43 protein-coding genes (2 of these 43 running past the window's edge) are annotated in these 57671 nt (G+C 37.7%); 32 read left to right on the top strand and 11 right to left on the bottom strand.

Translation table 11 applies throughout. The features are described from left to right. The 8 genes from BM179_RS12535 to BM179_RS12500 all read right to left on the bottom strand — a co-directional run. Positions 1-373, bottom strand: the 5' end (the start) of a protein-coding gene (locus BM179_RS12535) for a LysR family transcriptional regulator (protein WP_092017310.1). It extends 512 nt beyond the left edge of the window; only the first 373 of its 885 coding nucleotides appear in the window; the start codon lies at positions 371-373; its stop codon lies off the left edge, out of view. A gap of 254 nt (positions 374-627) precedes the next feature. Next, positions 628-876, bottom strand: a complete 249-nt coding sequence (locus BM179_RS12530; RefSeq protein ID WP_092017308.1) for an acyl carrier protein — start codon at positions 874-876, stop codon at positions 628-630. 144 nt (positions 877-1020) lie between these two features. After that, positions 1021-1986, bottom strand: a complete 966-nt coding sequence (locus BM179_RS12525; RefSeq protein ID WP_092017305.1) for a hypothetical protein — start codon at positions 1984-1986, stop codon at positions 1021-1023. Positions 1987-2249: 263 nt separating this feature from the next. After that, positions 2250-2939: a hypothetical protein gene (locus tag BM179_RS12520; RefSeq protein WP_092017303.1), complete on the bottom strand. Its 690-nt coding sequence runs from the start codon at positions 2937-2939 to the stop codon at positions 2250-2252. A 62-nt stretch (positions 2940-3001) separates the two neighbouring features. Beyond that, on the bottom strand, positions 3002-3472 hold the full coding sequence (locus tag BM179_RS12515; RefSeq protein ID WP_092017301.1) for a hypothetical protein: 471 nt from the start codon (positions 3470-3472) through the stop codon (positions 3002-3004). A gap of 30 nt (positions 3473-3502) precedes the next feature. Further along, the gene (locus BM179_RS12510; RefSeq protein ID WP_092017300.1) at positions 3503-4669 is read right to left on the bottom strand and encodes a hypothetical protein; all 1167 of its coding nucleotides are present in this window, start codon (positions 4667-4669) and stop codon (positions 3503-3505) included. Further along, entirely contained in the window at positions 4650-5204 is a 555-nt protein-coding gene (locus BM179_RS12505; protein WP_092017298.1) for an RNA polymerase sigma factor, read from the bottom strand. The genes BM179_RS12510 and BM179_RS12505 overlap by 20 nt, the downstream gene beginning before the upstream one ends. Positions 5205-5306: 102 nt before the next feature. Beyond that, on the bottom strand, positions 5307-6161 hold the full coding sequence (locus tag BM179_RS12500) for an SGNH/GDSL hydrolase family protein (protein ID WP_092017296.1): 855 nt from the start codon (positions 6159-6161) through the stop codon (positions 5307-5309). Positions 6162-6522: 361 nt separating this feature from the next. On the opposite strand from BM179_RS12500, the gene BM179_RS12495 reads away from it, so the two are divergent. From BM179_RS12495 to BM179_RS12475, 5 genes are all read left to right on the top strand, one after another. After that, entirely contained in the window at positions 6523-7137 is a 615-nt protein-coding gene (locus tag BM179_RS12495) for an RNA polymerase sigma factor (RefSeq protein WP_177219380.1), read from the top strand. A gap of 104 nt (positions 7138-7241) precedes the next feature. Then, a complete protein-coding gene (locus BM179_RS12490) occupies positions 7242-8372 on the top strand; it encodes a FecR family protein (RefSeq protein WP_092017292.1) in 1131 nt (376 codons plus the stop codon). A 251-nt stretch (positions 8373-8623) separates the two neighbouring features. Next, positions 8624-12046 carry a TonB-dependent receptor gene (locus BM179_RS12485; protein WP_229632944.1) on the top strand — a complete coding sequence of 1141 codons (3423 nt, stop codon included), beginning with the start codon at positions 8624-8626 and terminating at the stop codon, positions 12044-12046. 86 nt (positions 12047-12132) lie between these two features. Further along, a complete protein-coding gene (locus BM179_RS12480; RefSeq protein WP_092017290.1) occupies positions 12133-13641 on the top strand; it encodes a RagB/SusD family nutrient uptake outer membrane protein in 1509 nt (502 codons plus the stop codon). 523 nt (positions 13642-14164) lie between these two features. Further along, on the top strand, positions 14165-16456 hold the full coding sequence (locus BM179_RS12475) for a GH92 family glycosyl hydrolase (RefSeq protein ID WP_092017288.1): 2292 nt from the start codon (positions 14165-14167) through the stop codon (positions 16454-16456). A 309-nt stretch (positions 16457-16765) separates the two neighbouring features. Here BM179_RS12475 and BM179_RS12470 read toward each other — a convergent pair whose 3' ends face one another. Beyond that, positions 16766-17017: a hypothetical protein gene (locus BM179_RS12470; RefSeq protein WP_092017286.1), complete on the bottom strand. Its 252-nt coding sequence runs from the start codon at positions 17015-17017 to the stop codon at positions 16766-16768. Between the two features lie 298 nt (positions 17018-17315). Between BM179_RS12470 and BM179_RS12465 the strand changes: the two genes are divergently transcribed. From BM179_RS12465 to BM179_RS12450, 4 genes are all read left to right on the top strand, one after another. Next, positions 17316-18263, top strand: coding sequence for a ParA family protein (locus BM179_RS12465; protein ID WP_092017284.1), 948 nt, complete (start codon positions 17316-17318; stop codon positions 18261-18263). Positions 18264-18275: 12 nt separating this feature from the next. Further along, complete coding sequence (locus BM179_RS12460) at positions 18276-19181, top strand: hypothetical protein (RefSeq protein ID WP_092017282.1); 906 nt, start codon at positions 18276-18278, stop codon at positions 19179-19181. Positions 19182-20230: 1049 nt separating this feature from the next. Further along, complete coding sequence (locus tag BM179_RS12455; protein ID WP_092017280.1) at positions 20231-21613, top strand: replication initiation protein; 1383 nt, start codon at positions 20231-20233, stop codon at positions 21611-21613. A 165-nt stretch (positions 21614-21778) separates the two neighbouring features. Further along, positions 21779-22195 (top strand): OsmC family protein, encoded by a 417-nt coding sequence (locus BM179_RS12450; RefSeq protein WP_092017278.1) that lies wholly within the window; start codon positions 21779-21781, stop codon positions 22193-22195. A gap of 41 nt (positions 22196-22236) precedes the next feature. On the opposite strand, the gene BM179_RS12445 is transcribed toward BM179_RS12450, so the two are convergent. Further along, on the bottom strand, positions 22237-24372 hold the full coding sequence (locus BM179_RS12445) for a hypothetical protein (protein WP_092017277.1): 2136 nt from the start codon (positions 24370-24372) through the stop codon (positions 22237-22239). 876 nt (positions 24373-25248) lie between these two features. On the opposite strand from BM179_RS12445, the gene BM179_RS12440 reads away from it, so the two are divergent. From BM179_RS12440 to BM179_RS12390, 10 genes are all read left to right on the top strand, one after another. Further along, the gene (locus BM179_RS12440; RefSeq protein WP_092017275.1) at positions 25249-26277 is read left to right on the top strand and encodes a 2-hydroxyacid dehydrogenase; all 1029 of its coding nucleotides are present in this window, start codon (positions 25249-25251) and stop codon (positions 26275-26277) included. Between the two features lie 161 nt (positions 26278-26438). Beyond that, a complete protein-coding gene (locus BM179_RS12435) occupies positions 26439-28031 on the top strand; it encodes a sensor histidine kinase (protein WP_229632943.1) in 1593 nt (530 codons plus the stop codon). An 81-nt stretch (positions 28032-28112) separates the two neighbouring features. Then, positions 28113-29171, top strand: a complete 1059-nt coding sequence (locus BM179_RS12430) for a response regulator (RefSeq protein ID WP_092017273.1) — start codon at positions 28113-28115, stop codon at positions 29169-29171. Between the two features lie 157 nt (positions 29172-29328). Continuing rightward, positions 29329-31518 (top strand): alpha-galactosidase, encoded by a 2190-nt coding sequence (locus BM179_RS12425; protein WP_092017271.1) that lies wholly within the window; start codon positions 29329-29331, stop codon positions 31516-31518. 255 nt (positions 31519-31773) lie between these two features. Beyond that, entirely contained in the window at positions 31774-32379 is a 606-nt protein-coding gene (locus tag BM179_RS12420) for an RNA polymerase sigma factor (RefSeq protein ID WP_092017269.1), read from the top strand. 86 nt (positions 32380-32465) lie between these two features. Next, complete coding sequence (locus BM179_RS12415; RefSeq protein WP_092017267.1) at positions 32466-33539, top strand: FecR family protein; 1074 nt, start codon at positions 32466-32468, stop codon at positions 33537-33539. 184 nt (positions 33540-33723) lie between these two features. After that, complete coding sequence (locus BM179_RS12410; protein ID WP_092017265.1) at positions 33724-37104, top strand: SusC/RagA family TonB-linked outer membrane protein; 3381 nt, start codon at positions 33724-33726, stop codon at positions 37102-37104. Between the two features lie 29 nt (positions 37105-37133). Continuing rightward, positions 37134-38678 carry a RagB/SusD family nutrient uptake outer membrane protein gene (locus BM179_RS12405; RefSeq protein WP_092017263.1) on the top strand — a complete coding sequence of 515 codons (1545 nt, stop codon included), beginning with the start codon at positions 37134-37136 and terminating at the stop codon, positions 38676-38678. Between the two features lie 133 nt (positions 38679-38811). Then, positions 38812-42381 carry a VCBS repeat-containing protein gene (locus tag BM179_RS12400; protein ID WP_092017261.1) on the top strand — a complete coding sequence of 1190 codons (3570 nt, stop codon included), beginning with the start codon at positions 38812-38814 and terminating at the stop codon, positions 42379-42381. 406 nt (positions 42382-42787) lie between these two features. Next, a complete protein-coding gene (locus tag BM179_RS12390) occupies positions 42788-43279 on the top strand; it encodes a copper resistance protein NlpE (RefSeq protein WP_092017257.1) in 492 nt (163 codons plus the stop codon). Between the two features lie 65 nt (positions 43280-43344). Here BM179_RS12390 and BM179_RS12385 read toward each other — a convergent pair whose 3' ends face one another. Then, on the bottom strand, positions 43345-43884 hold the full coding sequence (locus tag BM179_RS12385) for an NADPH-dependent FMN reductase (RefSeq protein WP_092017255.1): 540 nt from the start codon (positions 43882-43884) through the stop codon (positions 43345-43347). Positions 43885-44297: 413 nt separating this feature from the next. Between BM179_RS12385 and BM179_RS12375 the strand changes: the two genes are divergently transcribed. From BM179_RS12375 to BM179_RS12315, 13 genes are all read left to right on the top strand, one after another. Next, positions 44298-45041 (top strand): LytR/AlgR family response regulator transcription factor, encoded by a 744-nt coding sequence (locus BM179_RS12375; protein WP_092017251.1) that lies wholly within the window; start codon positions 44298-44300, stop codon positions 45039-45041. After that, entirely contained in the window at positions 45042-46157 is a 1116-nt protein-coding gene (locus BM179_RS12370; protein WP_092017249.1) for a sensor histidine kinase, read from the top strand. It begins immediately after the preceding gene. Between the two features lie 286 nt (positions 46158-46443). Further along, on the top strand, positions 46444-46812 hold the full coding sequence (locus BM179_RS12365) for a LytR/AlgR family response regulator transcription factor (protein ID WP_092017247.1): 369 nt from the start codon (positions 46444-46446) through the stop codon (positions 46810-46812). Positions 46813-46945: 133 nt separating this feature from the next. Continuing rightward, complete coding sequence (locus BM179_RS12360) at positions 46946-47155, top strand: hypothetical protein (protein ID WP_092017245.1); 210 nt, start codon at positions 46946-46948, stop codon at positions 47153-47155. Between the two features lie 44 nt (positions 47156-47199). Beyond that, positions 47200-47397 (top strand): hypothetical protein, encoded by a 198-nt coding sequence (locus BM179_RS12355; RefSeq protein WP_092017243.1) that lies wholly within the window; start codon positions 47200-47202, stop codon positions 47395-47397. Positions 47398-47403: 6 nt separating this feature from the next. After that, positions 47404-48621, top strand: coding sequence for a radical SAM protein (locus tag BM179_RS12350; RefSeq protein ID WP_092017240.1), 1218 nt, complete (start codon positions 47404-47406; stop codon positions 48619-48621). A gap of 11 nt (positions 48622-48632) precedes the next feature. Continuing rightward, positions 48633-50933, top strand: a complete 2301-nt coding sequence (locus BM179_RS12345; protein WP_092017238.1) for a peptidase domain-containing ABC transporter — start codon at positions 48633-48635, stop codon at positions 50931-50933. Positions 50934-50937: 4 nt separating this feature from the next. After that, the gene (locus BM179_RS12340) at positions 50938-51657 is read left to right on the top strand and encodes an HlyD family secretion protein (RefSeq protein WP_092017236.1); all 720 of its coding nucleotides are present in this window, start codon (positions 50938-50940) and stop codon (positions 51655-51657) included. 64 nt (positions 51658-51721) lie between these two features. Next, positions 51722-54124 carry a TonB-dependent receptor gene (locus BM179_RS12335; RefSeq protein ID WP_092017234.1) on the top strand — a complete coding sequence of 801 codons (2403 nt, stop codon included), beginning with the start codon at positions 51722-51724 and terminating at the stop codon, positions 54122-54124. A 24-nt stretch (positions 54125-54148) separates the two neighbouring features. Beyond that, a complete protein-coding gene (locus BM179_RS12330) occupies positions 54149-54775 on the top strand; it encodes a hypothetical protein (RefSeq protein ID WP_092017232.1) in 627 nt (208 codons plus the stop codon). 307 nt (positions 54776-55082) lie between these two features. Beyond that, on the top strand, positions 55083-55304 hold the full coding sequence (locus BM179_RS12325) for a hypothetical protein (RefSeq protein ID WP_092017230.1): 222 nt from the start codon (positions 55083-55085) through the stop codon (positions 55302-55304). Between the two features lie 304 nt (positions 55305-55608). Next, the gene (locus BM179_RS12320) at positions 55609-56922 is read left to right on the top strand and encodes a radical SAM protein (RefSeq protein ID WP_092017228.1); all 1314 of its coding nucleotides are present in this window, start codon (positions 55609-55611) and stop codon (positions 56920-56922) included. A 26-nt stretch (positions 56923-56948) separates the two neighbouring features. Further along, a protein-coding gene (locus tag BM179_RS12315) for a radical SAM protein (protein ID WP_092017226.1) crosses the window boundary here: on the top strand, positions 56949-57671 show its 5' portion. 561 nt of this gene lie beyond the right edge of the window; the window shows 723 of its 1284 coding nt (coding positions 1-723); its start codon is at positions 56949-56951; the stop codon falls past the right edge of the window.

Here is a 57671-nt window from a genome sequence, read left to right as displayed (position 1 = left end):
TAAGTTCGACTGTTATGTCGGGAAAGCGTTTGTGAAATTTTGCCAGATATGCCGGAATAATGTACTGCGCAATGGTTGTACTGGCACCTATATGAAGCAGACCCTGCGTTTTATTCTGAAGCAGGTTCAGGTCAAAGTCCAGCTTTTGGTATTGTTCAAAAATAAGATGGGTATGCTGCAACAAAATTTCCCCCGCTTTCGTGAGGGAAATTCTTTTATAAGTTCGATCAAACAAAGTAAGGTTATAAGTTTTTTCCAGCTCTTTGATGTGCTTTGTTACGGCAGGCTGGGTAATATTCAACACTTCGGCAGCTTTATTGAAATTTAAGGTCTGGGCAACCGTATAAAATACTTTGAGTCTGAAATCGGGCATAAGAAAATAGCATTATATCTGTTGACAACTTGAACAAAGGTAGTATTTTCTCAGCTATTCTGCCGTAGCCGGTATATTTAACTAAACCATAATACGGGTTTTTAATCAAACTCTTGCTAATGCGATTCTTCACTCGCATTCAGATTTGATTAGGGTTTAGGTTTTATGCAGGAGCTGCCCGTATAGGGTGGCTCATTGCATCTTCGTATAAACTTCTAATCAACGGTTACACCATTATGTATATACGCTTAATATCAGAAAGCTTCGCCGGTTTTAGAAAACATTAAACTCAAATCCAGAACTCTTTTACATTTTATCAAATCAGCGTCATTGATTTCTATTCCATAACGTTGTTCCAAAACATAAATAACTTCCAGAAATTCAATATGGTTTAATTTTAAATCCTCCTGCAAACGGGATTGCGAATTAAGGATGAATGGGTTTACATAAAAGGTTTTTGATAAAAATCCTTCTATTTCCTGGGTAATCAAGGAAGTATTCATCAATTGTATTTTTTGTTAAATGCAATTATCCGGATGATAATATAATACCGTCAGGTTCGAAAACCTGACGGTGAAGACTCATCAAACATCTCTGAGCAGACTATTTTTCACTGAATCTTCAATCTTTTAAATATTCCTTCGGGCTTACTTTCCTTTTTTATGACCAGGGCCACCAGCACCCGGGCCACCAGCACCCGGACCACCTGCGCCTGGCTTCGGACCACCGGTCGGAGCGGCTAATTCTTTCACAAATGCCCAGTTTGAATCAAATAAAAGCGCTTTTCTACTCGTTCCGTTCTCTATCAGAACTGAGTACGTTACTACGCCGTCTTTATCCGTTTCCTGAATTGCCTTGACGATTTTATATCCGGCATAGTTACTGCTTACATAAGCATTTGCTGATGCAGGAATAGCGCTCAGGGCAACTTCTACAATTTTAATTGCTGGTGTCGGGCGAGGCTCTCCTTTTACAACCAGTGTTTCTGCCTTGACGAAAGTCCAGTTTGAATCAAATATTACGAGTTTTGCGGCTGTTGAATCGCCGACAATTACGCCATATTCAATTGTTTTATTCACTGAATCACTGTATGCTCTGAGAATTTTCAGCGTAGGGTAATTGGTACTGAGGTAAGTAGTTGCACTTGCAGGAATGCTTGATATGGCAATTTCCTTAACACGGCCTTTTCCTTCAGGACCTTCATGTTTTTTCAGAACGATACTTACTTTTGAAAGGAACTTCCAGTTTGAATCAAAAAGTAATGCTACTCTGGCTGTGTCTTTCGCAATCTCTACTACATAAGCAGCTGAGGTTGTTGTAGTTGTCCCTGATTTGCTGTGAACTTTCCATGAGCCTTTAATAGTATAACCCGGATAATTACTTGTAATATAGGCCTTTCCTTCGGCAGAAACCGCAACTGTATCTGCTTTCAAATGGCCATATCCGTGCCATCCTGTACTATCTTTTTTGGTGGTATCATTTACAGTCCTCAAACTGGAGGCTGTCGGAGTAACACCAGCCTGAAGATTGTCTTTTGTACAGCTACTCAGAGCAATCATACTGGCAATAAAAAGGCAAAAAAGGGCCGTTCCTGTTTTCATTCTTTCTTTCATTGTTTTAGATTTTTGATTGATAAATATTACGCTCAGGCAAATCATCGTTCATTACTGATCCAATCCGAAAGTAAGGGCTGATACTTCATCATAGAATTGCGTCAGATTTCAGATATGTTGAGCGTAAAAGTTTTACAAATAGCTGTTCATTTTAATTTTTACAAAAGAATATCCGGAAGCCGGAACCTCCGGAATATTCTCCAAATCACATATCACATTAATAAATAGTCAGGTATTTAACTTTATTTTGGTTTAGGGAATATTTATCTTAAAGCCCGGTTTTTATAGCCCCCGATCTGATAGGCAATACCGAGTCTGGCATTCATTCCTCCTTCTCTGTTTCCTCTTTCTGCCACTGGTAACTGATATCCGCCTTCTCCGGTTACTACAACATTTCTGGCAAGCGCAACATTTACACCCATTCTGAAGACAGCGAAATTCTGAAAATTATCAGCTCTCTCTCTGAAGGTATAGCTATTAAATCTGTTTCCGGGAAATCCTTGCGGAAAACTATTTCTGTAAAGTGGCTGGTTATCAAGTGTTCTTCCCAGACCTATCCCCCAACCTGCTCCCAGATAGGGCTGCCATTGTCTGCTTCGGAAAGGTTTCCAGTTTAATGCAACAGCGGTTTGAAACGGAGAAAAAGTATTCCCGTCGGCACCATTATATTGTGCATCCAGTGTACCGGAAAAATGTCTTAAAAAGCCCCATTCTGCTCTCAAACCTGCACTTGGCCCTACATTATTTCCCCGTCCTCCTTCGAAAGGAATAAGGATTCCCGTTGTCAGACCAATTCTTACATATTGATTAAACCGGTACTTTGGTCTGTATTCAATCCGATACCTTGGAACCATCTCATAATCTCTGTAATCTCTGACCTGCGCATTGACCTCCGAAACAGATAAAACTGTCATCAGAAGTGTTAATCCTGCAAAAATTCTCAAACTCTTCATCCTGTAAGTTTTAATTAACAATGATTGTTTAAAGTGGTTATTACCCATTTCATTCAAGTTTCCTAGTTTTTAGCATAAACCATCTGAAACTTCGCTGTAACATTTTCAGAAGCCTGGGTGTTTGGATTTACCAGCGTAATTGTACTACTTGTAGGAACACTTTGCAGTTGTTTTTTAGAGTCATCATACTGAAAACTATCCATACTTGAATCGCTGTATTTAACCGACAATGTGGTCCCGGTATAATCCCAGGTTCCACTCAGATCTGTAATAACACCTCCCTGAGTAACCTTTTCGGTAAAAGTTTTATCGCTTTTTAAAGTCAGTACGGCCTGAAAAGCAAAAAACTGCAAGGGGTCAAGATTCTGGCTATTCAGCTGATCATATGGAGACGGTAATTCCGTCAGAATAATCCTGTCTAAAGTCCATGCCCCCACTACCGGCAAAGGCTGAACATCATCGCTTTTCTTACAGGAGCCTGCCACAAATAAAAGGGCAAAGAAAACCCATAAACAGTATGCTGTTTTTTTCATAATAAAAGTAAGTAGTTAATAAATCATTTTTCAAAAACGATAGCTCAATCCTCCTTTTCCTCCAATTAAAGCCGGGGTTTGAATGAAATTTGTAAATTGAGTCTGATAGTAGAGTTCTAATCCCATAGAAAAATGATTTGAAAATTGGTAATTAAATCCAAGGTTTGTCCCGAAAATATTAGTGATTGCTGGCAGAGAACTATCAAATGTTTTAGAAATGTTTTCTACATGCCAATCTCTAACATCTTCAAACTGATAATCAATTACATACTTGCTCGGAAGCTGCATAGCCCAGCTTAATCCGAAATAGGGTCGGAATTTTTCACTGAAAAGCAGATTGTATCGTATTCCCGCACCTAACTGATATGATGAAAACTCTTTGATCTGTGCCTGCCGCAGTCGTGGTGGAAAATTAGGCGGATTCACATGCGGAATACCTACCCGTTCTGCGTCTCCGGGACCACTCTGGAAAGTAAGTGCATTCTTCTGAAAATCAAGCACTAAGCCCCATCGCTCCATTCCTTTTCTGTTATTATACCCCAGCACAGTACGAAATCCGAGAACAGAACCATCTCCTGATTTAAAAATACTGCCGCTCGGTTGATTATATCCCGCCAGTAAACCAATAGTAACCGACTTCGGAATTAAGGAAAATTTTGACTGCTCTATCACAGAGTCTTCAGTCGCTGAATCCATCTTTGGCGGAGAAATCGCATATTTATACTGCCCGTTTGAAGCATTCAATAAAATATTCCTTACATCCAGTTTGTTCAGATCAAGGAATTTGTTCCTTTCAACTATTACCTGTTCTTCTGCCGGTTTCTGATAATAGACATTTTCGGGAACAGTAATATATTTTGTTCTTTTTTTGACGACATTCTGATAAACTGTATCATATACAAACACCTTTTGTCTGATACTATCCCTCATTACTATGCCGGCTGTTCCGGTGGTATGCGAGGTAACCAGTTTACTTTCAAGATCCTTTACTTGTTTTTGGGTTTGGGTTAACTGATGATATAATACGGCAGAAAGGCCTAAAAGTACAGCCCCGACCATAGGCAAAGCCCACATGAGCCTTACAAGCTTCCTTTGAAGGTCGTGCCGGTCCAGCCTTCCCTCCAGATCTCTCCAGTCATGACCAGTGAAATCGGGAAGTTTCGATCCAAATAAGTTATCAAAGTCTTGCTCTTTCATACGTGTCTTTGTCCTCAATGAGTTCCTGAAGTTTTTTACGGGCTTTAGCCAGATTCGATAATGAAGTACCTACAGAAATTCCGAGCATCTCGGCAATCTCCTTATGCTCGTAGCCTTCTATAACGTAAAGGTTAAAGACCGTCCTGTATGCCGGAGACAATTGCTGAATAAGTTTAGCAATCTCTTCTACTGAAAATTGACCAAAGAAGTCCAGATCCATTTCAACATGGTGCGCCTCCTGCAAGTCAGTAGTCGGGACATTCTGATGTGCTTTACGTAAATGATTGATACAAGTGTTTACTAATATGCGTTTGAACCAGTTAACAAATGGCAGATCGTCTTTATATTGATTGAAATTTAAAAAAACTTTCATAAAGCCATCGTTTAAAAGTTCACGGGCTACTTCAAGATCAGCAACATATCGCATGCACACAGACAGTCCATATCGGTAAAAACCTTCATACAGCTCTCGTTGGGCATTCCTGTCGTTTTTGCGACACCTTTTCAGGGTATGTACTAACTGCTCTGTTCCCATGTGACTAAGATTACAACAAAAATCTCCTTCGTATTGCCTGAGCAATAATTTTTTCTGATTTTTTTTTACTCCTATTCCATTTTTCTCCTGAATATTCCAATTTTAGTTCTGATTTTCCATAAAATATCTGAAAATCTTCCTGACATTCAACAAGTTAGTATTTTCAGTTTCATAAAAATCAAAATTCTCCATAATCTCTTTAAATATTGCCCGATGACCTCTGGCATTCAGGTGACAGCCATCTTCCAGAAAACAGTTCTCCTTATTACCCGAAATGATTTCAAAGGAGTCTATTACATTAAAACCTCGTTTGAGACCTTCTTCCAGAAAAATCTTCTGCCCCTCTTTTCTGAGAAAATTACTCGTTCTCTCCCGGATCGGAAAAGGAGTCAGTAGCAAAACCTTATCTCTCACCTGATACAGGGAATCCAGAATAAGAGTCAGGTTAATTCGTACAAACTGTATCCGGGGCAATTCCATAAAAAGATTCAGGGTTTTCAATATGCTGAACTTCAATAGGTCAATGGATTTACCCCTCATCTTCTTTAGTCCGGAAGTAAATCGATTTTCTCTTTTACTGCTTACCTGGTCAAAACCCTGTGTCAGAAACTGAGTCAAATCTGTCGGTTTATTCTGCAATTCTATCTCCTGATCATAAGTACCATAAACCCGTTGGTTAAAATCTCTGTTTTTACTGGCTATTAAACTTTTAAAACTATCTGCCTGCAGAAGCTCAAAATGTCCCAGTTGCAGAAGGATCAGATCATAATTACGAGTCTTCTCTTTTAATTCATTGAGCAGCAGTACAGTTTTTGCCATTTTAAATGGTGTATAATAATCAACCTTTACCATTCCGTACTCTTTCTCCAGGCGATTCACAATTCTTTGGACAAAGCCTTGCCCCGCTGCTATTCCATAACCATAGGAATGGCAGCCTCCAATAACCAGAATTTTCATTAGCAATTGATTAAATATCAGGGTGTTCTGATTCCGCTGAACAATTAAATTAGTTAATAGTAGAAATTTGATTCATAGACAAGAAGATATTCAAAAAGTTTAAATGGACAATTAATTATTAAGTGGTATTGCTTTGTAATATAGAATACACCATTGAAGCCATCGCTATTGCCTGTATTTTGAAAAACAAATAAAAAAATATTAAAATCAGGATGGTTTTTTAAACTTATCTTATGGTAAAACGCTGAAACTGATTGTCTTTTCAGGGTAAACCCTGAAATTTTGAAAAATGTGAGCGGATAATATACATTTTTTAATATAAATTTGTACCTATCATCGAAGACAAATAATCACATTCTGGTTGGATAAAGAACAAAATCATAGAGACGATGCTCTTCTTTGGGACGCCTTCCGCAGAGGCGATGAAGAGGCTTTTGAGTTAATTTACCGAACTCATTCCTCTACGTTGCTTTCTTATGGGAAAAGAATCTGTCCCGATCACGATCTTGTGAAAGATGCATTACAGGATGTTTTCGTTGAAATATGGAAAAGGCGTGAAAATCTTCGGGATTTACATACCATTAAATTTTATCTTTTCAGGGTTATGCGCAATCGGTTAACCCTTCTGATGCAAAATAACCTGACTTCCTACGGAGACGATTTTCCGGAAAAAAATGAAGATTTATTAAGTCCTTCCATCGATTTTATTCTGATGGAACAGGAAACTATTACACATCAGCAGACTAAACTTCAGGAAGCAATCTCTTCTCTCCCATCCCGCCAGCGGGAAGCTATCATGCTGGCCTTCTATGAGGATTTCAGCAATGAGGAAATAGCAAAAATTATGGGAATCAACTACCAGTCTGTATTGAATCACCTCAACAGAGCTTATCTCTCACTTCGTGAGCTGCTCACAGAAATCACACTCCTTCTGTCTCTTTTTCTCAGTTATTCTTTCCAGAAAATTTTATTCTAATTCCGTGAATTTCAAGATCAAACAAAAAAAATTATATTTTTTCTCAAAATAGTGAGTTAAAAAGAGGGCATTCTTTCTATTGTTATTAAAACAGTCCTTATAGAATGAATTACCAGCAATTTAACAAGGAGGATTTTATCTCTGATTCTTTTTTCAGGCAGTGGGTAAAACATCCGGATAACGAATCAAATCTGTTTTGGGAGAATTTTCTGAAAACAAACCCCGGACAAGCTGATACTATCTATCAGGCAGCTGAGATTGTGCGAAACATTTCGGCTGCAGCCGCTAATCTTTCTGAAAAATCCAGCTTTGTTGAGGAAGAAGATCTCTGGGAGTCTATTAAAAAACAAGCTTTTGAGACGGAATCTGAAACAGAAGAAACCTCTGCTCCGAATATTTGGTGGCGTGGTTGGAGCACTTTTGCTGCTGCAGCTTCCGTTATGCTGATGCTTGGTATATTGGGCTGGGTTTACCTTAACCGCAGAACCTCAGAGCCTACGCAGGTAATGAAAGAACTCGTGGCAAAAACACCTTCCAGATACATTCAGGAATTTAATGACGCCGAAAAACCCAAACTGGTTATTCTGCCAGACGGAAGTTCGGTTCTCTTACAAAAAGACAGTCGTCTGACATACGCCAGAAAATTTGACGGAGAAAAACGTGAGGTATATCTTGTTGGAGAAGCTTATTTTGAAGTTTCCAAAAACCCGCAACAACCATTTTTTGTATATGCTAATGAGCTGGTTACCAAAGTTCTGGGAACAAGTTTTAATATAAAAGCCTATTCAGAGGAAAACGATGTAGTTGTAACAGTCCGCACGGGAAAAGTAGCAGTTTTCCATCAGGCTGACCCTCAGAAAGAAGAAAAGAAAAATTCATTGTCATTAGATGGCCTTGTACTTCTGCCGCACCAGCAAGCCGTTTTTGCCAGACAGGAATTAAGATTAAGTAAGACTTCGGGTGAAACTGTGATTAATCTGCCAAAAATATTACCTGTTCAAATCAGTACTTTTATATACGATGCTGTTCCGGCTTCTGAGGTTTTTAAAGAACTTTCTACGGCTTATGGCATTGAAATAGTCTATGATGAGGGAGTCCTGAAAAGCTGTAGATTAACTGCAGATTTAAGTGATGAACCTTTGTCGAAAAAGATTGAAATTGTTTGCAAAAGCATAGAAGCAAATTATGACATTCAGAGTAACAGAATCGTCGTTTCCAGCCTTGGATGCCAGTAGTAAAACCCGTTTTCTGTGAATTTATGACCAAAAGAAGGTCTTGTGTTATTAATCTTTAAACCAAATCTATCAACCCTTCAAACAATCCTTCAATTAAATGAAATAAACAAAATTCCAAAAAAAGAGAAGTCAGCAATGCTCCACCATCACTGACTTCAGAGGTTCCTCAAAAGTTCGAAAACTAACATCCGCGGTAACGGATGGAGGGAATGATTTTGCCAATTTTTTCTATAACAAAACCCAACAAATGTATGAAAAAACAATTATTATCCAATGATATTGGATGGAAAGTCATGAGACTAACACTACTCCAACTCCTTTTAGTGGCGATTTTCACCAATGCCTCTGTAGCATTGGATGGAAAAGCTCAGGAGATCCTCGATCGAAAAATAACATTAAACATCGTTAACAAAAACATTAAAGATGCTCTTAATCAGATTGAAAATTCAGCAGGTGTAAAGTTCTCTTACAGCCCGGATCTGATTCAGGCGAATAGAAAGGTTACTATTTCTGCCGTAAAAGAAAACCTTTCTACTGTACTGGAAAACCTCCTTAATCCCCTTCAGTTAAGATACGAAGTCATTGGAAGACAGTTAATTCTGGCCAGAAATAACGTTCGTAAGGTTTCTCTTTTACCAACTCAGACAGAAGAAGAAGAGACCGCGCCGCTTTACGTTTTGAAAGGCCGGATTACTGATGAATCAAACCTCGGAATACCGGGGGTTACCATCCTTTTAAAAGGGTCAAATGTAGGAACTACCACTGATAATGATGGTCGTTATTCCCTTAATCTGGCTAATGGAACAGGTACTTTGGTGATTTCTTCTGTAGGTTATGTTACTCAGGAGGTTCCTCTGAATAACCGTACAACAATTGATGTAACCTTAAAAACTGATGTAAAGTCTTTGAGTGAGGTAGTTGTAATTGGTTATGGTACAGTAAAGAAATCTGATTTAACAGGTGCAGTTACTACAATCAAGGCTGATAAACTTCTTGATATGCCTTCTGCTAACGTTTCACAGGCTTTACAGGGAAAGATTGCCGGAGTTGAGGTTAGTGTGAACAGTAATGCTCCGGGTGCTGCGGCAAAGGTACGTGTGAGAGGTATTGGTTCTATCAACTCAAACATTGACCCTTTATATGTTGTGGACGGCGTTGTCGGGGTAGATGGTAACTCAATCAACCCAAATGATATTGCTTCATTGGAAGTATTAAAAGATGCTTCTTCAACAGCTATTTATGGTTCTCGCGGAGCAAACGGTGTAATCATGATTTCAACCAAGCGTGGAAGAAAAGACGGAACAACCATCTCTTATGAAGGTTTTGGAAATATCAGTGAATTATCAAGACATTTAAAAACCCTGAATGCCGCTGAATTTGTAAAAGTTTATAACGATGCTTATGCAAACGGACAGAAATTTGATCCGGCCGGAGGTACATGGGCACCGCCACGCGCGTTGAATCATGCAAATTTTCCTCTGTTATTTGACGCAAATGACAAACCTATTTATGATACAAATTGGGAATCAGAGACTTACAAACCATCTTTCTCTCAAAGCCATCAGTTAAATATCCAGGGCGGAAGCGAGAAATCAATGTTCAGTTTGTCGCTGGGTTACCTTGATCAGAACGGTCTGATGACCACTTCTGCTTTCAAACGTTATTCTGTGAAAATGACATTGGATAATGAGTTGAAAAACTGGCTGAAACTTGGCGGAAATATCAACCTGATTCAAAGTACTCAACGAATGGTTTCTGATGGAAACGGCGGATTGAACGTTCCGAGAGCTGTAACTGAAGAAGTACCTATTTTACCAGTAAAATATCCTGACGGAACATGGGCCGGAAATAATGACATCGCTGGTCTTGAAGGTGCACCAAACCCGGTAAATATTGCCAATAACAGATATACACTGAACAATACCATGCAAATGCTGGGTAACGTTTATTTGTTATTCCATATTTCCAAAGATCTTGATTTCAAAACTGATTTCGGATACAATCTTAACTCTCAGAAAAACAATTTCTATTCTTCTCAGAACCTGGCGCACTTATCTCAGGATCAGGGTGGCGTTGCCAATATTAATGCTTATTCTAATTACTACTGGCAGACAGAAAACTACCTGACCTGGAACAAGCAGATTAATGAAAGACAAAAGTTGACAGCTCTTCTGGGTACTTCATTACAAAGAAGAGGCCAGGAAAGAGTTCGTTCTGAAACTCAGTCGTTTATCGATGATATTTTCCAATGGCATTATCAGCAGGCCGGAGCAGTGAAGACCGCAAATGAATCTCAGGATGACCAGTCTTCTTTAAGTTCATTTTACGCAAGAGCTACTTATAATATCGATGACAAATATTTGTTTACCGCAACAGGCAGATATGATGGCTCATCAAGATTTGGTAAGAACAATAAATATGCATTTTTCCCTTCTGTGGGTGCAGCATGGCGTATCTCTCAGGAGGATTTCATGAAAAACAACAGATATATCTCCAATTTGAAGGTTAGAGCAAGTTATGGTACTTCCGGAAACCAGGAAATCGGTCAATATCGTTCTTTGGCACAGACGCAGCCAAGTACGACTGTTCTTAACGGAGCAACACAATCTTCTTTATTACCAAGTTATATCGGAAACCCGGATCTGAAATGGGAAAGATCTGTACAGGCAGACGTAGGTCTGGAATTGGGAATGTTTGATGATCGCATCAATCTGAACGTTGATTACTATAACCGTGTTACAAAAGACCTTTTATTACAAGCTCCTATTCCGTGGTCTGCGGGTGAAACCAACGCAAACGTTTATAAAAACGTAGGTTCAGTAAGAAACTCAGGTATTGAAATCAGTTTGAATACTGTAAATATTAAATCAAAGGATTTCAGCTGGTCAACTAATTTTATTTTCGCTTCAAACAAAAACGAAGTGCTTAGCCTCAATGACGGAAATGCGGATATTTTCCCTGGTCCAAACTTCTTAGGACAAAACTTTATCATCCGTGTCGGAGAGCCTATCGGTTCATTCTACGGTATGACAAGACTCGGAACTTACAGTACTTCTGAAGCGGACGAAGCGGCGAAACATAACTTAAAGCCTGGTGACAGAAAATATTTGTACAATCCAGACGGAACAGTTAATTACAGCATTATTGGCCGTGCTTATCCGAAATGGACAGGAAACTTCAGCAGTACAGTAAAATACAAAGCATGGGATTTCAGTTTCGATATTCGTTTTGTACAAGGTGTAAATACTGCGGCTAACTTCAAGCACTCAGCAGAAGACAGACAAACTATCTCAAACAGCCTTGCAACGGTATTAAATGCCTGGACACCTGATAATCAGAACACTTACGTTTCTCAGGTTCGTAACTACAAGTTTGCTCAGGATTCTCATTTTGATACCTGGTGGGTTGAAGATGGTTCATTTATCCGTGGTCAGAATTTTATGTTGGGTTATTCTTTCCCTTCTCCTATCATTGAAAAATTACATATCAGGAAGTTGCGTGTGTATGCAAGTGTTCAAAACCTTTTCGTGATTACCAAATATACAGGGTATGATCCGGAGGTTGATACATTCAATACTGGTTATGGCTCAAACAGTTCTTTCTCTCAGAACCTAGACTTTTTTGCTTATCCAAGACCAAGAGTATGGAACATGGGTTTGCAGTTAACATTCTAATGTGTTTAGAACAAGACCTGAAGAATACTCCTGATAAAATAAAAGCATAGCTTTTACAGCTATATTTTACTAAAATTTAATTTCAAATGAAAGCAACAAAATATATAGCATTTGCAATTGCAGCACTGTTTACCAGCTCTTGCAAATCGTTTTTGGAGGAAAATCCTACCAATTTCTTAACCCCTGATTCCGATGTTTCGAGTGCAAAAGTGGCAAGAGCTTTTGCAAACGCTTCTTATCAAAATTTTCAGGGTGTGCTGGCCGGGCAAAACTCTTCTTACGGAGGAAATACCTGGAATCTAATGGAATTTATGACCGGAAAATCTAACAGTGATTTAGGGCAGACCGGATTTGTGAATTTCCAGAACCTTTCTTACAATAACACGTCTTTCTATATTGATACCTGGTGGCAGCAAATGTACCTCGGAATCGGTGCCTGTAATTTAGCTATCCAAAAAATTCCGACAATCAGCGCACCGGGACTTTCAGATGCTGACAAAACTAATCTGATGGCAGAAGCCCGCACTATGCGTGCCTTGTATTATTTCTATCTGGTAAGAATGTACGGTGCTGTTCCGAAAGTAACAGAAACCCCGAAAGATCTTAACCTGAGTGTACCAAGAACTTCAGCAAAAGAAATTTACGACGGTATTATTATTCCGGACTTACTTGCGGCTGAAAAATCAACTTTGCCATGGAAAGATCCTTCCGGAAAAGTTTCTATGGGAGCCATTAAATCCTTACTTGCAGATGTATATCTTACTTATGCAGGTGCGGCAATCAATGGAGGAACTCAGTTTTATGCAGAATCTGCCAAGCGTAGTTTAGACGTTGTTCAAAACGGTGGTTACTCATTATTCCCTGAATATACAGACATGAATAAGCCTGCGAACAAAAATAGCGGAGAATTCATTTTGCAGGTACAATATGCTGCTTCTGTACCATCTACCAACCCGCTTACAGCGCTTACTATTCCTAACTATTCAGGTATTTCTAAATATTCTGATGAATATGGTTCAGTGTATCCTACGCTCCAATTTTACAATTCTTATGCAAAAGGAGATAAAAGAGCTCAGGAAAAACAATTCTTCTATAAAAGCTATAAAAGTGCGAAAACCGGGGAAACTGTTACTTTCAAAGGACCATATATCTACAAATGGCTAGATTCCCTGGCTGTAAACAGTACAGTTAAGTCGGATCTGAACTATACTATCTATCGTCTTGCGGATGTAGAGTTAATGTATGCTGAAGCTTCAAACAGAGCAGAAGGCGCTCCAAATGCTAATGCTATCCAATTTGTAAATAACATTCGTCAAAGAGCAAAATTAGCTCCGATCGGCGCAATGTCTCAGACAGCATTTGAACAGGAGGTTTGGTCTCAGCGTTATTTTGAACTATGTTTTGAGAATAAAATGTGGTTTGACATGCTTCGTACCAGAAAAGTTCGTAACGATGTAACCGGTAACTGGGATGACTTCATCGGTCATACAACGGTATTTGGTTCGAAATTCACTGAAAAACAATTGCTTTTCCCATTACCAAAACAGGAAACGGATGTTAATCCGAAATTGCTTCCAAATAACCCCGGATTCTAACATACCCAATTATATCTGATTATTTATTCAAAAACGGGTTGCTTTCTGCAATCCGTTTTTTGATTCCGGAAAGGAAAATTTCCCTCCGGCAAAACGACCTTCATACATTCTTACAAAGCATTTTATAGAACTACACCCTGTATTTCAACCCGTTTTAAGGCGTTCTAAGCTCATAACTATCCCTAAAACGAACATTATCATTGCTCTTTAAAACGGTTAAAAATTCATAAGATTTTAAGTACAACACAAAAGGGTAAAATAAGGGTAATCTGCACCTATTTTCTTTCATTTCAAGCAAAATATTATTCCGTTTGGCATTTAAAAAATGTACAGAAAAGGTTAATATATACCCAAAAAGTCTTCGAACATTAATTATTATTTGATTATTCATTTTTACTCAAAATAATATTTTGTTGAAAAATTATCGTTTTTCAATATTCATACATTGCAGTAGTATATAAAAACCAATTTCAGACACATTATATTTGAACAATTTTATACCCAATTAATCTAACAAACGAAAATGATTAAAAAATTTCTATCTTCCTTATTGCTCTTCATAACGATAGCAATAGCTCATGCTCAAACCGGTAAGGCTCCTTCCAATCCTGTCGATTGGGTTAACACCTTAATGGGAACAGCCTCAAAACATAATTTATCTACCGGTAATACCTATCCGGCCATCGCCATGCCCTGGGGGATGAATTTCTGGATGCCTCAAACCGGAAAAATGGGTGATGGCTGGGCATATACCTATGATGCTGATAAAATAAGAGGTTTTAAACAAACTCATCAGCCAAGCCCATGGATTAACGATTACGGGCAGTTTGCATTTATGCCGGTTACCGGAAAAAAAAGATTTAAAGAAGATGACCGTGCAAGTTGGTTTTCCCATAAATCAGAAACTGCAAAACCGTATTACTATAGCGTTTATCTTGCTGATCACGACGTAACTACTGAAATTGCTCCTACTGAAAGAGCTGCTGCGATTCGTTTTACCTTTCCGCAAAGTGATGAATCGTATGTAGTCATCGATGCCCTTGATAAAGGTTCATATATCAAGATTATTCCCTCAGAAAACAAAATAATTGGCTATACTACCAAAAATAGCGGTGGAGTACCCGAAAATTTCAAAAATTTCTTTGTAATTCAATTCGACAGACCTTTTGCAAATACTTCAACTTTCAATGGCGACAATATTGACGATAAGTCACTGGAAATCAATGATAAACATGTCGGTGCTATTGTAGGATTCAAGACTAAAAAGGGTGAAAAAGTATATGCAAAAGCTGCTTCATCCTTCGTGAGCTTCGAACAGGCAGAAATTAATCTACGGGAGATCGGTACAGCCGATTTTGAGACGGTTAAAAAACTGGCAAAATCTGCCTGGAATAAAGAATTATCGAAATTAAACGTTGAAGGCGGATCAGATGATCAGATTCGTACTTTCTATTCTTGTCTTTACCGGGCCATGTTGTTCCCGAGAAAATTCTATGAAATTGATAATACCGGAAAAATAATTCATTACAGTCCTTATAATGGAAAAGTTCTTCCGGGATATATGTTCACCGATAATGGTTTCTGGGATACCTTCAGAGCGGTCTTTCCTTTTTTCAATCTGATGTTCCCGACATTAAATGCTCATATTATGGAAGGTCTTACCAATGCATACAAGGAAAGTGGGTTCTTACCTGAATGGGCCAGCCCGGGACACAGAGATTGTATGATCGGTTCTAATTCTGCCTCTTTGATTGCAGATGCTTATTTAAAAGGCGGAAAGGGCTACGATATTAATACTTTATATGAAGCTTTATTGAAAAATAGCGAAAATGAGGGCCCTTTAACATCTGTGGGAAGAAAAGGTGTGAAATATTATAATGACTTAGGCTATGTTCCATATGACGTTAAAATCAATGAAAACGCAGCCCGTACACTGGAATATGCCTATGATGATTTTTGTTTATATCAATTAGCAAAAGCGTTGAAACGCCCTCAGGCTGAGATTGATCGTTTCGCTAAACGTTCCCAGAACTATAGGAATCTGTTTGATCCAGGTACAAAACTAATGAGAGGTAAAAATCAGGATGGAAGTTTTCAATCTCCTTTTAATCCGTTCAAATGGGGTGATGCTTTTACAGAAGGTAATAGCTGGCATTATACCTGGAGTGTTTTTCATGATGTACAAGGACTTTCAAACTTAATGGGCGGTCGCAAAGAGTTTACCAGAATGCTTGATTCAGTATTTGTGGTCCCTCCTATCTTCGATGATTCATATTATGGGTCTGTTATTCATGAAATTCGTGAAATGCAAATCATGAACATGGGTAATTATGCGCATGGAAATCAACCTATTCAGCATATGATTTATCTTTACAATTATGCCGGAGAACCCTGGAAAACCCAATACTGGACTCGTGAAGTAATGAATAGATTGTATCAGCCAACACCTGATGGCTATTGCGGTGATGAAGACAATGGTCAGACTTCAGCCTGGTATGTATTTTCTTCTCTTGGCTTTTATCCGGTTTGTCCTGCTACCGATCAATATGTAATTGGTGCACCTCTTTTCAAAAAGGTAACTCTCCAGCTGGAAAATGGCAAAAAAGTTACCATAAATGCCGGAAACAACTCTGCAGATAACCGTTACATCAAAGATGTGAAACTTAATGGGCAGCCATATAGTAAAACCTGGTTAAGTCATAAAAATCTTATGCAGGGAGCACAAATTGATTTCAATATGTCATCAGTTCCAAATAAAACCCGTGGAACAAAAGAATCAGATTTTCCGTATTCTTTCTCAAACGAGAAAAAATAATACAAAACTTCATTGTAAAAGGGGGCCTAAAATCAAACGATTTCAGGCCCCCTTTTATTTTTATATTTAGCAATTCTGTATAGCACTATTTTATCTGATTTTTCAGCGATTAGCTTAATACAATAAATAAAAATGTTATTTTTCAATAAAAATCAATATTTCAAGATTTTTTCACAAATAAAATATAATACTTTTTTATCTAATTGAATTTTGAGGATTTTCAATTTTGCACAGTTCTTCTATTCATTTGCCCTATTAATCTGCTTCTCTTTCTTACTTTGGGCTTGTTTAATCATTATAATTCTTCGGTTAAAACAATGACAATTGTCCTATCGTTTTTTTCAAAGCAAAGAGATATGGCTTACGTTCCGGCGACTTAATTAATTTCACATCCATCTGAAAAACAGTACCTATGGGTAACTGTTCTCTCCACTTTCTTGAGCAACTTATCCAGAGTCTTGGAACTTTTTGCTCATCAAGCGGTCTCACTCTTATTCTCTTTTTTTTCGAATCGAAGGTAGTTATAACAAAGCAATTAGGAAAAAACTCAGATTTTTTCATGACGACAGAATTAAGATTTCCAAACTAAAGCCTGCCTCCTATTACCAATTATTCTGCTTTCATCTTTTCAAGTGTTCAGGAAAATCCATTTTCTGAAAAGATATTCTTCCCAAACTACAGTCGATGTTAAGCAAAAATGAAGTATAAATTATGGAGCTGTAATACATTATTGTACTGATAATCAATGTATTATTTCCTGGCCGCATTCTTTTTTCAGAGAATCAAAAATTTTATTTGTCAAAAAACAATGACATTTTGATTTAATTGTCTTATTTTTATACCAAAACAAATCTTAACTATGTTAAATCACGAAAAAGCAATTTCATTCCTCAGACGGAATCCTGCTCTGTCTATTTCTGTGTTAGAAAAAGAAGCTGGTTTACCAAATAGTACCCTGGCAAAGTCCCTTAACGGAGATCGTGTTTTAAATGCTAAACATCTTTCAGCGCTATATCCAATTCTTACCAAATATGGTTATAATGAATCAATTAACCAAAAAGCTCGTATCATTTCCATCATAAATCATAAAGGTGGAGTCGGAAAAACTACTACAACTATCAATTTGGGAAAAGCACTTACCTCTTTTGGGTTCAAGGTTCTTTTAGTTGATATGGATTCACAGGGAAATCTTTCACAATCTCTTGGTGTTGATAACCCCGACAAACAGGTGGTTCATGCCCTTTTGAAAAACGTAGAGTTACCAATTACTCCAATTGAACCTAATTATGATCTTGCACCAAGTGACTTAGAACTTGCTTATGCTGACCTTGAACTGGTACAGGCTGTTGGAGGGGTAAATCAATTGAAAAACAAATTAAATGCTTTCAGAGAGAAATACGATTTTATTCTGATAGACTGCCCTCCTGCTCTTAATATTTTTACGAACTCTGCATTAGTAGCTTCTACCAGCTGTTTGGTAACCTTACAACCGGAAGTTTCGGCGATGAAAGGGATAAATAATCTCTTTGAAAGAATTACTCAGGTAAGAGAACGTATTAATCCGGATCTTGGCGTTGAAGGGATAGTGCTGACAATGGTCGATAAACGCTTGAAAATTCACAGAGACATGATTGACTATGTTTATCAGAATCTGGGGAATTTTAAAATTTTTAAAACAGAAATAAGAATCAACGTTGCCCTGAAAGAATCTCAAATTGCCCAAATGGATATATTCAGGTATGATTCTCATTCAAATGGAGCGGTTGACTATCTTAGTCTCGCCCGTGAATTCTGTACCAACAATTAATTTGCTGAAACAATGTCAAAAAAATATGCAGGAATGCTTGGTGAGAAACAAATCATCAAAGATCAAAGCCTTCTGAGATATGAAGCTATAAAACAAAAAATCCAGGTGCTCCCTGAGCTTCGCGATTTAATCCCCCCACTTCAGGAGGAAGAGAGTAAACAATTAGAACAAAATTTGCTTGCAGAAGGCTGTCGGGAAGCTCTAATGGTCTGGGAGACATCCCAATCTGTAATTGACGGCAGTGCTTCAGACGAAGCAGTTTATATTCTGGTGGATGGTCATAACCGTTATTCCATCTGTAAAAAACATCATCTGGATTTTAAAATTCATATTCTTTCTTTTATTTCCCTCAAGGAAGTACGAGAGTTTATGATTGATAATCAACTGGGCCGCCGGAATCTTATGCCGGAGCAAGCAGCTTATTTACGCGGACTCCGTTACAACAATGAAAAATTAGAAAAAGGTAAATATAACCGTGATGAGCATAAAGGACAAAATGTCCCTTATGATTCCGAAGGCAAAAAAGAATCAACTTCCGAGAGATTAGCCAAACAATATAATGTCAGCGAAAAGACTATAAAAAGGGATGCGGAATTTGCTGATGGAATTGATAGACTGGCCCCTTCTTTGAAAAAAGATATTTTAGGAGGTAAAATAAAGGTAAAAAAATCCGATATTCAGTTGCTGGGACAAATTCCGGTCGATGAACCTATCAGCAGCATGGATGATGTGACCACATTATTAAGCCCGCGGGTTTCCACCCTGACTGTAGAACCACTTGTAAAAAATACTACTGAAGTAAACACTTTAAAAAAACGAATTAAAAATCTTGTCAGCCAAATAGATGCTACAAATGATATCGAGCTTTGCAATGAACTTATTTCCTGCACAATTGAATTAAAAAACCTGTTGACTTAAGAAAACAAATACTTGATTTTTAGACAAAAAGCATAAAGGACAAAATGTCCTTTATGCTTTTTGTCTTTTATGAGCATTGAAATTTTGTTACAAAGATTAAAACTCGTTTTTTCAAAAAATAATATTAAAACAGCAACATCAGACTTTATTCTGTTTGTATATCTTTTAAATCTTTATTTTCTTTATAGTCTTTATGACCTTTGTAACTAATTGGTTATCAGTAAATTACACACCTTAAAAACGAGTAATATAGGGTTGTATAACGAGTAATATAGGGCGATACGACGAGTGTTATAGGGTTATAAACGAGTAATATAGGGCTTTTCAACGAGTGTTATAGGGTTATAAACGAGTTTTGCAGGGTTTTATATAACGAGTTTTATAGGGTTTATAAAAAACGAGCGTTATAGGGTCTTCTATAAAATAACTGCTCTTAAAAAACGAGAGATACAGGGTTTCAATAACGAGTTTTATAGGGCTTTAAAAAACGAGAAATGTAGGGTTATCCCTGTAGTTTTTACAAACTTTAAAAACGAGTAGAATAGGGTTCTCTCATAAAAACTAAACCCTGCTAAAAACGAGTTAAATAGGGTTTTATCAGGAACTTTAGGGCTTCTGTAAAACGAGTTTTATAGGGTTTGTAAGCACAGAATTCGCACTTTTATTAACGAGTTTTATAGGGTTTAAAAACGAGCTATATAGGGTTTCCAATTTTAACTTACCTGTAACCCCCTATTTTCGGCAGTCATAAGATTAAAATGAACCTGAAGATTTTTATTTAATAAACCTGTAATATCCGCTTAATTTTTAATGAATTGTTACTCAGCGATTTAGATAAATTAATAGTTTAAAAACGAGTTTTATAGGGTTCAGATTTATAAAATGAAGCAAAAACGAGTTTTATAGGGTCATTTTCCTGCCGGATTTCATTCAATAATCTGATTTGTTTCCAAAAACGAGTTTTATAGGGTATGGAAAAAAAATAGTTTTAAAACGAGTTTGTGTTTTTGAACTATTTTTTATAACTTAATTTCCAGAACGTAACATGTATGGAAAATAACGAAGAAAGAAGAGAAAAAGCTATTAATGCCCTCTCAAAAGATCCTTTCAGGATTGTCAAAAGTAATCCGATAATTAACTCAAAATACGAGATCTCTGCTGTTCAGGCTAAAATATACCTTCTGATGATTTCAAAATTGGATGTCAGTAAACCAAATTTTGAACCTTTAAATTTTAGTGTTAAAGATTTTGAAAGACTTTATGGTACAGATACCAAAGCTATTTATAAACTGATAAGTACTGAGGCGGTAAAATTAATGTCTAAAAGAATTTCTTATGAGGATGAGCATATCAGAATAGATACTGTGTTGCTGGCCTCGTGTATTTACCATAAAAGAGAAGGTCGTGTTACATTCGAATTACCCAGGGCCCTCCAACCCTTTCTCCTGCAATTAAAACAAAATTTTACTACCTATAACCTGGAGAATATACTCAGACTGGAAAGTGTTTACTCTATCAGGTTTTTTGAGTTTTGCAAAGAATATGAAGGTTTAGGAAAGTTTTCATTCCTTGTGGAAGATCTGAAAGATACTTTTGGGATTGCCGACAGATACAAAAACTATTTTGATTTCAAGAAATATGTGGTTCTACAGGCTGAGAAAGAGCTCAAAGAAAACTGCGAATTATTTTTTGATTTTACAGAGGAAAAACAAGGTAAAAAAGTAATTAAGCTGCATTTCAGGATTCATAAAAACCGGAAACAGAAGAAAGACGGATTTGATTTTGATGAAGCAGAAGTGATTGATTCCCCGGTTGAAGAAATATTCGGATTGGTGAAAAATTTTGTCAGCCTGGAAACCGTACAGGGATGGTTTGCTAAACTTCCGGAAGAACAGATCAGAATTGGTGTGGATTATTCATTGGAGCAGAACAAAGCCGGTAAAGTGAAAGATATGGGAGCCTACCTTCAGAAACTGGTAAATGAAACCTCCTTGTGGGAAAAAGAAAGTAAGAAACAGCAGGCGACCAAAGACAGGAAAAGTAAAACAGATGCTCATAAAAAGGTAGCTCAACAGGAGCTTTTCAAAGAGCGGCAGGCAGAAAGTGATAAAAATGAATTTCTGAGTGACTATGAACAGGTCATTAAAGTGTTCAGTCTGACAAAACTTAATACTATTGAAAATCTGTCTGATGAGGTGATGGAATCCATTCGGTCAGAACAAGGAATGATTATGAATTCCATTGCCCTGAGCAGTTATGAAAACAATACCGAATTAAGTGCAAAAGACGAGTTTTTCTTTAATTATGAAAAAGGAACAACTTTTTATTACGTTGTCAATTCTTACATTCAACAGAAATATTCAGGAGAATTTAAATTAGTAAAACAGCCATTCGAGCTCAAGGCAAAAGCTTTAAAGATTTCTTTACCTTAATTAAAAGGATTGAAACAATTATAATACTTAATTTGTTTGCAGACATAAATCAGGAAAGAAATTATGCGTGTATCTGTAGCTTTATGATTAATAACGGATACATTTCTGACCAGCTCTTATTATCATTAAAAATTAACATTCAACTCTTATTTAAACATTACAACTATGCAAATTAAAAGAAATGCAACTGCTCAATGGATTGGTGCAGGAAAAGATGGCAAAGGAACGCTTACGACTCAAAGTGGAGTATTAAACAATACGCAATACTCATTCAATACTCGTTTCGAAGATGGAATCGGAACTAATCCGGAAGAATTGGTAGCAGCAGCACATGCAGGATGTTTTTCAATGCAACTGGCTTTTAACTTACAGGGTGCCGGATTTACGGCAGAAAGCATTGACAGCAATTCTGTGGTTATTCTTGAAAATGGAGCTATCAATGAAGTGAACCTTACTACAAAGGTAAAAGCTCCGGGATTAGATCAGGCTAAATTTGATGAGCTGGTTACTCATGCTAAAGAAAATTGCCCGATTTCAAAATTGTTGAAAGCAACCATTACTTTAGACGCTCAGTTATTGTAATAAATTAAAAGAGCTCGCCGGCCGGCGAGCTCTTCTGATATTTAAGGCATTCTTTTCAAACCTTCCCATTTTACTTTCCACATTCCGTTTTTGGGAATACCCGGATTAACTTCTTTGCAGCCATCGTAACCGGCACACATCAGAGCAACCGCAGCTAACAATCCTCCGTTTCCGGGCAGATACAATCGGAGCCGATTATCCTGAAAATTATGGCCATTTACCAGATAAGTGTTTGTGGTAATGTTCATAAGTAAAGCATCGACAGCCTGTTCAGGCTTTCCCAGTCGCGTTGCCGTCATAGCCGTCATTGGAAAATCCCAACCCCAGGTATCTTTCCAGTTCCAGATCTTTAATACTTTGTCATAAGTTTTCCGCATAGTTTTTACATTAAGCATTTTACTGCCCGGCAACATTCCGAAAGTACCCAGTACACTCGGATGATCTGTTAAATACAAAGGATTGGTATAAGAATCTTTTGCACTTTCAGCCGCCAGATAGACATCATCCTGTACGGGAAGCGGGGAAAGATTATTTAAAACATCATCCCATTTTTTATTCCTGCTCAAGCCCAATCTTTCCCGCCATTGCTGTGCTACAGAAAGTCCCCAGTACCAGTAAGCAAGTTCATAGGTTGGGTTAAACGTGTCCTCAGGTTTGAAACGCTCCTGAGCGGGAATTAAACCTTTGCCTAAAATGTATTTTCCTTTTGCGGAATCATAGTAAGCATAAGATGCCATAAAATCGGCGGTTTTAAAAACCAGGTCTTTATATTTTTGCAGCGTTTTTAAATCTTTATGCTCCCGATAACATAGTTCGGCAAAAGTAATAAAATGAGGCTGCTGCCAGATTAAAAATGCACCGACAGAAGAAGGAGCCTCTTTCCCGGCCGGATCTGTCATTTTCTGCCACCTCAGGCCCTCGAAACCTTGTCTTAGAGCGATTTTCTCTGCTTCGGCGGATGTTTTCCTGTACCAGCCTAAACTTTGCTCTAATAAGTCAATTCTGTTCCATAAAGCAAAATGAATTCCATGCCACCAATGCATTTCCAGGTGAGGCTTGCCAAACCAGCTGTTATAAGTAAGTCCGGTTTCCTGTGGGGGTTCTTTTCCCGCACATTGAATCCTGGTAAGATATTGAGAGAGAATAATCCTTCTCTCCAGTTCCTTCGCCCTCGGGTCCTTACTCCCGGCAAAATCAACCGCTGCGCCTCTTTTCCAGAAAGACGCCCAGGATGAGATATTATTTATTTTTACCTCAGCATAGGAGGGTAGGAGAGGAAGAGCTTTTGCATCGGTAAACTGGCAGGAGAATTCAAAAGAATTGCTTTTCGTAACAGGATTGATAATAAAATGATGTAATTCATGAGTATCTACGGTTGAAGAAGTATTACCCTGAAATTTTACCAGATAAGAATACTGATCCAATGAATGGAGAAATTCAGCACTTTTGTTATTCAGAATTTTTACAGAAGAATGATGTTTTTCCGGATCAGCATAATTATTTCCGGAATCAAGAAACTGGTTGCTTGGGAAAGGAAACCTGATTCGCAGTTTTATTCTTCCCTCTGAAATCAGGGAAGAAACCACTTTTACTGAAATAATATCCTGATTTTGGTGAGACAGTGTAAATACCTCAATCGGAATACCTTCGACTGAAAACAGGCTTTTGATCTCTCCTGTCCAGGGATTAAGCTCCTGCTGAATATCCGTTATATCTCCGGGTAGAATCTCCTGACTATTTTTTTTCAATATCTGAAATCCGATATTGCCTAATTGCAATCTTTGGGGATTTTGCCTGAGGAAGTTAATCGCAGCTTTACTTCGATCATTATCGGAAGATTGTACAGCATAAGAAATGGATCTTCCATTTATCTGATAATTTTTAAGAGATTCTTCTATTTTGAAGTTTTGAGTATTGGGAAAACTATGCCAGCCCCATTCCGATTGCGTTCCTAAGGGGATTCCATTGGCATAAAAATCCGGAAAAGTTTGCAATCCGGTAACATCCACACTAAAAGCAAAATGCCCGTTGCCTACAGATAATGATCCTAATGTATCAATTTGAGAAAGCAGAACTTTGTGTCGTTCGACTAATTCCTTCCTGTTAATTCGATTTTGACCGAATGAAAAAGACAAGCTGAACAGGTAAACAAAAAAGAAAACAGAGAAACGCTTCATAGTTAGTTTATTAGATTTAATTCAACAAAGACATTTCTCTTGTTTTTTTAATGTTGCCCGTGAAGGAAAATTTGAGATGAGACCTGAACAGAAGAAGACCCTGAAAATTGTACCCTATAAAACTCGTTTTTATGTTTTCCTGGAAAATTAAATCAAATGAAGTAAAACTATAATTAATTCGATGTTTTTTATAATTACATCAATATTTTTCGTAAATTAAAGGCAAGAAATAAGCTATTTAAAGCGTTTACTAAAAAAGAGTTGGTAGTTCTGATATTCACCTGAAATAAAATAGTAAAATCTGTAGAGAGTATCGCACCTGCGTCTTGTAAAGATAACAAACCTCAATTTCCTCAATCCGAACCCGCTTGTTTAATTTCTGAAACATCAGTACCTGAACTGAAAAATACTTGCAGTTTTAAATTTTAGCATACCGTTAATTATTAAAAGAAAAAACGCTGCTTTCCGTGGAGAATCACGGGAAAAATGCTGTTTTACAAGCCATAAGTTCTATTAAAATAGGACTATTTTAATATTTGACAAAATTGTCAAAAAATATTTTTTCCAAATAATATGAAAATATTAATAAAAAATGTAATTTAATATTTACAATTAAAACCAGACTGTTTAAATAGATATTCAGGTTTTTAATAATTTATTTTGTTTTTTCACTTCTTTGAACATTTTAATTTAGTTTCCTAAACCAAATCCGGAAATAAGCTGTACACATACATAATAATATGTACATAATTGTATTATTTTAATATTCTCTTTCTACCGTATCATTTGTCACCCTTAGTGTTGATAAAAATCATAGAGTTGTTTTAATGTTGAGCGTAATTTTGAATAACAATCATTTGAAACAGATACAGACTTATGAAAACACTCATCTATAGCGTAAAAGAGTTTGAAAAGCCTTATCTGGTTTGTGCCAACAAGGGGCGTCACGAAATAACAATCACCAATAAGCCTCTTACTTTAGAAACAGCCTGTTTAGCGGCCGGCTTTGAAGGGGTGGCAGTTTTCACAAATGACGATGCATCTGCGGATGTATTAAGAAAACTGAAACAATTGGGAGTTAGTTATATTACAACACGTTCAGTTGGAACAGATCATATCGATCTGGACGAGGCCGAGGCTTTGGGCATCGGAGTGGGAAATGTACCGCATTACTCTCCGTATTCTGTAGCAGAACATACCGTAGCGATGATGCTGACCTTGAACAGAAGGCTGATTTTAGCCAATGAAAAAGCACAACGCTATCAATTTGATCTGAGTAGCCTGATCGGATTTGACATGCATGGAAAAACAGTAGGAATTATTGGTTTTGGAGAAATCGGTTCTATTGTCGGGAAAATACTCAGCGGATTTGGCTGTAAAATTATGGTCTATGATAAAGTCATGGAAAAATGCCTTTCCAAAGAATTTGATTTTGACTACGTAGATTTGGATTTGTTGTTGGAAGAATCAGATATTATCAGTTTGCATATGCCTTTAACAGAGGACACGAAATACTTTATCAATGAACAGACCCTTTCGAAAATGAAGAAAGGAGTAATGTTGATTAATACAAGCCGGGGAGGAATTGTGAATACGATTGATGTACTTGATGCGGTAAGAGACGGGAAAATCGGTTATCTGGGACTTGATGTATATGAACATGAAAGAGGTATTTTCTTCCGGAATCATTTTGAGAGTTTTGGCCGGGATAAAATATTGGTGAATCTGATGAATTTCAAAAATGTATTAATTACCGGACATCAGGCCTTCCTGACCAAGGAAGCCCTCACAAATATTGCAGAGAAAACAGTAGAAAACCTCACAAACTGGGAAAAGAGAGATGACGGAAGCTTTGCTTCAACCATCCGAAGGATTTCAAGAGAAAATGAATTAATGAGTAACTAAAAAAAGAGCATCTTCAGAACTAAATTTGGAGATGCTCTTTTTTTATCCCTTAACCGTAAGATAAGTATTTTTAAAGATAAGTACAATTTTCTCTGTCAGACGAATATCTTGAGCGTATAAAGTTTAGTATATTTATGCCCAAATATGAACTGCGCTAACACATGGAATGGGCTTATAATGATATCCTTCTTAAAACAGTACTAGAGGAAACACCTTCATTTAAAGCTGTGTATGACCTCGCTGAAAGGAAATACAAATATATCAATCAGGTAGGATTAAAAATGTTTGAGCTTTCTGATATTTCAGAGCTTGAAACAGTCTATCCTGAAACTTTCAGAAAAGATGGTTCTGATATTGCCGATCATATAAGATTAACAGATCCTTCAATTTTTCAAAATACCAGGATAGAAGAAGCATTGTTCAGAACACATTCCGGAAAGGAAATCTGGGGGACGATGCAGGTTTCACTTTTTGAAGTAGATAACAAACAATATTATCTGATCAGAATCAGGGATACAAGCCATAGGAAGGAGTCTGAACAACTGATCAGGGATGGAGAAAATCGATTTGAAGCGCTTTTCATGCATGCCGCAATTGGCATTATCATGGTTGACAAAGAAGGGAAAATAATCCTTTCAAACCGTTTTGCCAATGTCATTTTTGGTTATCAGGTCGGTGAATTGATTGGTCAGCAATTAGAAATTCTCATTCCTCAGAATGTGCGGGCTTCTCATAAAGATACCTACAAAAAATATACAGACCGTCCTCAGAGTCGCCCTATGGGAGTGGGGCTTGACCTTAAAGGCAGAAGAAAAGACGGCACACTCTTTCCGGTCGAAATAAGCTTAAGTCACTTTTCTCAGGGAGAAACACCATATTTCATTTCATTCATTAATGATGCTACCTTTAAAAAGCAGGCAGAATATGAACTGCTGGGTAAAAACTCTGAAATTAAAAAATTGAATGAAAGCCTTGAAAAAGAGGTGATTAACAGGACAAATGCTCTGGTTGAAACCCTGAAAACCCTGGAAGAATCCAAAAGAGAACTGGAAATAGCCCTGAGCCGGGAAAAAGAGCTTGGAGAACTTAAATCAAGATTTGTTTCAATGGCCTCGCATGAATTCAGAACACCATTGACCACAATTTTGTCTTCAGCTTCCCTTCTGGAAAAATATCCTACAGAAAGCGAGCAGGAAAAAAGAGACAAACACATTAGTCGTATAAAGTCTTCAGTAGGAAACCTGACAGATATACTTGAAGAATTTCTTTCAGTTGGTAAACTGGAAGAAGGAAAGATTCAGGCTCAGAATTCAGAATTTGATTTGAAGGAACTCATTTCAGAAACGATTCTCGACTTGAAAAGCATTGTCAAGCCGGGACAGGTTATTGAGCAGCATCATAACGGTGAAGCTTTTGTTTTTCTGGATAAATCACTTTTACGAAAGATTATTATCAATTTGTGCTCTAATGCTATCAAATTCTCTCCCGAAGAAGCCGTAATTCATATAAATACCAGATTAGAAGAAGCCAAGTTCTCTATAAGTGTAATAGATTCCGGAATAGGTATATCGGAAGAAGACAAAAAGTACCTCTTTATTCGTTTCTTCAGAGGAGCAAACGTAACTAATCTTCAGGGAACGGGTTTGGGTCTGCACATCGTGGCCAGGTATGCAGAGCTGATGAAAGGAAAAGTTTCTGTTGAAAGCAAGCTGAATGTCGGAACAACTTTTACCATTGATTTTGATTTAAGATAAATGAAATAATGTCTGGTTAATCGGCTTTCTTATCAAAAAGACCGTTAACCCCGCTTTATTATTGATAAACCACAAGAAAATATGAAAGTTATTCTCTTAATTGAAGACAGTGTGGATATTCGCGAAACCACTGCTGAGATTTTGGAATTGGCCAATTACAAAGTTTTTACAGCGGAAAACGGGAAAACGGGTGTAGAACTGGCGTTAAAAACAAAACCGGACTTAGTTATTTGTGACATAATGATGCCTGTACTCGACGGGTATGGTGTTTTGCATATCTTTAGCCAGAACCCTGTCTTGCGAAATACACCCTTTATTTTTCTGACCGCTAAAACAGAAAGAAGTGATTTGAGAAAAGGAATGGAAATGGGTGCGGATGACTATCTGACCAAACCTTTCCAGGAAATAGATTTGCTTAATGCCATAGAAAGCCGTCTGAAGAAGTTCGAAAACATTACCGGTTCGTTCAAAAATACAACGGATGACCTTGAAAAGCTCTATCATGAAGCTTTTCAGGGATTTGACCTGGAGTCGCTTTCTCTTGATAGAAAAGTCTCTTCTGTAAGAAAAAAACAAATTATTTATACAGAAGGAGATGAACCAAACAAAGTATTTTTCCTTAAAACAGGTAAAGTAAAAACGTATCAATCGAACAGGGACGGAAAGGAGTTTGTAACCGGACTGTATAATGCCGGAGATTTTTTTGGGTATATTTCATTAATAGAAGGCTCTGTATATCAGGAATCTGCCGAATCTTTGGAGGATTCTGAAATCGTTGGTATCCCTAAAAATGAGTTTTTAGATCTTATTACAGGAAACCAGACGGTTGCCAATAAATTTATAAAAATGCTGGCAAATGATATTCTGGAAAAAGAAAAGCAGCTTACTCAAATGGCTTACAGTTCTTTGAGAAAGCGAACCGCAGATGCCTTGATTTTATTAATGAAAAAATATAAAACTGAAAACCAGAATAAGTTTTCAATCAGAATTTCCCGTGATGACCTGGCTTCAGTAATCGGAACTGCCACAGAATCTTTAATCAGAACAATCAGTGATTTTAAATCTGAAAAACTGGTTGAAGTAAATGGAGGAGAAATCACCATTTTAGATGAAGAAAAACTGGCAAATCTGAGGTCGTAAGCATTAAATCTGATTCAACCCAAACCGACGAAACTACGTGTTTTGCCGGTTTTTTATTTTGGATAAATACCCGAACCCGATAGAGCAAGCTTATCAGATAATTTATTCTCCCCAAATTTAGGCCATCAATCAAATTGAAATTTCAAAAATTCATGCAATGAAAATAGTTTATCTTTTACCTCTTTTTATTTTAAATATTGCGTTTGGGCAAGTAAAAAAAACAGAACAGCTGTCTGCACACAATGAATCAGCAGCTCCGCAGGACTGGCTTATTTCCAAAAAGATATATTTTGCCAGAATCTTTCAGGAGAATGACGGGAAAGATATTATCCTGACAAATGGCCTGGTTGAACGGAAAATCAGAATTACCCCGAATGCTGCAACTGTCGATTTTAAGAATTTATCTACAAACGAGCAATTTGTCCGCGCCATCCGGCCGGAAGCCAGGATTATTTTAGACGGAAAAGCTTATAATATTGGCGGATTAAATGGCCAGACTGAAAAGGCGTATCTTCTGCGGGAATGGATAGATGATTTTAAATCCGATGAAAATGCTTTTCAGTTCAGGAGCTTCAACATTTCAGATATTAAACCACGGATTAATACTAAGTTTAAAACCTGGGCGATGAATAAGGAACAGGCCCGTGGCAAGGAATTGGTTTTATCTTTTGAATCTGTTTTACCTGCACTTAAAGGGGTAAAGGTCTCTGTACATTATGAGATTTTTGATAATATTCCTGTCATAAGTAAACACGTTACTATTCAGAATGATGGAAGTAATAAGTTGAAAATCAATCAGGTGGTCAGTGAGATTCTGGCAAGTCCGGAAGAAGAATCCGCTGTAATCGGAAGTCCGGAACAGATGAAAAAGCCTCAGAAAATATACATTGAGAATAATTATGCCTTTAACAATGCCATGCGCTATGAATTATCAGATCAGGCAACGCACTGGAAAACAGACTCAAGTTATACTTCACAGGTGAATTACAATTTTCAGACACCTTGCCTGCTGGAAGTGTACCCGAATGAAGGGGTAGGAGTAGAGCTCGGCTCCGGACAGCATTACCAGTCGATTCTTTCCTATGAATTACTGCTCGACTCTTATGAAAGAGAGCGAAATGGTTTAACCAGAAGGAGAATGTATCAGACAATAGCACCCTGGACAACGCAAAACCCGATATTTATGCATTTGGTAAGCACTGATCCTGAAAAGGTGAAAACAGTTATCGATCAATGTGCGGAGACCGGCTATGAAGCTGTAATTCTGAGTTTTGGAAGTGGATTGAATATGGAAGATACTTCAGAGGTAAATATCAATAAATTCAAAGCCCTGGTTCAGTATGCCCATAGTAAAAATATTCTTCTGGGAGGTTATTCTTTATTCAGCAGCAGAAGAATAGACGATGAGAATGATGTAATTGATCCGAAAACTGGCCTTCCTGATAAAGGGGCAATGTTTGGGAATGCTGCCTGTCTGGCTAGTCGCTGGGGAATAGATTATCTGAAGAAACTTAAAAAATTCATTACCGCTACAGGTTTTGATATTTTAGAGCATGACGGCCCTTATCCCGGAGATCTTTGTGCTTCAACCAAGCACCCGGGTCATAAAGGACTTGATGATTCCCAATGGGTTCAGATAGAAATGCAGAAATCGTTTTATCGCTCATTAAATGAACAGGGTGTTTATATTAATGCACCGGACTGGTATTTTTTAGATGGTTCTCATAAAATTGCGTTAGGTTACCGGGAAGTGAATTTCTCTTTATCCCGTGCTCAGCAGAAAATATTAAATCGTCAGAATATTTTTGACGGAACCTGGGAAAAAACACCTTCTATGAGCTGGGGATTTGTCCCGCTTACAAAATATCAGGGGGGTGGTCCGGAAGCAGTTCTTGAGCCACTAAACGAACACCTTAAGGATTATAAACAATTAATGGTTCAATATTATGGTGCCGGAGTTCAGGCATGTTACCGGGGGCCACGATTATATGATACTGCTGAAACCAGACAGATGGTAAAGCTGACAATTGACTGGTATAAAAAGTACAGGTCAATTCTTAATTCAGATATCATTCACCTCAGAAGACCGGATGGACGAGATTGGGATGGAATAATGCATGTTAATCCTGATCTGAAGGAAAAAGGTTTTGTGCTCTTTTACAATCCTTTGAAAGAAACAATACGAAGGAAAATTAAAATTCCTTTGTATTATACCGGAATCAGCAAGCTTGCAATAATAAGACAGGAGGGAGGTTTGCCTCAGAAGTTCAGATTAAGCAGAGATTATATGGCTGAAATAAATGTAGAAATTCCCGCGGAAGGATTTACCTGGCTTGTGGTAGAATAGTAATCATATCGTAATGGATTTTAGAAACCGGTACCTGTAAAGGACCGGTTTTTTATTTTAAACAGAATAATCCAAAAAAAAAGTAAAAAAGTCATGAAATTAACATGAAAACAGAGTACATAGGTTTGAATAAATACTCTTCTCTAAAAGTTCTGCCGGAAACCTTCTAAGGATAATAATGGTCTCAGAAGGACTTAAAGCTCAGTTGTCAGGAATGCGCACCCAAAGTAAAATAATTATCAAAACAAAAAAGTAATGCAGATGGCGTTATTGGTTTCAGATAAAATACTTGTTTCGGAAGAAGAGATACTTTGGCAAGCCTTTAAAGCAGGTGACAGGAACGCTTTTTCTCAATTGCTGAAAACATATTATCCAATTTTGTTGTCATATGGAGTCAGATTTCAGCAGGAGAAAGATTATGTAAAAGATTGTCTGCATGATTTTTTTGTAGAACTCTGGAACCGCAGAGAAAACCTGGATGATGTCCAATGTCTTAAAGCCTATCTTTTGCAATCTTTTCGCAGAAGGATTCTTCGTGAAAAAAGTAAAGACAAATGGTTTCGGGAAATTGCTGATCTTGATCAGGAATACTGTTTTGAAGTACAGTTTAATATAGAAACATATCTTATTGAGAATGAAGTAAAGCATGAACACCTGCAAAAGCTTCATACTTACCTCAAAAAACTTAGCAAAAGAGAACAGGAAGTTATTTATCTCCGTTTTTACGAAGAATTGGATTATGCTAAAATTGCCGATATAATGAGCATTAAAAATCATTCTGCCGTAAACCTTGTTCATGAAGCCCTAAAGCATCTCCGTAACCACTGGTTTTTAGTGGTATTCGCTTCTCTTTTTAATTAATCTAAAAATTTTTCAATTTTTTTCAGGACAAATACCAAATCTATGTCTCTTTATTAATGGGACGTAGAAAATCTCTTTCTTAAGATATGGATCATTACAGCCAATTCACAGTCGAAGACTTTGTTCAGGATATTTATTTTAGAAATTGGGTTTTGGACAAACTCTCTTCTGAAGATAAGTTCTGGGAAAACTGGTTATCAGCCCATCCGGGTAAGTATGAGCTGATAGAACAGGCAAAAGCGATAATCATTGCTTTGGAGATAAAAGGCATTCCGATTGATCCGGATGAAATATCAGAAGAAATTGATAAGATTCTGGCAGATACTTCGTCAGGCAGAGTTATTCCTTTTTATCGCCGCAGCGGATTTCAGATGGTTGCTTCCATCGCATTGCTGATAGGATTAAGTATTGTTTTCCTGAGAAATTATCAACCGCAGCTTCTATCCGCTTTTACAGAAAATCTGGTTAAGAATACAAAAGAGGAAAAAGTGGTAAATGATACTAACAGACCCATGCAGATGCAATTATCCGATGGTACCTCTGTTACGCTTGAAAAAAATAGTGTTTTAAGAATTTCAAAAGATTTCGGAAATATTCAAAGAGAGGTTTTTCTTTCAGGCGAAGCCTTTTTTAAAGTAAGCAGAGACCCGGAAAGGCCATTTCTTGTACATACCGGAAAACTGACCACAAAAGTGCTGGGAACGAGCTTCAGGATAAAAGCATACGACTCGGATAAAAATATTTCAGTATCGGTCAGAACCGGAAAAGTGACGGTTTTTAAAGGAACAGAAAAGCCTGAGACCACCAGAACCTTCTCAGAAGAAATAATCCTGTTGCCTAATCAGAGAGGTGTTTTTGAAAAAGAGCAGGAAAAATTAGTAAAAACACTGGTTGATCAACCTGTTTTGCTGAATACACCTGTGAAATTCCAGCATTTTGAATTTGAAGAAACACCTGTCGGGGTTGTTTTCAATACCCTTGAAAAATCATATGGCGTAAAAATTAATTATGATGCAGAGCAGTTGAACCGATGTACGTTTACTGCTTCGCTGCGGGAAGAATCGCTTTATGAAAAACTCGATATTATCTGTGAAACAATGCAAGCTCATTATGAGATAGCAGATGGTCAGATAATGATTTATGGAAAAGGTTGCAACTGAAAATATGTTTTCAACTCTTAATCCCTGTAACAATATGAAATAAACCCAAAATGAAGATTGAAAAAAGCCGGTAGTGGTCGCAACACTGCCGGCTTAAAGTAAACCCGAAATCCAGATCTGATAGATATTAGATTTGAGGATTGTTTTTGTCTCTTTTTGCCAAAAAAACAAAACAAGTAAAAATATGAAAATAAAAATACAAACACATGATTTACTTCTTAAAATCATGAAAATCTCTCTTTTTCAACTTTTTCTTGCCATTGTGTGTATGAGTATGGCATATGCCAGAGAATCGCACGCACAAGAATTACTCAATCGGAAAATTTCAATTCAGGCTGAAAACAGAACCGTAAAACGTATTCTGGGAGAGCTTGGAAAAGAAGCAAATGTAAGATTTATCTATAGTGTTGAGTCAATCAATGCCAATAGAGTATCAAATCTGACTGCTCAGAATCAGGCATTAGGAGAAATTCTGGAATCGTTTTTGAAACCGATGAAAATCAATTTCAGGGTTTCTGGCGACAGGATAATTCTAAGTCAGCAAATTTCACCTTCTGCAAATATGCAGGATGAGACGGAAAACATCAATGAGGTTCAGGCCATTACTATCACAGGACAAGTGACTGAGTCTGGAACAGGCAATGCTATTCCTGGTGTGAGTATTGTTCTGAAAGGTACTCAAAGAGGGACTAATACCGGTGTAAACGGAGAGTTTAAGATTTCAGTACCTGATGGAAACGCTGTGCTGGTTTTCAATTTCGTCGGATATAAATCTCAGGAAATATTAATAGGAAACCGCACGCAGCTGAATGTTGCACTTGAACCTGATAACAGAATACTATCGGAAGTCGTTGTGGTAGGTTATGGTACACAAAAAAGAGCCAATGTTACCGGGGCAATCGGTTCTATCAAAACTTCAGACATAAACAATGTAACTACAGGAAACTCTTCATCTCTTATTCAGGGCAAAGTAGCCGGAGTACGTGTGGAAAGCGGGGGAGGGGCTCCCGGAGGAGAAGTAAGTGTAATTATCAGAGGAACAGGAACTTTGGGAAATGACCAGCCTTTGTATGTGGTAGATGGCAATATAACCAGTTCCATGTCTTTTCTTAATCCAAATGACATTGAATCCATTGAAGTATTAAAAGATGCTTCTGCCGCTGCAATTTATGGAAACCGTGCTGCTAACGGAGTGGTGATTATTACCACCAAACAAGGTGCTGCCGGAGTTACAAAAATTAATTTTAGTACTAAAATCGGTATTCAGAGTCCGGTTAAGATGTTGAAATATCTGAATGCCAGACAATACGCCGACTACAGAAACCAGGCGAATGATAATGACAACCAGCCTCGTGCTCTTGCAAATGATAAGGAGTTTAATCCTGCCATTGATACCGACTGGCAAAGTTTGTCCTTAAATTCTGCCCCGATCAGAGATTATAGCCTTAGTATTTCAGGAGGTGGAGAACATGCTAAATTTTTCCTTTCAGGTCAGTTTTATGACCAGACGGGGATTGTAGTTGATTCTTATTTCAACAGATATAATTTCAGGGCAAATTCTTCTTTTACAAAAGGCAATTTAAAACTTTCGGAATCCTTCTCTGCCTCAAGATCTGTTAACAATCCCAATTCATACTTTGGAAGGGAAAGAGGTGAAATTCCTACAATTCCGGTATATAACAGTAAAAATAACGGAGGTTTTGCCGGAGTTGATCCTGTTTATAACGGTGTTGCCAGAGGGATTAACTGGTACGGTCTGGCAAAGCTGAATGACAACCTTTATACAACAGATGAAATACTCGGAAGTCTGAGCGCAGAATATGAAATTATTCCGAACCTGAAATATAAACTGAACCTCGGACTCGATTATTCTATTTATCATGCCTATAACTATACCCCGTCGTTTTTCTTCAGCAGATCGCAGGAAGCCTTTAATGATATCGCTCGTCTGGAAGAAGGTTTTACAAGATCTTTAAGCACGCTGGTAGAAAACACACTGAGTTATAGCAAATCCTTTGGAAAACATAACGTCGATCTGCTTGCGGGATACACCGATCAGGTTGCAGAGGCCCGTAATATTGGAGTGATTGCTGCGGATTTTCCGACCAACGACCTGAGAGTAATTGATGCGTCTAATGTAAAAGTCAATTCTACCGGAGGACTTCAGAGAAATGTTCTTCAGTCGATGCTGGGCAGGATAAACTACAACTTTGCAGGTAAATATCTGTTGAGTGCGACGATTCGCCGTGATGGCTCGTCCCGCTTTGCAAAAGAAAACCGTTTTGGTACATTCCCGTCTGTTTCAGCAGGCTGGAGAGTAAGTGAAGAGGCATTTTTTCCAAAATCCGGACTTGTGTCTGATCTGAAGGTTCGCGGAAGCTATGGTAAGCTGGGTTCTCAGAATATCGGCAACTACGTAACTACCAGCAGCTTAAATATTTTCACGGATTATTATTTCGGGGGCGTGGTTCTGCCGGGAACGGCTCTGACCAATTTTGCCAATCCGAATGTGGTTTGGGAAACAACAAATACCTCAGACTTTGGTGCAGATTTACAATTGCTAAATGGGAAAATTGCCATCACAATGGACTATTTTAACAAGCGTTCGGAAGGAATCCTGACAGATTTACCTATTCCAAGATATGGTGGGGTAGGGGGGAGCATTGTAAAGAATGCTGCCACCATTGAAAATAAAGGATTTGAGTTTTCAGGAACCTATAATCATAAAGCGCCGGATAAGAACGGATTAAATTATAGCATCACTGCTAACTTCAGTACTATTAAAAATAACGTTTTAAGCCTTGGAGATGGGGTTAATCCGATTTCAGGCGGAGCCTTTACTCAGGAAGGCTTGCTCGCTACCCGTACAGAAGCAGGTCATCCGCTGGGAAGTTTCTATGGATTTATTGTAGATGGCTTATACCAGAATCAGGATGAAATTGCAAAAGACGGCAGAACCGGAAACGCTACTTTAGGAGACTTTAAGTACAGGGATTTGAACGGAGACCATAAAATAGATAATAACGACAGAACTTATCTGGGAAGTCCTATACCTGATTTTGAGTATGGTACAATCTTCAATGCTTCCTATAAAAACTTTGATTTCAGCATGTTCTGGCAGGGGGTACAAGGTAATAAAATCTGGAATTCAAGTAAATACACCAAACTGCTTGATTATGGAAATAATCACCTTACAGATCAGCTAAGAGCCTGGACTCCGACGAATACCAATACTGATATTCCGAGAAATACAATTCTTGATCCGGCCAATAATAAAAGATCTTCTTCTTTTTATGTGGAAGATGGTTCTTATCTGAGATTGAAAAGTATTCAGTTAGGATATACTCTTCCTGCCTCATTTACACAGAAGATTAAGATTGATCGTGCAAGAATTTATGTGAGCAGTCAGAATTTACTGACATTTACCAGTTACACGGGATATAGTCCGGAAGTGGGACGTAACGGAGGAAACACGCAGGCCCGGGGATTATTCGGAGCGGGAGTTGACGTAGAAGCCTATCCTCAGGCTAAAAGTTTCTTCCTTGGTATAGATATATCCTTTTAACATTTAACATTATTATTCAAGATATAATTATGAAAAGACTTTCAAATCTAATAACCCGGAAAGTACTTCTATTGGGGATAATGATGATTACTCCTTTAGTAATGGATTGCAGTGAGTCAGACCTTGATGTGGCCAATCCCAATCAGTTAAGTCCTGACTTGTTCTGGAAATCTGCGGATGATGCAGAAAAAGGTCTGGTTGGTGTATATGGACCCTTAACTACTATTCCAAGTTGGGGGAGAATGATGGGAGCTATTTTAACAACCTTGCGGGGAGATGATGTAAATCCCTTTCCGGCTCCTGAGGTAAATGACGTAGGAACATTCAATGTTTCTTCTACAGATGGCCGTGTTTTAGAAGGCTGGTCTGAATTAAATGCGATCGTCTCAAGAGCCAATCAGGTTCTGGGGAACGTTCCTGCAATTCAGATGGATGAAACCCGTAAAAAAGAAATATTAGGAGAAGCTTATTTCCTGAGGGCTTTTGCCCATTTTCATTTGCTTAATATGTGGGGTCATATACCGCTGATAACTAAGCCGGTCAATAATTTACAGGATATTTTTGTGAGCCAGGCTTCTCAGGAAGAAGTTTGGGCACAGATTAAAAAAGACCTGAAAGAAGCGCAGAGCCGTTTACCTGTCAAACCAAAAGATATAGGAAGAGCAACCTGGGGAGCTGCCACCGGAATGCTGGGGAAAGCATATCTTTATACGAAGGAATGGACACTTGCTACTGCTGAATTTCAGAAAATAAAGGATGCAAAGCTATATGTACTGGTTCCGAATTATCAGGATAATTTCCTTTCCTCAGGGGATAATAATGCAGAATCGGTATTTGAACTGCAATATCAAAGTACAACTAACGGAAACTGGGGATCAAGTGGTACTGCAAATGTGCAGAGAGGACAGGCATGGGAGCCGGATATCGCTCCGAAAGGTTATACCAGTCAGGCCGGAACCAGTGTAAATCGTTGGGTTTTTGACCTTTTTATGAAAGAAAAGACTAAATCAGGAGCCATTGACCCAAGAGCATATGCAACTATGGTCTGGAATTATCCGGGAGCAAAAATGTATCAGGATGATTTTACCAAAGCTTTTACCGGAGAATACCTAAATACAATCTGGGTAAGAAAATACCTGAATTTTGACAGAACCAGTTCTTTAACACCCGGAAGCTGGGCTTATGCAACCAACAACCGGAGAATCATGAGATATGCGGATGTCCTTTTGATGTATGCTGAAGCTGAAAATGAAGCAAACGGCCCTTCTGCAAAAGTTTATGATGCCATAAATCAGGTAAGACAAAGAGTGGGAATGCCTGATATCCAGCCGGCACTTACCCAAACAGCAATGAGGGAAGCCATCAGAAATGAAAGAGTTCTGGAATTAGCGATGGAAGGGGACAGAATTTTTGACCTTAACCGCTGGGGAATTGCGGCAGATGTTTTTGAAAAACATCCTGAATATCGCTCAAACAGCAGCGGGAAATTCCAAAGAGGAAAAAGTGAATACCTGCCTCTGCCACAGAATGATATTGACACAAACCCGGCAATCAAACAAAACCCCGGCTATTGATTTGTTTAACGGTGAATACTTATTACTTATCAGAGAATAGTAATCGGATTTACCCGATTGCTATTCTCTGAATTTTTCCTGAAAATTAATTATTTATATCTCCTGTATTCTCTTTACTATTATATGGTTACTTATGTCTAAAAGATTTGATTGCTTCCTGCTCTTTTGCCTTTCTCAGATAATGCTGTTTTCCTGTCAGCCTGGGAGGAATGACGGACAGGTTTTTCAAAAAAGGAAAGGGAGTTCCACCGGGATTACTTTTTCTAATGACATTATTGAAAATGATTCAATCAATATTCTGAATTATTATTACTGCTATAATGGTGGTGGAGTGGCCGTCGGGGATTTTAATAATGATAAACGTCAGGATGTCTTTTTTACCGGAAATATGGTTTCCTCCCGGCTTTATCTGAATAAAGGAGGTTTAAAATTTGAAGATATTACTGCAAAATCCGGTGTAACCACTTCTGACTGGATTATGGGGGCATCTGTTGTTGACATAAATAATGATGGCTGGCTTGATATTTATCTCAATGTTGCCGGACCCGGCTCGAAAAATCATTTTAAAAATCTCCTTTTTATCAATCAGGGACCAGATGAAGAGGGAATCCCTGAGTTTAAAGAGTCTGCCGAATCTTATGGACTGGCAGATACTTCCTTTAGCGTACAATCTGCTTTTTTTGACTACGACAGAGATGGTGATCTGGATATGTATCTGATGACCAATAAAGTTGATTTCATCGAAAAAAGTTTTGTGCATCCTAAATCTTATCCGCTGACCAAAGGACTGACCAATGATAAATTGTATCAGAATATTGGCTCTCCTGACTCCCTGGGGCATCCTTATTATAAAGATGTATCACTCGCTGCGGGAATAAAAGACGAGGGATATGGATTAGGGTTGGCCATAGATGATTTTAATAATGATGGCTGGCCGGATGTTTATGTGGCAAATGATTTTATGCCAAATGACCACCTCTATATCAATCAGAAAAATGGCACATTTCAGGAAAGTGCTGCCAAATGCCAGAAACACCAAACCTATAATGGTATGGGTGTGGATATTGCTGATATCAATAATGACTTGTTACCGGATGTAATGGTGGTTGATATGCTTCCCGGAAATAATGAAAGAAGGAAAGCTATGATGCCGGGAATGAGCTATGAGAAATTTCAGCTTGAACAAAGTGCGGGGTATGTTCCGCAGTTTATGAGAAATACACTGAATCTTAATAACGGATCAGATGCAAGGGGAGTACACTTTTCGGATATCGGGCAAATGGCAGGCGTACATGCTACTGACTGGAGCTGGGCTCCTTTAATGGCAGATTTTGACAATGACGGACTAAGGGATATTTACATAACCAATGGTTTTGTGAAGGATATAACTGACCTTGATTTCATCAATTATCAGTCCTCCGACATGATGTTTGGTTCACCGAAAAACCGAAGTCAGAAGAGAAAAGACCTTATGGAGCATCTCAAAGGGGTAAAACTTTCGAATTACCTTTTTAAAAACAAAGGAAACCTCAGCTTTAGTGACCAGACAGAAGCCTGGGGACTGGAAGAACCTTCTTTCTCGAATGGCTCCGTTTATGCGGATCTGGATAACGACGGAGATTTGGATATAATCACTAATAATATCAATGAAGAAGCGTTTTTGTTTGAAAATCTAAGCAATAACAATCCTGAAAAGAAGGAAGAAAATCACTTTTTGGACATCGTATTAAAAGGTGAAGAGAAAAACAAAAACGGAATCGGGGCAAGGATATTTCTTTATGACAAAGACAGTCACCAATATGCATTTTTCTCACCCGTAAGAGGTTATTTATCAAGCATTAATGCGCCGCTGCATTTCGGATTAGGAAATAAAATGCTGATAGATTCTCTGGAAATTTTCTGGAGTGACGGAAGATATCAGAAACTAAAAAACATTCCGACGAATCAGGTTTTACAGCTTTATTATGGAAAAGCACAGGAGAAACGGACGATTGCTGAAAAGCAGGAGCGCGTTTTTGAAAATATTACCGAAGAATTAGCAATTCACTATAAGCATCAGGAAAATAAGTTTAACGATTTTTATAATAATCCGCTCTTATTGAGACAATACTCCAGGTGTGGTCCCGGTATTGCAGTCGCTGACGTTGATCATAAAAACGGATTGGATTTCTTTGTGGGAGGAGCCAGGGATTTTCCCGGGACATTGTTTTTGCAACAAGCCGACGGCAGGTTTAAACAGAAAAGTATCAATTCAGAGGATGCCGGGTTTGAAGACGGTGGAGCCTTATTTTTCGACGCAGACAATGACGGAGATGAAGATTTGTATGTGGCAAGCGGTGGAAGTGAGCAGAAAGACGGGAATGGTGCTTACCAGGACAGACTTTACCTGAATGATGGCAAAGGGAATTTTACCAGGGATTTGAAGGCTTTGCCATTTATGCAGTCAAGTAAAAGCTGCGTAATCGGTACGGATTTTGATAAAGACGGAGACATTGATTTGTTTGTGGGAGGCAGGCTGCAACCCGGAGCATATCCCGAATCACCGAGAAGCTATATCCTGCGGAATGATAAGGGAAAATTTACAGATGTTACCGGAATGATTGCCGGAGATCTTTCAAAGATTGGCATGGTAAGTTCGGCATTATGGACAGACTTTGACAACGATGGCTGGAAAGATCTGATTTTGGTAGGAGAGTGGATGCCCGTTACTTTTTTCAGGAATGAAAGAGGAAAATTCACAAATTCCAGCAGCAGTTCAGGATTGCAGAAAAGTAATGGCTGGTATAATAGCATTTATCCTTCAGATCTGGACAATGACGGCGATATAGATTACATTGTAGGTAATATGGGGTTAAATGTTGATTATAAGCCTGTTGGTAATCAGTCAGTTGAGATGTTTGCCTACGATTATGATAACAATGGAAGAATTGACCCGATTGTCTTTCATCCGATTCTGAACAGAAAGAAAAAATATGAATTATTCCCTTTCAACGGAAGAGATGATTTATTTAAACAGTGGGTAGCACTGAAGAAAAAATTTCCGGATTATGCCAGTTATGGGGAAGCAGACCTGAGTGAAATTATTCCTGATGATTTATTGAAAAAAGCAGCTCATTTTAAAGCGGACACATTTTATTCAGGAATTCTTGAAAACAAAGGTTCCGGAAAGTTTGTTTTTAAACCTCTCCCGGCCGAATCGCAGGTATCCCCGGTTTTTGGAATCGTCGCCGGTGATTTCGATGAGGATGAAAACATTGATCTGATAACCTCAGGAAATTCTTATGCAACTGAAGTGTACTATGGCTGGCAGGATGCTTCTCTCGGGCAGCTTTTGAAAGGCACCGGAAGAGGGGAATTTAAGGCGGTCAGAGCAAATCAAAGCGGATTGTTCCTGGATAAAGACGTAAAAAGCCTTACATCTTTTATGAATAAAAACGGAGAAACAATTCTGCTTGCAGGTTCAAATTCAGATAGTCTGGTTGCTTTAAGACAAAGAAAGAAGAGACAATGCAGGGTTATTGAAGTAAATCCTTCTGATAGTTTTGCTGAAATTGTATTCAAAAGCGGGAAAAAGAGAAAACAGGAGTTTTATTACGGCTCCGGATATTTAACACAGTCGCCCCGTTCTGTTATTGTAACACAAAATGTGAAATCGCTCAGAGTTATTGATAATAAAAATAAAGTAAGAATATATAATTTTTAAAAATGTTAAATATCTGTCCGGAATGAAAATAGTTGTAAAATAACCTTTTTTGATAAGATCATGGATAATTTATTGTTCTGTGATGTCATCATATATACAAGAACGTTTGTTATTTCCTGAGAAAACAGGGCAGAAGAAAATCTGCAGATTAAAAGGATTCGGAATTTCTCCGGAAAAAACAAATAACCGGAATACTGTTAATCATCAATCCAAATCAACCTGGGGGATGCTTAGAGACATTTTTGTGAAAATTAATTACCATTTGAGCAGGAAAACAAATGTTTGTGAAACAATAAGATGGATTATCTTCCGTTGTTTTTTAACACTATATATCTGAATAAATTCTCGAACAAGAACGCTTATATTTATTCAGTAATTTGTAAATCAACAACTTAAGATTCTGTGTATGAAAAATTCAATGCTCCTCATGTTATCACTGGCATCGATGATTTTATGGAATTGCCAGAAAAGCAATAAAAAAGATGGCAGTTCGGATACGATCAGACTGGAATCGCCTATTGCGAAAAGCAGGTCTGAAATGAAAGGATTTGATTCAACAAAATCGTTTACCAGTTACAAAGGCATATTACCTTGTGCAGATTGTTCCGGATTGGAAACAACCTTGAAAATCTCGGAAGACGGACAATATTTTGAACTATCAGAACTTTATCAGGGAAAAGGAGATCAGGCTTTTGTTGAAACCGGAAATGTAAATACAGAACGGGGTTTTGGAAAGGATGAAGATGCTACTTTGTATATTTTGAATTGGGATAAGGCAGAAACGGAACAGAGATATTTTGTAAGACTCAGTAAAAAACCAGGTCAGCTGACCATGCTGGACAGATCTAAAAACCTGATTGACAGTAAGTTTAATTACGCTTTAACACAGGTAAAATAAGTTGAATTTCCTGAAAGACAGAGAGCAAGGTTTACGAGAAACCCTGCTCTCTGTCTTTTATCTTTCTATTGATTCTCAATCGTTTGGAGTAGAGAGTCGATTACAATGATTAAAGATTGTTTTGTTTTTTCATCTGAAACATTTCCTTCTGGATCGAATTTACCATATACAGACGGAATCTGAAGCTGAGATTTTTCAGCTACTTTGGATGACAAGGCCTTTAGCGTCAGCATAAGAGAAGCATGAGCATTTTCTCCGCCGGAATACAGAGGTGAGGCGCTGATTGCGGCAGCAGGTTTGCCGGTAAGTTCTCCTGAAGAAACAGTCCAGTCCAGGGCATTTTTCAGAACGCCCGGCATACCGAAAGCATATTCCGGTGTACAGATAATAATCCCCTGAGCCTCCTGAAGTAGTTTTCTGAAATGTACGACAGATTCAGCAGATTTCCCGCCGTCAATATCAGGAGAAAAATGTGGTAAATCTCCAAGACCTTCATAAAGACTGATTTGTACATTGGCAGGACTTAAACCAGCAATAGCTTTGATAATAGCAGTATTCGAAGAAGTACTTTTCAAGCTTCCGGAGATGGCAAGAATATTTATCATATGATTCTTAGGATTGTAAAATTTGGAAAGAGATGTATTGGTTTAACATTTCAGGAATGCCGTTTATAACCTCTGAGTAACCTGAAATCACTTATAAAAAGTTTCTTTTTCAGGAATGAAAAGCATTATTTCGAAAAGAAAAGCTGAAAAAACTGTATTAATCAGAAGGCTGTTATCAATGTTTTCTGAAAAGAAAAACCGACAATACTGTCTGTTATAAATAGGAAGATTTTTAGTTGGCAAATTGGGAATATTTAAATATAACAAGAGCATTGACCTTCTATAAATAATATTTAACTTTAGTAAATAAAATATTGCATTTGAAGTAAATACTTGCTTTAAAGTAATAGTTTCTTTACCTTAACACTTTATAACTAAACTAAGATGATTTTTAAATAAACCTACCTGCACCCATGGGTAAAAAGTTACAATGTATTTTTGTTGAAGATGAAGCCCCTGCAAGAGACCTGCTACGCTCTTATGCAGAAAGAACACCTACCCTGGAAGTCCTTGATATTTTTGAAAATGCCCATGCCGCTGCTGATTTTTTAGCGTTAAATGACGTGGATTTAATCTTTACAGATGTTACAATGCCTCGTTTTTCAGGCCTTGATATGATAAGGACTTTACGAAAAAAACCATTTATTGTAATAATTACGGCAAACCCGGAATATGCTGTGGACGGATATGATCTGGAAATTGTTGACTTTTTGTTAAAGCCGGTTTCCTTTGATCGTTTTGTAAGATCAGTCAATAAAGTTTTTACCAGTCTGGAAAATACCTCTTCTTCTAAGAAAGAGGAAGACCCGGAAGATGAAGATGAATATTCGGTGTCAAGTATTTATGTTAAAGAAAGCGGTAAAGTGATAAGGGTTGATTATGATGAAATTGTGGCGGTAGAAGGGCTCAAAGATTATGTAAAGATCATAACCTCTGACAGAGCGGTAGTAACGTATATAACCATGAAAAAGCTGGAAGAAAATATCCTTCCAAAGAATAAATTTATTCGTATACACAAATCATTTATTGTAAAGATTGACCAGATCAGGTCTGTTGATGCAGGGAATAGCTCAATAGAATTACGAAATAAATCGGAGCTTCCTATTGGTCCCCAATATAAAGAAAATCTATTAAACAGATTGAAACCGATTAACTAAATGGAAAAGTTAGTTGAATTCCTCCTGAAACTTTACCCATTAGACAATGTTCCTTTTTCGAGAAGGGTTCAAATGCACTTTATCTTTTGGTTAATCTGGGGAGCGATTTATTATTTGGCGGTGATTTCAGGAGTGACATGGGAATATCGTTTGTGGGCAACATTAACGAGTATTTTTCGTACAGCCCTGATATATTACGCACTTGCCTATTTTATTTTATCGAATTTCACCGAGAAAAATAAGCTGATACTGGCACTTCAGATCTTAGTTCTTTATGTTGGTTTCTGGTATATGCTTTATCTTTTTTACAAGTATGCGATTGACAATAAAGTTTATAATTTTAAGTCAAAGTATTATGACTATATGCTGAACTATGTCCAGAGCGGGACAAAGGAGCTATATAATACCAAGGATTTATTTTTTGAGCTTTTCTACAGTTTTCAGGGAGTTGCCCCGATATTCTTATTAAAAGTGAGCCGATTAATGGCGATTTCCAATCAAAAGTCTATCAAACTGGAAAAGGAAAAAACGGAATTGGAATTGATTTTTTTAAGGTTACAGCTCAACCCTCATTTTTTACTCAATACATTAAATAATATATACAGCCAGGTAATCAGTAAACAGGAAAATGCTTCTCAGGCAATTTTAACACTGGCTGATTTGCTGAGTTATATTTTGTATGAAGCAAGCTCTGAGAAAGTACCTCTTAAACAGGAGATTAAATTTCTGAGAGATTATATGGACCTGGAGAAACTCCGGAACAGTGATAATGTAAAGATCTCTTTTGAAATAGAAGGTGATATGAAGGGGTTAAAGATTGTGCCTTTGATTTTAATTTCCTTTGTGGAGAATGCCTTCAAACATGGAATTGGCGATAGCACACTTCCTTCATACATTGATCTTCAGATTAAAATTTCTGAAGAGACACAGCAACTGAATTTTATAATAAAAAACTCCAAACCAAGAGTCGAAAGAGTAAGGAACCTCTCACAGGGTGGGGGTATCGGACTTGTAAATACACGCAAGCGTCTGGAAATGGTTTATCCTGATCGTCATAGCTTAATTATCAAAAATGAACAGAACTTTTTTCTGGTCTCCCTTTCAATGAATCTTTAATACTGATATATAATAATCCCTTCGTTTGATCTAAAGAAAGACATAGTTTATCTAAATACTAAATTTAGTAAGTGAAACCGATGAATATTTGACTCGTTAAAGTCGTTTCACAAATCATAAATTTTATAACTATGAAAAATCTATCTAAGCTAGCCGTAGTGAAAGCCACAATTGTCCGCTTTACATTTAATGAAAAAACAAAAGAATCCGGCCTAACGCCTACCGGCAGTACAATTGGATGCTCAATCTCAGTATATTTTTGATTTATAGTAAAATTCCGTTATGAATGACTCTCACCTGTCTCATAGTAGAAGACGAACCTTTGGCTCGGCAACTATTAGAACATTATGCGCAACAGACTAAAGACTTCAAACTCTTGGGAAGTTACAGCAATGTTTCTAAAGCTTTCGAGGCGCTTCAGAATTTGCAATTTGATGTAGATATTATTTTTCTTGATTTGCAATTGAAACAGCATCTTGGTTTGGATCTGCTCGATAAAACAGAAAATCAGAATTTATACGTCATTGTTACCAGTGCTTATCCTCAGTCATTACTTTCTGACTTGAAAATACAATGCTTTGAATGGCTTCAAAAACCTATTAGCTATGAAATCTTTCTGGAATCTGTTGAAAGAATAAAGACTTTAAAATCTTGAAAAAATGGGTTAGAAGTTCTACATCTTTTATATCGAAAAAAATACAATGCTTGTAGGAAATATCAGCACCTTGATCTAAAGTAAAAGTATCTTTTTGCTATAAGCATGAACTTAGGTATAAACTTTTAAGACCATGAAAAAAACGTTATCCCATATTTTAGGAAAAATCGAACAACAGGATGACATACTGAATTTGCATCAGAAGGAGGGTGCAGAATCAATTGAACTGCTGCCTGATAACTACTCCGAAAAAATCAGAGGGGGGGATAAAGAATATACCCCTATGTATAATGAAATGCAAGAGTCTGCCTGGCAGAATCCGACGATTCTCCTGAATCTTTAAGATTTTGGTATTAATGAGTTTAAACAAATTAAACAATTGAAAAGATGTCAAAGAAAAAATTTTTCTTCAGCAAAAAAGATGAGGACGTGCAGAAAAAAGCACTTGATCATTTTAATAAAGAAGGGCAGAAAATATCAGGGGAGGATGTTACCGGAGGCCAATGGGTAGAGAATTCACAAGGATCGGGATGGGTGGAAGCTGTAGGTGGAAAAAATAGCCCTTTGGACAGTGATAATATCTGATAACTTATGGATCCCTTGAAATGTCAGGCTTTAATTTTAAAAATCGCTAGCAGATGTAATTTAAACTGTGACTATTGTTACATTTATAACAAGGGAGATTATACGTATTTAAAACAACCAAAATTAATGAGTAATGAGGTTGTTGATGCTATTATTGAGAGAGTTAAAGAGCATTGCAGTCTGCATGATCAGAAGTTTTTTGAATTTGTTTTTCATGGAGGAGAACCTCTTCTGGCTCCCCGTGAATTTTTTAAATCATTTGTCGGAAAGGCAAGAGAGAGACTTAAAGGAATAAAAGTCGGCTTTACCTTGCAGACAAATGGTGTACTGCTTGATAATGAATGGTGTAAAACACTCGGGCTGCTGGATATCAGTGTAGGTGTAAGTATTGATGGCTTACAGGAAACGCACGATTTACACCGAAAATATCACAATGGAAACGGTTCATATTATGATACTATTCGCGGGCTTAAAATCGCTCAGAATTCACCGTTTTTAAGGAATAATGTTGGAATCCTGATGGTTATTGATGTAGAATCAGATCCGGTTGAAGTGTATAATCAATTACGCTTTTTAGGGACCAGATACATAAATTTCCTCCTGCCGTATGGTAATTATGAAAATACCCCGACAGGCTTGTTATATCAGGAAAGAAAAGAGGGCAAAACGCTCTATGCAGACTGGCTTATCGAGATTTTTAATATCTGGTGGCATTCTGACCAGAAGATTGAAATCCGCATTTTTAAGCAGGTTGTTGAATTAATACTCGGAATAGATAACGGATTTGAATACTGGGGGCAAAGGCGTAGTGAATTTCTCGTCATTGAAACTGATGGAAGTATTGAAGCTGTAGGAGCGCTGAAACTTTGCGGACACGGATTTACAAAGGCTGATATGAACGTGCTCAATAATACAATTGATGATGCGCTGGAGACTGAACTGGCCAAAAACTATCAGTTAAGTCACGAAATCCTTTGTCAGCAATGTCAGGAATGCCCGGTTGTGGAAGTATGCGGGGGCGGTTTTTTCCCTCACCGGTACCGTAGTTCCAACGGGTTTAATAACCCTTCGGTTTACTGCCTTAATCTGCTGAAGCTAATCACTCATATCCAGAATGTAGTGCTGGATACTATGCCCAAAGAATTAATAAGTGAAGGAGAGATGGAGAAATTGACTTTTTCAATTATTAAAGAAGAGTATATTGAATCGTTTACGTATATTTAAATGCGTTTGCCATGAACCAGAAATACAAATACTTTCGGCAATTAGATTACATGGATTGTGGTCCTACCTGTCTCAGGATGATTGCGTCTTTCTATGGTAAAAATTATTCTATGGATTTCCTCAGAGCGAACGCATACATTACGCGTTCGGGGGTTAGTCTATTGGGAATAAGTGAAGCTGCCGAGAAAGTAGGATTTAAGACGCTCGCAGTTAAACTAAATTACCGGCAACTTGCCGAAGAAGCTCCGCTTCCGTGTATTCTTCACTGGAACCAGGAGCATTTTGTGGTTCTTTATGACATAAAAAAGAGCTTCTGGAGTTTTCTTCCCGGAGAGCACAAAGAAAGAATTATTGTAGGTGACCCGGGACATAATCTGGTTACAATAGATAAAGAAACACTGATGAAATGCTGGGTGAGTACTACCGGAGATAAGGGGATTGCCCTGCTGGTAGAGCCAACCAATGAATTTTATCAGAACCATGAGGAACAGAAAGATGAAAAATTAGGATTTAAATTCCTCTTCGAATACCTTGCCCCTTACCGCAAATACCTGGCGCAACTGCTTATCAGTATGCTTTTCAGCAGTTTACTTGCCCTTGTTTTTCCTTTTCTGACGCAGAGCCTGGTTGATTACGGGATCCATCGTCAGGACTTTGGCTTCATACACCTGATTTTATTTTCACAGCTGTTGCTTTTTCTGGGAGGAATGGGTGTTGATATGATCAGGAACTGGATATTGCTGCATATTAATACGCGGATGAGCGTCTCAATCATTTCAAATTTTCTGGTGAAATTGATGAAACTGCCCATTAATTTCTTTGAATCGAAGAACGTCGGGGATATAACACAAAGGATTAATGACCATCACCGGATAGAAACCTTCCTGACGGGGTCTACCTTACAGACTTTTTTCTCGCTGGTAAACCTCTTAATCTTTTCTGTGGTGCTGGGACTGTACAGCTCAAGTTTATTACTCATCTTTTCTATCGGGAGTGCGATATCTATTGTCTGGGTTCTGATATTTCTTAATCAGCGAAAAAATCTGGACTACCGGAGATTTCAGCAGATGAGAGAAAATCAGAATAGTTTGTATGAGCTTATCACAGGTATGCAAGAGATAAAACTGAATAACTGTGAAAAAGCAAGAAGATGGGAATGGGAAAGAATTCAGGCAAAACTCTTTAAAATCAATATCAAAAGTCTTGCCTTAGAACAATATCAGGAAATAGGATCAACATTTACTACCCAGTTGAAAAATATACTTATTTCTTATGCTTCAGCAATGGCGGTGATGAACCATGAGATAACACTGGGGGTAATGTTGAGTATTTCGTATATCGTAGGACAAATGAACGGGCCTCTTTCTCAGTTGATTAAATTCATGAGAAGTATTCAGGATGCTAAGATAAGTCTGGACCGTTTGGGAGAGATTCATAACAGACCGAATGAAGAACTGGATGAAGATACAGACAGTATGTTGTCAACGCTGCCATTCCATACTGATTTTGATGAACAGGAAGTGAAACGTGCCAACATCTTCCTCAGTAGTTCGCAAAAGATTGAAGAAAAGGGAATTACATTAAGAAATGTATCTTTCAGATATGGCGTGCCTCAGTCGGCTCTGGTGCTGAAAAACATCAACCTGCATATTCCAAAGGGGAAAGTTACAGCTATCGTCGGAGCAAGCGGAAGTGGAAAAACCACTTTGTTGAAACTCTTGCTTAAATTCTATAATCCTATTGACGGAGAACTTCTGGTGGATGGAATAAGCATGGGGGAAATCTCTGCAAAAGCCTGGCGAAAGAAATGCGGTACGGTAATGCAGGATGGCTATATATTTTCAGATACCATTGCAAGAAATATTGCGGTTGACGGGGAAAGAATCGAAGAGGAAAGGATGATGAATGCTATTCATGTCGCAAATATCTCAGACTATATTAAAAAACTTCCTTTAGGATTTACCACTAAAATCGGAAACGCAGGGGCCGGGTTAAGTGGTGGTCAACGGCAAAGAATTTTTATCGCCAGAGCTGTCTATAAGAATCCTTCATACTTGTTCTTTGATGAAGCTACGAGCGCTTTGGATGCCAATAATGAGAGAATTATTATGAGGAATATGGATGATTTTTTTGAAGGTAAAACCGTTGTGGTTATTGCTCACCGCTTAAGTACTGTGAAAAATGCCGACCAGATTGTAGTACTTGAAAACGGAGAGGTAAAGGAAATCGGAACACATACGTCACTTACCTCTGCTAAACGAGGGGTTTATTATGAATTGGTAAAAAATCAGTTAGAACTCGAATCAGCTTAAAGACATGCCAGCCGCACAACATACTAACTTCGAGCTTCGGAGTGAAGAGATTCAGGAAATAATTGGCCACGTACCACACTGGATTGTACGCTGGGGGATATCTGTGATTGTTTCTGTATTTCTTATCTTCATTTTTTGCTCCTATTTTGTCAGGTTTCCTGATACTTTCGAAACAAAAGTTATGATTAATTCGAAAGAACAGCCAAGTAAACTTGGCTGGTATAAATCTGATGGCCTTGAGTATCAGCCTGTCGTAAAGGATTCCCAACGTGTAAACAGAGGAGATACTCTTTTGGTGGAAAACAATCTGACCACACGCAGGAAACAATATTTTACAGCCTCTATCGGCGGGCAGGTTTTTATCGTAAAAGGAATTGAAAATAACCCCCGGAAAAATATTATGGTCATATATCCTCCGATCAGCGGGTATAATGTTCAGCTGAGTATTCCTATGAAAGGAGCAGGAAAAGCCAAAAAGGGTCAGAATGTATTGATCCGGTTAGATAATTATCCCTCGGAGGAATTTGGCTTTGTAGAAGGACAAATCATCTCGCTGGTTCCTGTCATGATCGATAACTATTACAGAGCTGAAGTAAAGCTGACCAATGGTCTCACTACTAACATGGGGGTTAAGCTTCCTTTACAGCATTTCCTGTTAGGAAGCGCAGAAATCATTTTAGAAGAGAAGAACCTCTTTCAGAGAATATTCGGAATTAAGTTTTAGCGGTATTCAAACAGCATTCATGATTAGAAGATTTGATCCTTAAAGCGTTTTAAATTAATTTGTTATGAAAAGGGGAATATTTTTCTATATTATTTTCATGCTTATTCACCTTTCAGGATTGGCACAGGATACAGGAAATAATGCTTTTTCAATCGAAGGGAAAGCGTTGGATCCGGAAGGAAAGCCAGTTGAATTTGCAAACGTTATTTTACACGCTTCGGCTGATTCTTCTTTTGTCAAAGGGGTTGTTACCGATAGTTCCGGCAGGTTTATTATTTATTTGGGGCAGACAACAAAAAATAAATTTTTCCTGAGCATTTCATTTATAGGCTTTAAAAAATACTTTTCTCCTGAAATCTTACTGAATGAAACAAATCCAAAGATAAATCTTGGAGCAATATCTCTCATTTCTGATGAAAAAGTGCTTCAGGAAGTGGTTGTAAAAGGAGAGAGGCCGGCTGTTGAAAAGCAATTGGGTAAATTAATAATTAATGTAAGTAACTCCTTTTTTAATACTTCAAGCAATGCTTTTGACGTATTAAATCATTCTCCTGGCGTTATCGTTGACAAGGATGGGGGAATTTCTATCAGAGGAAAAAATAATCCTCAGTTAATGATTGATGGAAAGCCTGCTACCAATGCCGATGTAAAAAGTCTGAGCTCTGCAGATATTGAAAAAATAGAGATTATTTCAAACGCCGGAGCAAGGTATGATGCTGAAAGTAAGGGAGTAATAAATGTGATACTAAAACGTGATAAAACGCTTGGAATAAGTGGAAATGCCAATGCTGAATATGAATACAAACGTTTTTCTCAATATGGGACCGGACTTAGTTTAACCTATAAAACACCGAAAATTGCTTATTTTGGCAGAGGAAGTTATTTTTCCTATAAGGTTCAGAATGATTTTATCCTGAAAAGAACCACAGATCTGGGTGTTTTTGATCAGGTTTCATCATTAATCATGGACCCTCATGGCTATCATTTCAGAGTCGGGGCAGATTATTTCCTGTCTCCAAGACAAACTTTGGGTGTTCTGGTAAGAGGGTTTGAGCATCCCTATGGAACGGTTAATACCGGACAGGCAATAGTTACTGAAACGGACAGACAATATAAGATAAACACCTTGAGTAATATTGACAGAACAAACCAGGGTTTATCATATAATCTTAACTATAAAGGTTTTCTTGATGAAGCAAAAAAAGGAGAATTAGTGGCTGATTTGAACTATGCTACCTTTAAAAACAGCGGAAACCAGATGCTGGAATCAAGAACATTTTTTCAGGAATCATCTTCCGGTAATTTGTCCAGTTTGCAGAATGTCTCCAGGTTTTCGACCACTATAAAAAGCTTTAATATCGACTATTCTAAATCAATCACTGAAAATACAAAGTTTGAAGTCGGCACAAAAAACAGCTGGATTAAAACGGAAAATTACCTGAAAATTGACACGCTTGCCAATGGATTATGGATAAATGACGAATTACGAAGTAATGAATTTATTTATAATGAAAATATTTTTGCTGTTTACGGTATGATTACGCAAAAGATCGGGAAGGGGAAAGTGGAAGCCGGGTTAAGATTTGAGAAAACTTCCACGAAAGGAAACTCCGTAACTATTAACAAAATTAATGAAAGGACATACGATCGGCTACTTCCCAGCATTCAATACGAATATAACATTAACGAAGATAATACCTTGAGTTTTGCCTATGCAATGAAGCTCACCAGGCCTTCGTTTGAAGCATTAAATCCTTTTACACTTTTCATCGACAAATATACCTATATCGAAGGAAATCCTTCATTATTACCCGAAAATGTCAGTTCTTATGAGCTTTCTTTTGCTCATAAAGACTGGTCTGCTACGCTTGCATATTCGAGACAAACAGACATTATTACGCAGCTTCCGCAAAGAGTTGGTACAGGGAATACTTACAAATACACTATGTTGAACCTTGACAAGGGAGAAGCGTATTCTTTAGATTTTAACCTGCCTCTAAACCTTACAAGCTGGTGGAAAATCCAGGGATATTTTCAGTTAGCCTACGAACGTTATACATCCCGTTACCTTACCAGTACGTTTGATAACGAACGAGTCAGCTATTATTTGAAAACTTCAAGTGTGTTCAAATTACCGAAAGGCATAACATTTGACCTTTCTTTCTACTACCAGTCTCCGAGTATAGCCGGTTTTTACCGAACAAAAGATGTGTATGAATTGTCTGGTGGATTTCAGAAAAATGTAATTAAAGACAGAGGAAGTTTAAGCCTTACTTTTTCAGATATTCTTTATTCATTCAGGTCTTATAATATCGCTAATTATCTGGATATCAATTTGGAACAGAATCAAAAGCGTAATACACAGGGAGCAAGACTGAACTTTACCTATAAGTTTGGTAAATCTGTCTTCAAGCAGAAACCTAAAAAAATCAGTAGTAGTGATGAAGAAAACCGGGTCGGAAATTAATACATCGGTGGAAAAATCATCATCATGAATTTTTTTGGTACAAAAGAGATGTTCTCATACATTCAGCAGATTAATATGAACAGGAATAGTACTGATAAACCTTTTGTATATCACGGATCATCCAGACAAGGGTTATCAGTTATTCTGCCAAACACCAGTACCCATTTCAGGAACTGGGTTTATGCCTCCCGTGAAAAAGTTGTAGCTTCAGCCTTTTTAAATACATGGGGGGGAGATTTCGGCTGTTCTATCGGCCGGGATTATTATTCAGGTATAATTTATATTTGTGAAAGGCAGCCCGGCGCTTTTGAGAAGAGATATGCCGGTAAAGAAGCCTCTCTTTATAAATTACCCGGTACTTCTTTTGAACAGGATGACTCCTGCTGGATTGAAGAATTGATTTCCAAAGAATCAGTTATTCCTTTCCAGGAAGAAAAAATTGATGATGTTGCCTCTTATCTTGAAAATTTTCAAAGAGAAGGGAAATTGATTATTAAGCGCTTTCCTGAGAAAATAAGCCTGATTCCATCAGATGATTCTGATCTTTTAAGAAAAGCACTGAAGTGGAGTTCTGAACTTGGAGAGGAGTTTTTACAAAGCCTGGCCGTTATAAATCCACCTGTTTTTGAGAAAGTTTTAAGTCATTTATAAGCGTGAAAATTGATAACGGTAATTAGTAAAGTTTCATCTAAGAAAACAGGGTATTAATCGAAAAACCCAAAATCGTAAACTTAAATGAGCTAACTTTATTTCAGAAATCAAGAGCAGGGAAATTAAACAGGATCCATTACAGCAACGATCTAAGTCCCATTTCATAACAAAACCACCCTGCTTTCAGTAATCCTTAATAGTTAAGATTATCCAGGGAAAACCAGGAACCATTTAGCAACAGCGTGACAATCGTCGTGTTTTTATTTTAGAATTTCTTAATTTTTTTAACTATAAACAACTGTATATTATGGAACCGAATGCAAATGAAAATTCGCAAAACACAACTGTAAAACAAGTACGTCTTACTGATGAGCAAAGAGCAAAATTGAAAGATGTTTTTGCTTCTCTTGAAAATGAGGCTCTGAAAGAGGCACTTGATGAAATCACCGGCGGTAATGTAGCTGTTGCTTTTAAAGAAGCTCATGCAAGTGGTGGCTGGAAAATGAGTAGCGCTGCTGCTTTAGAATAGGAAGGCATACTCCCATCAGACCCGGACTCTATCAATCTTTTTTCCGTTAAAATCAATCTCTGGCAAAGACAAGCTTTAGAAGCACTGATTGAAAGCATTTCAATCAATGAAATTTCTTTGATTCCCCATAAATAGATTTGGAACACGGATAAAAGATTGATAGAGTTCTGGTCTGTAAAGGACCGGATTTATAGCTCAGGTTCTTTATCAGGCTTCTCTTCAGAAGAATCTTTCAAATGGAAAGATCGAAAAAAACTATTCGTATATACTAATGCGTTAAATAAACATTGAAAATAGAATTCCCATGGAGCCAATTACACATAATAGCGAATTAAGGATAAAATATCTGGTAGTAAAAGTTGCCAGTCGTTGTAATCTGAATTGTACCTATTGTTATATGTATAATCTTGGAGATAATAGTTATCTGAATCAACCTAAGGTAATGAGTGCTAAAGTTGTAGATGCTATTATCGATAAAGCTTTGGGACATTGCAAAAGAATGGGAATAGATTTCTTTGTATTCTCTTTTCACGGAGGGGAACCGCTTTTGGCAGGTAAACCTTTTTTTAAAAGCTTTGTGAAAAAAGCCGAAGAAAAATTCCTTCCGGAAAAAATTCAGCCTTACTTCGCTCTTCAGACAAATGGTGTTTTATTAACTGATGACTGGTGCCAGCACTTTGCAGAACTTGGCATTGAAATTACGATCAGTCTTGACGGAGATAAAGAAACCAATGATAAATACAGAATCGATCATAAAGGACGTGGAAGCTATGATCGGGTAGTAAAAGGATTAAAAATTGCAAAAAATTCTACACATAAGATTTTACCTCCTGGTGTTTTGTCCGTAATTAATATTTATGCAGATCCGGTAAGTGTTTATCAGCATTTCAAAGATTTGGATATTCATTGGTTCGACCTGAATCACCCTGATGCTAATTATGATTCCTTACCTCCTGAATACTCACCTTCACCTGACTCGACGCCTTATGCCGATTGGCTGATTAAAATGTTTGATGTCTGGTTTGCAGAAAAGAAAGATGATAAAAGACCTCAGATCAGACTTTTTGATGATATCGTCCGATCGGTACTGGGCTTCAACCAGTCGACTGATGCCCTGGGAAATCACAGAAGTGAAGTGCTGGTGGTTGAAACCGACGGAGGACTTGAAGCCGTTGATACCCTTAAGGTTTGCGGGGATGGTTTTACCAAAAATTCATTAAATGTACTTCGGAATGAATTTGATGAGGTTTTCAATGATGACCTTGTTGAACTCTATGAAAACAGCCATGCCATGCTTCCTGCAAAATGCCTGGTTTGTCCGATCAAAGATATATGCGGCGGCGGTTATATTCCTCACAGATATAGCAGTGAAAATGGATTCAATAATCCTTCCATTTATTGTAATGACTGGCTGAAGCTCATTCTTCATATCAGAAATAAAATAGTAAGTCTGATCCCTGTAGAAAACAGAGAAGACCAGAATCTGAATCTGATGGATTATAAAGAGGCTCTTGATATCATGGAGTATCTGGAAAAAGATTGCATTTCTCCATACACTGAAGCTTTGGAAAAATTCAGGAAGCATGAACAGCAACTGGAAGAATTGGTATTGGTTTAATTCCTGATAACGTAAATAATACTGGCATGAATAATTATTTATCAACACTCCGTGCCACAATTGTGGTAGTGAAAATCGCTAGCAGATGTAACCTGAATTGCTCTTATTGTTACATGTATAATATGGGTGACCAGACATATCTCTCACAGCCTAAAGTAATGAGTGATAAGGTGGTTGATAAATTAATAGAAAGAATTCTCGGCCATTGCAAACTTCATAATATTGACAATTATGAAATAGTCCTGCATGGCGGAGAACCTTTGCTTGCCGGAAAAGAGTTTTTTAGAAAATTTGTGTCAAAAGCCAATAAAATTTTGGTAGAGCAGGGAGGAATACGGGTGAGATATGTCGTACAGACCAATGGTTTATTATTATCAGATGACTGGTGTAAGCTTTTTGCTGAATTAAAAATAGGAGTGGGGGTAAGCCTTGACGGAACCCCCGAAGACAATGATCAGTATAGAATTGACCATAAAGGAAAAGGGAGTTACGACCGGATTGTGAAGGGTTTAAACCAGGCACTTAATTCGAGTTATTTTAAAGAAAAAAAGCTGGGAGTTGGGGTTTTGGCTGTTATCAATATAGATTCTGAACCGGAAGCGGTGTACGAACATTTTAAAAGCCTGTCTATAAAAAGTACAGATGTGCTGCTTCCTCTGAATAACTACGATCAGCCTGCACCGAAACCTTCTGTCAATAATGGCCTCTCAGAGGAATCACCTTATGGAGACTGGCTTGTCAGGTTATTT

Source organism: Pseudarcicella hirudinis, assembly GCF_900115665.1.
In the GTDB taxonomy this organism is placed as follows: Bacteria; Bacteroidota; Bacteroidia; order Cytophagales; family Spirosomataceae; genus Pseudarcicella; species Pseudarcicella hirudinis.
The sequence above is the reverse complement of the archived record's forward strand: the minus strand, read 5'-3'. Positions and strand labels throughout refer to the sequence as shown.

Bases quoted from the DNA above. Each gene is read 5' to 3' on its own strand.
- BM179_RS12530 (WP_092017308.1), bottom strand. From the start codon at position 876: ATGAATACTTCCTTGATTACCCAGGAAATAGAAGGATTTTTATCAAAA.
- BM179_RS12500 (WP_092017296.1), bottom strand. From the start codon at position 6,161: ATGAAAATTCTGGTTATTGGAGGCTGCCATTCCTATGGTTATGGAATA.
- BM179_RS12505 (WP_092017298.1), bottom strand. From the start codon at position 5,204: ATGGGAACAGAGCAGTTAGTACATACCCTGAAAAGGTGTCGCAAAAAC.
- BM179_RS12340 (WP_092017236.1), top strand. From the start codon at position 50,938: ATGCCAGCCGCACAACATACTAACTTCGAGCTTCGGAGTGAAGAGATT.
- BM179_RS12465 (WP_092017284.1), top strand. From the start codon at position 17,316: ATGTTAAATCACGAAAAAGCAATTTCATTCCTCAGACGGAATCCTGCT.
- BM179_RS12360 (WP_092017245.1), top strand. From the start codon at position 46,946: ATGAAAAAAACGTTATCCCATATTTTAGGAAAAATCGAACAACAGGAT.
- BM179_RS12400 (WP_092017261.1), top strand. From the start codon at position 38,812: ATGTCTAAAAGATTTGATTGCTTCCTGCTCTTTTGCCTTTCTCAGATA.
- BM179_RS12520 (WP_092017303.1), bottom strand. From the start codon at position 2,939: ATGAAGAGTTTGAGAATTTTTGCAGGATTAACACTTCTGATGACAGTT.
- BM179_RS12320 (WP_092017228.1), top strand. From the start codon at position 55,609: ATGGAGCCAATTACACATAATAGCGAATTAAGGATAAAATATCTGGTA.
- BM179_RS12485 (WP_229632944.1), top strand. From the start codon at position 8,624: ATGAAAAAACAATTATTATCCAATGATATTGGATGGAAAGTCATGAGA.
- BM179_RS12440 (WP_092017275.1), top strand. From the start codon at position 25,249: ATGAAAACACTCATCTATAGCGTAAAAGAGTTTGAAAAGCCTTATCTG.
- BM179_RS12415 (WP_092017267.1), top strand. From the start codon at position 32,466: ATGGATCATTACAGCCAATTCACAGTCGAAGACTTTGTTCAGGATATT.
- BM179_RS12410 (WP_092017265.1), top strand. From the start codon at position 33,724: ATGAAAATAAAAATACAAACACATGATTTACTTCTTAAAATCATGAAA.
- BM179_RS12475 (WP_092017288.1), top strand. From the start codon at position 14,165: ATGATTAAAAAATTTCTATCTTCCTTATTGCTCTTCATAACGATAGCA.
- BM179_RS12390 (WP_092017257.1), top strand. From the start codon at position 42,788: ATGAAAAATTCAATGCTCCTCATGTTATCACTGGCATCGATGATTTTA.
- BM179_RS12375 (WP_092017251.1), top strand. From the start codon at position 44,298: ATGGGTAAAAAGTTACAATGTATTTTTGTTGAAGATGAAGCCCCTGCA.
- BM179_RS12460 (WP_092017282.1), top strand. From the start codon at position 18,276: ATGTCAAAAAAATATGCAGGAATGCTTGGTGAGAAACAAATCATCAAA.
- BM179_RS12385 (WP_092017255.1), bottom strand. From the start codon at position 43,884: ATGATAAATATTCTTGCCATCTCCGGAAGCTTGAAAAGTACTTCTTCG.
- BM179_RS12350 (WP_092017240.1), top strand. From the start codon at position 47,404: ATGGATCCCTTGAAATGTCAGGCTTTAATTTTAAAAATCGCTAGCAGA.
- BM179_RS12445 (WP_092017277.1), bottom strand. From the start codon at position 24,372: ATGAAGCGTTTCTCTGTTTTCTTTTTTGTTTACCTGTTCAGCTTGTCT.
- BM179_RS12430 (WP_092017273.1), top strand. From the start codon at position 28,113: ATGAAAGTTATTCTCTTAATTGAAGACAGTGTGGATATTCGCGAAACC.
- BM179_RS12525 (WP_092017305.1), bottom strand. From the start codon at position 1,986: ATGAAAGAAAGAATGAAAACAGGAACGGCCCTTTTTTGCCTTTTTATT.
- BM179_RS12435 (WP_229632943.1), top strand. From the start codon at position 26,439: ATGGAATGGGCTTATAATGATATCCTTCTTAAAACAGTACTAGAGGAA.
- BM179_RS12455 (WP_092017280.1), top strand. From the start codon at position 20,231: ATGGAAAATAACGAAGAAAGAAGAGAAAAAGCTATTAATGCCCTCTCA.
- BM179_RS12480 (WP_092017290.1), top strand. From the start codon at position 12,133: ATGAAAGCAACAAAATATATAGCATTTGCAATTGCAGCACTGTTTACC.
- BM179_RS12345 (WP_092017238.1), top strand. From the start codon at position 48,633: ATGAACCAGAAATACAAATACTTTCGGCAATTAGATTACATGGATTGT.
- BM179_RS12425 (WP_092017271.1), top strand. From the start codon at position 29,329: ATGAAAATAGTTTATCTTTTACCTCTTTTTATTTTAAATATTGCGTTT.
- BM179_RS12470 (WP_092017286.1), bottom strand. From the start codon at position 17,017: ATGAAAAAATCTGAGTTTTTTCCTAATTGCTTTGTTATAACTACCTTC.
- BM179_RS12335 (WP_092017234.1), top strand. From the start codon at position 51,722: ATGAAAAGGGGAATATTTTTCTATATTATTTTCATGCTTATTCACCTT.
- BM179_RS12510 (WP_092017300.1), bottom strand. From the start codon at position 4,669: ATGAAAGAGCAAGACTTTGATAACTTATTTGGATCGAAACTTCCCGAT.
- BM179_RS12330 (WP_092017232.1), top strand. From the start codon at position 54,149: ATGAATTTTTTTGGTACAAAAGAGATGTTCTCATACATTCAGCAGATT.
- BM179_RS12325 (WP_092017230.1), top strand. From the start codon at position 55,083: ATGGAACCGAATGCAAATGAAAATTCGCAAAACACAACTGTAAAACAA.
- BM179_RS12515 (WP_092017301.1), bottom strand. From the start codon at position 3,472: ATGAAAAAAACAGCATACTGTTTATGGGTTTTCTTTGCCCTTTTATTT.
- BM179_RS12370 (WP_092017249.1), top strand. From the start codon at position 45,042: ATGGAAAAGTTAGTTGAATTCCTCCTGAAACTTTACCCATTAGACAAT.
- BM179_RS12490 (WP_092017292.1), top strand. From the start codon at position 7,242: ATGAATTACCAGCAATTTAACAAGGAGGATTTTATCTCTGATTCTTTT.
- BM179_RS12405 (WP_092017263.1), top strand. From the start codon at position 37,134: ATGAAAAGACTTTCAAATCTAATAACCCGGAAAGTACTTCTATTGGGG.
- BM179_RS12420 (WP_092017269.1), top strand. From the start codon at position 31,774: ATGCAGATGGCGTTATTGGTTTCAGATAAAATACTTGTTTCGGAAGAA.
- BM179_RS12355 (WP_092017243.1), top strand. From the start codon at position 47,200: ATGTCAAAGAAAAAATTTTTCTTCAGCAAAAAAGATGAGGACGTGCAG.
- BM179_RS12450 (WP_092017278.1), top strand. From the start codon at position 21,779: ATGCAAATTAAAAGAAATGCAACTGCTCAATGGATTGGTGCAGGAAAA.
- BM179_RS12365 (WP_092017247.1), top strand. From the start codon at position 46,444: ATGACTCTCACCTGTCTCATAGTAGAAGACGAACCTTTGGCTCGGCAA.